At 41.0% G+C, this 57,671-nt stretch carries 48 protein-coding genes and 1 tRNA gene (1 of these 49 running past the window's edge); 17 read left to right on the top strand and 32 right to left on the bottom strand.

What is annotated here, in order from left to right; all coding sequences use genetic code 11:
- Nucleotides 1-166: 166 nt before the first annotated feature.
- Nucleotides 167-595 carry a DUF2147 domain-containing protein gene (locus JIG37_RS19730; RefSeq protein ID WP_199530124.1) on the bottom strand — a complete coding sequence of 143 codons (429 nt, stop codon included), beginning with the start codon at nt 593-595 and terminating at the stop codon, nt 167-169.
- A 104-nt stretch (nt 596-699) separates the two neighbouring features.
- Between JIG37_RS19730 and JIG37_RS19735 the strand changes: the two genes are divergently transcribed.
- Nucleotides 700-1,134 (top strand): hypothetical protein, encoded by a 435-nt coding sequence (locus JIG37_RS19735; RefSeq protein ID WP_199530125.1) that lies wholly within the window; start codon nt 700-702, stop codon nt 1,132-1,134.
- Between the two features lie 58 nt (nt 1,135-1,192).
- Nucleotides 1,193-1,876: a hypothetical protein gene (locus JIG37_RS19740; RefSeq protein WP_054551244.1), complete on the top strand. Its 684-nt coding sequence runs from the start codon at nt 1,193-1,195 to the stop codon at nt 1,874-1,876.
- A 3-nt stretch (nt 1,877-1,879) separates the two neighbouring features.
- Here the strand turns inward: JIG37_RS19740 and JIG37_RS19745 are convergent, their stop codons facing one another.
- Nucleotides 1,880-2,578, bottom strand: a complete 699-nt coding sequence (locus tag JIG37_RS19745; RefSeq protein WP_199530126.1) for a methyltransferase — start codon at nt 2,576-2,578, stop codon at nt 1,880-1,882.
- Between the two features lie 76 nt (nt 2,579-2,654).
- Here JIG37_RS19745 and srmB point away from each other — a divergent pair, with 76 nt between their 5' ends.
- Nucleotides 2,655-3,887: an ATP-dependent RNA helicase SrmB gene (gene srmB, locus JIG37_RS19750; protein ID WP_055198154.1), complete on the top strand. Its 1,233-nt coding sequence runs from the start codon at nt 2,655-2,657 to the stop codon at nt 3,885-3,887.
- A 221-nt stretch (nt 3,888-4,108) separates the two neighbouring features.
- Nucleotides 4,109-4,447 carry a BON domain-containing protein gene (locus JIG37_RS19755; RefSeq protein WP_054551241.1) on the top strand — a complete coding sequence of 113 codons (339 nt, stop codon included), beginning with the start codon at nt 4,109-4,111 and terminating at the stop codon, nt 4,445-4,447.
- A gap of 21 nt (nt 4,448-4,468) precedes the next feature.
- On the opposite strand, the gene JIG37_RS19760 is transcribed toward JIG37_RS19755, so the two are convergent.
- The gene (locus JIG37_RS19760) at nt 4,469-5,401 is read right to left on the bottom strand and encodes a hypothetical protein (RefSeq protein WP_138619821.1); all 933 of its coding nucleotides are present in this window, start codon (nt 5,399-5,401) and stop codon (nt 4,469-4,471) included.
- Between the two features lie 41 nt (nt 5,402-5,442).
- Nucleotides 5,443-6,828, bottom strand: a complete 1,386-nt coding sequence (gene radA / locus JIG37_RS19765) for a DNA repair protein RadA (RefSeq protein WP_054551239.1) — start codon at nt 6,826-6,828, stop codon at nt 5,443-5,445.
- Between the two features lie 326 nt (nt 6,829-7,154).
- On the opposite strand from radA, the gene JIG37_RS19770 reads away from it, so the two are divergent.
- Nucleotides 7,155-9,635, top strand: a complete 2,481-nt coding sequence (locus JIG37_RS19770; protein ID WP_199530127.1) for a PilZ domain-containing protein — start codon at nt 7,155-7,157, stop codon at nt 9,633-9,635.
- On the opposite strand, the gene serB is transcribed toward JIG37_RS19770, so the two are convergent.
- On the bottom strand, nt 9,618-10,637 hold the full coding sequence (gene serB / locus JIG37_RS19775; protein ID WP_199530128.1) for a phosphoserine phosphatase SerB: 1,020 nt from the start codon (nt 10,635-10,637) through the stop codon (nt 9,618-9,620). The genes JIG37_RS19770 and serB overlap by 18 nt on opposite strands.
- A 125-nt stretch (nt 10,638-10,762) precedes the next feature.
- On the opposite strand from serB, the gene JIG37_RS19780 reads away from it, so the two are divergent.
- The gene (locus JIG37_RS19780) at nt 10,763-11,383 is read left to right on the top strand and encodes an AhpA/YtjB family protein (RefSeq protein ID WP_054551236.1); all 621 of its coding nucleotides are present in this window, start codon (nt 10,763-10,765) and stop codon (nt 11,381-11,383) included.
- Here the strand turns inward: JIG37_RS19780 and JIG37_RS19785 are convergent.
- From JIG37_RS19785 to prfC, 4 genes are all read right to left on the bottom strand, one after another.
- A complete protein-coding gene (locus JIG37_RS19785) occupies nt 11,350-12,123 on the bottom strand; it encodes a TatD family hydrolase (protein WP_138619825.1) in 774 nt (257 codons plus the stop codon). The two genes, JIG37_RS19780 and JIG37_RS19785, sit on opposite strands and share 34 nt — an antisense overlap.
- Complete coding sequence (pdxH, locus tag JIG37_RS19790) at nt 12,124-12,762, bottom strand: pyridoxamine 5'-phosphate oxidase (protein ID WP_199530129.1); 639 nt, start codon at nt 12,760-12,762, stop codon at nt 12,124-12,126.
- Between the two features lie 471 nt (nt 12,763-13,233).
- Entirely contained in the window at nt 13,234-14,976 is a 1,743-nt protein-coding gene (gene argS / locus JIG37_RS19795; protein WP_138599630.1) for an arginine--tRNA ligase, read from the bottom strand.
- A gap of 61 nt (nt 14,977-15,037) precedes the next feature.
- Entirely contained in the window at nt 15,038-16,621 is a 1,584-nt protein-coding gene (gene prfC, locus JIG37_RS19800) for a peptide chain release factor 3 (protein ID WP_054551232.1), read from the bottom strand.
- Nucleotides 16,622-16,872: 251 nt separating this feature from the next.
- Between prfC and JIG37_RS19805 the strand changes: the two genes are divergently transcribed.
- Nucleotides 16,873-19,527 (top strand): hybrid sensor histidine kinase/response regulator, encoded by a 2,655-nt coding sequence (locus JIG37_RS19805; protein ID WP_199530130.1) that lies wholly within the window; start codon nt 16,873-16,875, stop codon nt 19,525-19,527.
- On the opposite strand, the gene rimI is transcribed toward JIG37_RS19805, so the two are convergent.
- The 5 genes from rimI to guaB form a co-directional block, all read right to left on the bottom strand.
- On the bottom strand, nt 19,524-19,970 hold the full coding sequence (gene rimI, locus JIG37_RS19810; protein WP_199530131.1) for a ribosomal protein S18-alanine N-acetyltransferase: 447 nt from the start codon (nt 19,968-19,970) through the stop codon (nt 19,524-19,526). The genes JIG37_RS19805 and rimI overlap by 4 nt on opposite strands.
- Nucleotides 19,957-20,259 carry a hypothetical protein gene (locus JIG37_RS19815; protein WP_054551229.1) on the bottom strand — a complete coding sequence of 101 codons (303 nt, stop codon included), beginning with the start codon at nt 20,257-20,259 and terminating at the stop codon, nt 19,957-19,959. The genes rimI and JIG37_RS19815 overlap by 14 nt, the downstream gene beginning before the upstream one ends.
- Nucleotides 20,260-20,327: 68 nt before the next feature.
- A tRNA-Trp gene (locus JIG37_RS19820) sits at nt 20,328-20,404 on the bottom strand.
- A 146-nt stretch (nt 20,405-20,550) separates the two neighbouring features.
- Nucleotides 20,551-22,128, bottom strand: coding sequence for a glutamine-hydrolyzing GMP synthase (gene guaA, locus JIG37_RS19825; RefSeq protein ID WP_054551226.1), 1,578 nt, complete (start codon nt 22,126-22,128; stop codon nt 20,551-20,553).
- Between the two features lie 100 nt (nt 22,129-22,228).
- Entirely contained in the window at nt 22,229-23,698 is a 1,470-nt protein-coding gene (gene guaB / locus JIG37_RS19830; RefSeq protein ID WP_054551225.1) for an IMP dehydrogenase, read from the bottom strand.
- A 134-nt stretch (nt 23,699-23,832) separates the two neighbouring features.
- Here guaB and xseA point away from each other — a divergent pair, with 134 nt between their 5' ends.
- Nucleotides 23,833-25,167 carry an exodeoxyribonuclease VII large subunit gene (gene xseA / locus JIG37_RS19835; RefSeq protein WP_199530132.1) on the top strand — a complete coding sequence of 445 codons (1,335 nt, stop codon included), beginning with the start codon at nt 23,833-23,835 and terminating at the stop codon, nt 25,165-25,167.
- A 2-nt stretch (nt 25,168-25,169) separates the two neighbouring features.
- Here the strand turns inward: xseA and JIG37_RS19840 are convergent, their stop codons facing one another.
- Both JIG37_RS19840 and cysE read right to left on the bottom strand, forming a co-directional pair.
- Nucleotides 25,170-25,820, bottom strand: coding sequence for a hypothetical protein (locus JIG37_RS19840; protein WP_199530133.1), 651 nt, complete (start codon nt 25,818-25,820; stop codon nt 25,170-25,172).
- Nucleotides 25,821-25,846: 26 nt separating this feature from the next.
- Nucleotides 25,847-26,671: a serine O-acetyltransferase gene (gene cysE, locus JIG37_RS19845; RefSeq protein ID WP_138599624.1), complete on the bottom strand. Its 825-nt coding sequence runs from the start codon at nt 26,669-26,671 to the stop codon at nt 25,847-25,849.
- A gap of 338 nt (nt 26,672-27,009) precedes the next feature.
- Here cysE and JIG37_RS19850 point away from each other — a divergent pair, with 338 nt between their 5' ends.
- Nucleotides 27,010-27,414: a hypothetical protein gene (locus tag JIG37_RS19850; RefSeq protein ID WP_348535095.1), complete on the top strand. Its 405-nt coding sequence runs from the start codon at nt 27,010-27,012 to the stop codon at nt 27,412-27,414.
- A 3-nt stretch (nt 27,415-27,417) separates the two neighbouring features.
- Nucleotides 27,418-27,735, top strand: coding sequence for a helix-turn-helix transcriptional regulator (locus JIG37_RS19855; protein ID WP_054551220.1), 318 nt, complete (start codon nt 27,418-27,420; stop codon nt 27,733-27,735).
- 159 nt (nt 27,736-27,894) lie between these two features.
- Here JIG37_RS19855 and JIG37_RS19860 read toward each other — a convergent pair whose 3' ends face one another.
- Genes JIG37_RS19860 through JIG37_RS19870 form a run of 3 tightly spaced genes read right to left on the bottom strand, consistent with a single transcriptional unit; the run spans nt 27,895 to nt 29,868 of the window.
- Nucleotides 27,895-28,335, bottom strand: coding sequence for a PaaI family thioesterase (locus JIG37_RS19860; protein ID WP_054551219.1), 441 nt, complete (start codon nt 28,333-28,335; stop codon nt 27,895-27,897).
- A gap of 28 nt (nt 28,336-28,363) precedes the next feature.
- Nucleotides 28,364-28,960 carry an NAD(P)H-dependent oxidoreductase gene (locus JIG37_RS19865; RefSeq protein ID WP_199530134.1) on the bottom strand — a complete coding sequence of 199 codons (597 nt, stop codon included), beginning with the start codon at nt 28,958-28,960 and terminating at the stop codon, nt 28,364-28,366.
- An 8-nt stretch (nt 28,961-28,968) separates the two neighbouring features.
- The gene (locus tag JIG37_RS19870; protein ID WP_199530135.1) at nt 28,969-29,868 is read right to left on the bottom strand and encodes a haloalkane dehalogenase; all 900 of its coding nucleotides are present in this window, start codon (nt 29,866-29,868) and stop codon (nt 28,969-28,971) included.
- Between the two features lie 149 nt (nt 29,869-30,017).
- Here JIG37_RS19870 and JIG37_RS19875 point away from each other — a divergent pair, with 149 nt between their 5' ends.
- On the top strand, nt 30,018-30,596 hold the full coding sequence (locus tag JIG37_RS19875) for a TetR/AcrR family transcriptional regulator (RefSeq protein WP_138616334.1): 579 nt from the start codon (nt 30,018-30,020) through the stop codon (nt 30,594-30,596).
- A 130-nt stretch (nt 30,597-30,726) separates the two neighbouring features.
- Nucleotides 30,727-31,668 (top strand): sensor domain-containing diguanylate cyclase, encoded by a 942-nt coding sequence (locus tag JIG37_RS19880; protein ID WP_166340633.1) that lies wholly within the window; start codon nt 30,727-30,729, stop codon nt 31,666-31,668.
- A 35-nt stretch (nt 31,669-31,703) separates the two neighbouring features.
- On the opposite strand, the gene JIG37_RS19885 is transcribed toward JIG37_RS19880, so the two are convergent.
- Nucleotides 31,704-34,589: a M16 family metallopeptidase gene (locus JIG37_RS19885; protein ID WP_199530136.1), complete on the bottom strand. Its 2,886-nt coding sequence runs from the start codon at nt 34,587-34,589 to the stop codon at nt 31,704-31,706.
- 247 nt (nt 34,590-34,836) lie between these two features.
- Between JIG37_RS19885 and JIG37_RS19890 the strand changes: the two genes are divergently transcribed.
- Nucleotides 34,837-35,793 (top strand): hypothetical protein, encoded by a 957-nt coding sequence (locus tag JIG37_RS19890; protein WP_054551213.1) that lies wholly within the window; start codon nt 34,837-34,839, stop codon nt 35,791-35,793.
- Here the strand turns inward: JIG37_RS19890 and JIG37_RS19895 are convergent.
- The 3 genes from JIG37_RS19895 to JIG37_RS19905 form a co-directional block, all read right to left on the bottom strand.
- Entirely contained in the window at nt 35,790-36,758 is a 969-nt protein-coding gene (locus JIG37_RS19895; RefSeq protein ID WP_138599617.1) for a sensor domain-containing diguanylate cyclase, read from the bottom strand. The genes JIG37_RS19890 and JIG37_RS19895 overlap by 4 nt on opposite strands.
- Nucleotides 36,759-36,799: 41 nt before the next feature.
- Nucleotides 36,800-38,041, bottom strand: coding sequence for a DEAD/DEAH box helicase (locus JIG37_RS19900; protein ID WP_187490227.1), 1,242 nt, complete (start codon nt 38,039-38,041; stop codon nt 36,800-36,802).
- Nucleotides 38,042-38,136: 95 nt separating this feature from the next.
- Nucleotides 38,137-38,838, bottom strand: a complete 702-nt coding sequence (locus tag JIG37_RS19905; protein WP_138599615.1) for a DUF3581 domain-containing protein — start codon at nt 38,836-38,838, stop codon at nt 38,137-38,139.
- A 522-nt stretch (nt 38,839-39,360) separates the two neighbouring features.
- On the opposite strand from JIG37_RS19905, the gene JIG37_RS19910 reads away from it, so the two are divergent.
- The 3 genes from JIG37_RS19910 to JIG37_RS19920 are packed head-to-tail and all read left to right on the top strand — an operon-like array spanning nt 39,361 to nt 41,632.
- Nucleotides 39,361-39,756, top strand: a complete 396-nt coding sequence (locus JIG37_RS19910) for a DUF3019 domain-containing protein (RefSeq protein ID WP_054551209.1) — start codon at nt 39,361-39,363, stop codon at nt 39,754-39,756.
- A complete protein-coding gene (locus tag JIG37_RS19915) occupies nt 39,753-40,445 on the top strand; it encodes a response regulator transcription factor (protein WP_138616348.1) in 693 nt (230 codons plus the stop codon). The genes JIG37_RS19910 and JIG37_RS19915 overlap by 4 nt, the downstream gene beginning before the upstream one ends.
- Nucleotides 40,442-41,632, top strand: coding sequence for an ATP-binding protein (locus JIG37_RS19920; RefSeq protein ID WP_199530137.1), 1,191 nt, complete (start codon nt 40,442-40,444; stop codon nt 41,630-41,632). The genes JIG37_RS19915 and JIG37_RS19920 overlap by 4 nt, the downstream gene beginning before the upstream one ends.
- Here JIG37_RS19920 and JIG37_RS19925 read toward each other — a convergent pair.
- The 7 genes from JIG37_RS19925 to proB form a co-directional block, all read right to left on the bottom strand.
- The gene (locus tag JIG37_RS19925; RefSeq protein WP_138599612.1) at nt 41,616-42,458 is read right to left on the bottom strand and encodes a MipA/OmpV family protein; all 843 of its coding nucleotides are present in this window, start codon (nt 42,456-42,458) and stop codon (nt 41,616-41,618) included. The genes JIG37_RS19920 and JIG37_RS19925 overlap by 17 nt on opposite strands.
- A gap of 317 nt (nt 42,459-42,775) precedes the next feature.
- Nucleotides 42,776-48,106: a S8 family serine peptidase gene (locus JIG37_RS22895; protein ID WP_199530138.1), complete on the bottom strand. Its 5,331-nt coding sequence runs from the start codon at nt 48,104-48,106 to the stop codon at nt 42,776-42,778.
- A gap of 414 nt (nt 48,107-48,520) precedes the next feature.
- Nucleotides 48,521-50,047 carry an arylsulfatase gene (locus JIG37_RS19935; RefSeq protein ID WP_199530139.1) on the bottom strand — a complete coding sequence of 509 codons (1,527 nt, stop codon included), beginning with the start codon at nt 50,045-50,047 and terminating at the stop codon, nt 48,521-48,523.
- Nucleotides 50,048-50,268: 221 nt separating this feature from the next.
- The gene (gene gltX / locus JIG37_RS19940; protein ID WP_054551203.1) at nt 50,269-51,753 is read right to left on the bottom strand and encodes a glutamate--tRNA ligase; all 1,485 of its coding nucleotides are present in this window, start codon (nt 51,751-51,753) and stop codon (nt 50,269-50,271) included.
- An 81-nt stretch (nt 51,754-51,834) separates the two neighbouring features.
- Entirely contained in the window at nt 51,835-52,194 is a 360-nt protein-coding gene (locus JIG37_RS19945) for a glutathione S-transferase N-terminal domain-containing protein (RefSeq protein ID WP_054551202.1), read from the bottom strand.
- A 67-nt stretch (nt 52,195-52,261) separates the two neighbouring features.
- The gene (locus JIG37_RS19950; protein ID WP_054551201.1) at nt 52,262-53,224 is read right to left on the bottom strand and encodes a GGDEF domain-containing protein; all 963 of its coding nucleotides are present in this window, start codon (nt 53,222-53,224) and stop codon (nt 52,262-52,264) included.
- 63 nt (nt 53,225-53,287) lie between these two features.
- Entirely contained in the window at nt 53,288-54,391 is a 1,104-nt protein-coding gene (gene proB, locus JIG37_RS19955) for a glutamate 5-kinase (protein ID WP_054551200.1), read from the bottom strand.
- Between the two features lie 125 nt (nt 54,392-54,516).
- Between proB and JIG37_RS19960 the strand changes: the two genes are divergently transcribed.
- Nucleotides 54,517-55,461, top strand: a complete 945-nt coding sequence (locus JIG37_RS19960; protein ID WP_138616362.1) for a DMT family transporter — start codon at nt 54,517-54,519, stop codon at nt 55,459-55,461.
- Here JIG37_RS19960 and JIG37_RS19965 read toward each other — a convergent pair.
- Both JIG37_RS19965 and JIG37_RS19970 read right to left on the bottom strand, forming a co-directional pair.
- A complete protein-coding gene (locus tag JIG37_RS19965; RefSeq protein ID WP_199530140.1) occupies nt 55,371-55,955 on the bottom strand; it encodes a class GN sortase in 585 nt (194 codons plus the stop codon). The genes JIG37_RS19960 and JIG37_RS19965 overlap by 91 nt on opposite strands.
- On the bottom strand, nt 55,943-57,671 hold the 3' portion of the coding sequence (locus tag JIG37_RS19970) for a marine proteobacterial sortase target protein (RefSeq protein WP_199530141.1). Its footprint extends 272 nt past the window's final position; the window shows 1,729 of its 2,001 coding nt (coding positions 273-2,001); the start codon falls outside the window, past its right edge; it ends in the stop codon at nt 55,943-55,945. Before JIG37_RS19970 ends, JIG37_RS19965 begins: the two co-directional genes overlap by 13 nt.

The following is a 57,671-nucleotide window of genomic DNA, read 5'->3' on the forward strand; positions in this document are numbered from 1 at the left end:
AACTTATTGCAATGGCTGAAACCTTTGTACTGCCAGAGCGAAGAGAAAGACATTATCCAAGATGTGTGAAAAAGAGACCCAGTCGATACCCTGAACGAAAGCCCCAAAAAATGCCTGTCAGCTCTTAACTGACAGGCATTAAAGCATTGCTTGGCTTTTTTAATGGTTATTCAACGCGTTGCCAATATTGATTTCGATAGAAAAATGCAATATAGCCGCGTACTTCAAGCACCTTACCTTGTTCTTGTGGCGTCAGTTTAAGGGTATAGGTTTTACCATTGTTCGGGTCAAGAATTTCACCCTCTTGCCAGCTACCATCACCGGCATCTTTAGCACCTTCTATAATTTGTAACCCTAGAATAGGTTGATTTTTCTTATCACCTTTACACTCTTCGCAGATTGCGTCTTGCTTAGCTGGGTTAAGGATTTTTTCAACACTACCAACCAATACACCATCTTGCTCACTGATACGTACTAAAGATTTCGCTTCATTCGTTTCTTCGTCAATAGTTTTCCAAAGACCCACTGGCGTCAATGCGGCAAAGCTCAACTGAGAAAATAATAAGGTAGATAAAACAATTGATAAACGGAACATAAAAAACTCGTATAAAACTTAAGACTTTGGCACTATATCAGGGCTTAAGCAAACACACCATTTTGCTTAGCTCTGAAATCGACACAACATTGCGAGGGAACACAATGAGTCAATTCACATTAATTACCGGTGATATTGTCAGTTACGACAGTAATCAGGTTGCTACAATTAACGCCACGGGCGAAATAAAAATAAATCGCTTTGCTGAGCCATTATTTATTCCTGACAGCGCCAAAGCCGCCATTGAGCTGGGTCGGCTTGATGATAACTTATTTAATTTAAAAAAATTATTACGCTCAGGCTATGCTGACCCTTGTCCAACAACCCGCGTACTAATTGAAACTACACATCCTTTACCTGACATCGAAGGTCTGCTGATCAAGCGTCGCTTTAGCATTATTGATTTTTGCAGCGCCGAAATAGAAAAGTCGCACAGTAAAGCTGTATTAGATACCCTATTAAAGCTTGAATATGTGCAGCAAATTCAGCTTGATGAAGTCATGCAATTACAACCACCGGTACAATTTAGCAAACAATAAAGGTACAATGACTTTTTGTTTAGCCTAAACAGCTCCTTCATTTGTAAAAGGAATAACAATGAAAAGTGCGCTACCAATAATAGCTGCCGCAAGCATTTTGCTCGCAGGGTGTGATGAATTAGAAGTTGAAGAAACTCATAACTTTGGCGACGAAATGTATGAGAACAATTACACGCTCGTAAATACCACTGATTTAGAAGTGGATTATTACATGGCGAACACTGATTTATTTGGTGATGCTCAAGAGTTTAAAGACTCTAAATACTATGTTGATACGCTTGCATCGCAATCACCTCCCGTTGATGTAACACATGCTCACAATGAACGCAGTCGTATTTCCTTTTATGTAGTCGATCACAGCGACACAAGTAACTCAGCCACACAGATGTATCAGGTAGCTCAAGATCAACCTTATCATTTTATTGCTTGGCAAAATGCTGAAAAGCTCCGTTTAACACTCGTCAAAAAAGCCAATGATAATAAAGATGACTTTTTTGCGATTCGTATTCTCGCAACTGAAAACCTTCGCTTAAAAGTCGAAAAACAACTCGTTAATTTATATCAGAATCAATTAAGTTACTGGTACCACATTGATGACTGCGCTGATGACTTGAAAATATCAAGAATTAACGATGAGGATAAGCGAGTCTATGAACCCGTCTCAATCTGCGACGCATCATATGGGCAGTCATATACCTTGCTCTTAAGTGAAGATGGCCTTGAAGCGAGCATTGCTGAATAACCATTACATCTTTAGGTAAAAAGCTTTACATAGCTCCTTATAATCTTGGCTGTAGCTGCCATCAGCTGCATGTATGGTTAACGACGTTGTTTCGCATTCACCGTTGTTTTGGCTGAATAGCATCAGGCTTCGGCTCGCTTGCTTTTTGTCGGTGGTGCGAACCAAGCAATGGCGGTTTAAGTACCAGCCCGCTTGCTCAGCAACAGCAATGAATTGCTCTGCCTCTACGCAAGGCAAGATCACATTCAAGCGTGTTTTACTGTGACTCAGTCTAGAACATGATGCTATTAATTCGCTGAAGCTAAGGCCATCAGTATGGCGGGCAGTATTTCGAGCATGATTATCACCTTTTAGGCTCGCATTAAAATAAGGTGGGTTGGTGATGATCGCATCAAAAGGCTCTGCTGCATTAAATGACTGCACAGCTCCTTCGAAAAGGTTTATATCAGGCCATGGGCTAGCCGCAAAGTTGTCTCGAGCATCATTACAGGCATCAGAATCAATTTCAATGGCACTTACTTTTGCATCAGGCGCTCTTTGTTTTGCCATTAACGCCAACAACCCTGTGCCTGTACCAATGTCTAAAATGCGCTTAGCACCACTCACATCAGCCCACGCCCCTAACAAAATACCATCGGTCGATACTTTCATCGCTGCGCGCGTTTGCGTTACCGTAAATTGTTTAAACACAAAGCCTGACATTTTTTCACCTTTTCATTCACCACAGCCGCGTTAACGCGTATAATTAGGCTCAATTGTCCTCTATTTATGTCACTCTATGCAATTTTCTGAATTTGATATCGATAACAAGCTGTTAAATGCCATTAATAAAATGGGTTTTGATACGCCAACCAGTATTCAACAACAAGCGATCCCTGAAGCACTTCAAGGTCGTGATATTTTGGCATCTGCCCCTACTGGTACGGGTAAAACAGCCGCGTTTTTGATCCCTGCAATTCAATACTTGCTTGATTTCCCGCGTCGCGATCCTGGCTTTGCACGCGTATTGATCATGACACCAACCCGTGAGCTTGCTTACCAAATTCATGAGCAATGTGAATTACTCGCAGCACAAACTCATCTTAAAATTGGGGTTGTGACAGGTGGTATAAACTACGGGACACACAGAGAAATTTTCGAAAGCAATAACGATATTCTCATTGCCACACCAGGGCGTTTAATGGAGTACCTCGAAACAGAGAACTTCCATGCTGAAAACGTTGAAATGCTTATTCTTGATGAAGCTGACCGCATGCTAGACATGGGTTTTCGTAAAGAAATGCTACGCATTTGTGATGAAGCACGTAACCGCCGTCAATGTTTCTTATTCTCAGCCACCCTTGAAGGTGACAGCGTTGAGTTATTTGCAGAGCGAATCTTAAACGATCCGGCACTGCTTGAAGCCGAATCTTCACGTAAAGAAAAAGGCAAAATCCATCAATGGGTTCACCTTGCGGATGACTACGACCACAAGCTAAAAATGTTGGTTGAAACGTTAAATGGTGACGACATTCATAAAGCAATTGTGTTTGTTAAAACTCGTGAACGCCTTGAGACACTGGTTGGCGAGCTAAATAACGAAGGTCTTCGTGTTGCTTGGTTACGCGGTGAAATGCCACAAGATAAGCGCATGAAAGCGATGGAAAACTTTCACTCTGGCCGCAACAATATCCTAGTTGCAACAGATGTTGCTGCTCGTGGTATTGATGTAGCTGATATCAGCCATGTTATCAACTTTGATATGCCACGCACCGCAGACGTATATGTACACCGTATAGGACGTACTGGCCGTGCTGGTAAAAAAGGCATTGCGATATCATTTATTGAAGCTCATGATGTGGCAATTGTTGGTAAAGTTGAGCGCTACATTGAGCAAAAGCTTAAACGCCGCGTAATTAAAGGGCTTGAGCCACAGCACAAAGAAGCGAAGATCCCATCTAAGAAGAAAAAAGATCCAGTAAAAATGAAGGCAAAGAAAAAAGCCAAAGCTAAAACGAAGAAGAAAAAGTAGTTTTAACTTTAACATCATAAAAGTAAAAATGCCGAGCTTGCCTCGGCATTTTTGTACCCTACCCTTTTTACTTATTTAGTGTGTAATTAGTTCACACTTTTTTACCCATACAGACCGGCAAAAATAGAAAATCAATTAAATTCAAAAACTTAAAAAATGGAATAATAATTGTAACTGGTTCAGCAATAGTTCACAGCAGACTAGAACAACGAGGGAATTGTATGAGCCGCTTCAAATTAACCATAGTAATTACTTTATTAAGCTGTATTTTTTTACTTGCTTGCGCAACGAATGTGAGTGCCAATACTAGCGTGCTAACAACCAGCACATCGGCACAACCTCGCCTACAACAAATGGCCCTGAAAAAGTTAACAAATAATCCGAATTTTAAGATTAAACATCTTCAGGTGATTATCGATGGCAATACTGTTGAATTAAAAGGAATTGCAGAAACAGGATTTCAACGTGCTTTAGCGCAGAAATTTTTGGAGCACAGTCATGGTGTAACCCAGATCAGAAATAACCTTAAAGTGAACGCATTAAACAACCCGACACTTTAAGGTTAATAATTTAACAGAGGTTTATTTACCGCTTGCTTGTAAATTAATGTAGCTAGCTAATTCTTCTGGCTGCCCCATTAACGCCATAATCTGTTGGTTTATCTCCATCATGGTTTTTCCTTCAGGTAAGCTTGCTGACACAGTTAATTCAGACAATCCACTTACGAAGTTTGTGATAGCAGCTGCTAGCTCTTCACTTACTGGCGCCTGTTGTAACTGCATGGCAACAGTCTGTTGGAACTGCTCGTGGCTCATACCTTGTGCTTCTAAGAAACTATCAACAACTGCTTTAAGCTCACCTTCGTCGGCGATCGACATATTAATGCTACGTGGCTCAAGTTGAGTCATTGCAGCCATCATTTTTGATTGCTGTTGCAGTTGTTGCTCTAAAGTCAGCTCTGCACCTTGCGCTTCATTTTGCATTTTACTTATTGCCATTGATGCTTCCATTAATGGCGTTGAGTTGGCAAGGCCTAAGTTAAAACGCACATCAGCAACTTGGTTTGCAATAACGTTTAAAGCAAAATCACTGCTACCAGTGTCTTTATCATAATCTAGCGATGAATTTACGTCATAGCTTGCAGATGCTAACTTATTGTTCGCATTTTCAGGAAGTTGCGCTAAAAAGTCATCACTAAAACGAAAGCTCTTCATTACAAAACCAGTGTGAGGCGGCACTGCATCGACTTCATATCCTGTCACTTCAATATTGTCGATTGTGGCAATCATCTCATCACCAGTATAGCTTTGTACCTTAATCCCTGAAAGCTGCATGCTGCTAGCAAATACATTTGCTGAAATATCATTGTAAGTAATATCTACACCACTTTGCGCTGATAATGCACTTATTTGCTGATCAACGACCTTTTTTACTTCCTGTGTAGCTGCGTAGTTTGCGTAAAACGCACCGCCAACAGCCGCAGCAACAACCGCTGCTATAATTAACTTTTTCATTTTATTTCCTTTAATTGGTGTAAATTTTTAGCAGTGTATCATTAGTTGATTAACGACAATAGTTCATGCACGGTTTTCACTGGCGTGATCTTAGCGCCAAGCCCTTCCATTGATTTATGGTAATTGCGATGCGGAATAAAAATCTCTGTAAAGCCGTGTTGCGCAGCCTCCTTCACTCGAGGTACGCCGCTGTCGATTGGTCTTACATCACCATTTAAACTAAGTTCGCCCATAATACAGGTAGTGCGTGGTACAACAAATTCGTTCAAGCTGCTTAATAATGCTGCAACCAATGCTAAATCGATACAAGTCTCTGACTCATCGATCTTTAAGCCACCGACAATATTAAAAAAGGTGTCGTGAAAGATTTTTGTCTTTGTGTGTTTACGTAAAATTCCCGTGAGCATCTTAATACGGTTCATGTTCAAACCAACACATACCCGCTGTGGAAACTCAGCTTCGGTTTCTGTAGTTAAACATTGAATTTCGAGTAGTAAGTTACGGTTACCTTTACGTATACAGGTAATGGCTGAGCCTGGGGATTCTGTGCTTGAACCTGATAAAAAGATTTCGCTCGGGTTATCAACGCTCAGCATTCCACGTTCACACATTCTGAAAATACCCACTGTGTCGATATCACCAAAACGGTTTTTATTGGCACGCAATGTTCTGACTTGCCCATCGTTAGTATCAATATGCAGTAAGGCATCAACTATATGTACCAGTGTTTGCGGCCCAGCAATTTCGTTATTTTTGTTTACATGGGCAATGATGAACATAGTTACATCGTTTTGCTTACAGTATTGCGTTAATGCTTGAGCTGCACTTTTTACCTGTGACGGTGAACCTGGACTACCATTTGCCGTTTCTGTCACCACTGCCTGAATTGAATCGATAACTGCAAATTTAATTTTGTTTTTATCGAGTTCTTCAATGATTGCTTCAACACTGGTTTCAGAAAGCAAATAAAGCTCATCTTCGTTATAATCTAAGCGCAAGCGATTCACTCGGTTTTTAAACTGAGATAAAGACTCTTCCGCTGTACAGTATAAAGACGGCATCAGCTTTGACATACGTGCAACTAAATCAGACAACAAAGTCGTTTTACCGGCACCAGGGTCGCCTGAGATAATGTTGACGGAACCTGTCGTTACACCACCGCTTAATACTCTGTCTAACTCACCGATTTCGGTAAGGCGTTTTTCTGCCTCGGTGGTTGCAACTTCGTTGATTTTCTTTGAGCCACCGCTTGCGATACCGGCATAGCCTGCCACTGCAGCACGACTTGCCGCTTGCTTTGATTGCCCTGCCGATGGTTTAAATTCTGCAAGTGTATTCCATGCACCGCACTTACACTGCCCTTGCCAGCGCTGATAGTTCATGCCGCACTCAGTGCAAACAAATTCGATTTTTGCTGATTTTGCCATTCGGCCTTACCTATTGAATTATTCTATTTTGACTAATTAGTAACTTAAAAAACTGACTAGCTAAATATTTCATGTATAGTAGTTTTATGAGCTGAAGCCTTTGAACTTAAATCTGTTCGGCTTTTTTACACAGCTATAAGCGCAATAAAAAGTGCTTTAAGGCACATTTTTTGCATATAAATAAAACTTTACAAATCTTGCCATTTATTTGGCAGGTACTTATAACAATAACTAATACAATAAAAAAGTAGCGATTACTCAAGTTTTAATAATGTACTGCCTGCAAGTATACCTACTTTTTTAGATAGACGGTGATGGTTTTATAAATGGCTGAAGACATTTTGCTTAAATATGAGAGCCTAGTTGAAGAGCTAAAGGCGCATTTAGGCACTCCTAAGTTTGACAAACTATTTAAATCAAAGACAGCTAGCTTAACGAAGCCAGAGCAGTTTTTGATTAAAATGGAAATGTCACGCTTATCTCAGCCAGTAGCTCGCTTTATTGATTTACGTGGTCAAGTAACTGGTCAAGTCAAACCCTACGAATATGATGGCAAACAACACTTTATGGACGATACCGCCATTGAAGTGTTCGAAGATGCTATAAAACGCCACGGTGGTTATACTCTTGCTGTTTACGAAGCGGTAATGAACACCGAAAACAATCACCGGGTAATGCAGAAAAAAGCCGCTGAGCAAGCTTTAGCTGACGATAGTGCCGCTACAGAGCAGCCAGCTAAGGTTATTAAGTTTGCATCATACGAGAGTCGCCGCGAAGAGCGGATGAATTACTCAATTAAAATCACCGTTGAACTCGATAAAGACAACAAAGTTGCAGCATCAACGTCTGATATTTCTCTGAGCGGCGCTAAAATAAAACTAGCTCCACGTTATCAAGTTAAAAAAGGTCAGTTAATAGGTCTTCGCTTAGTTGGCTTAGAGCAAGATTTTGAGCTTGGTTTAAAAAACGGTATTCAATATGAAATCGTAGCGGTAGAGAAAGTTTCTCGTGAATATAACCATATACGCCTAAAGCGTACCTTTATTGAAAATAACGAAAAATTTGATGAGTTTCTAGAAAGCTTTATCCATGGCAATAAACGTCGCTATAAGGTTAATCTCGACAACACCTTAGATGCTGTTGTTTCAAAAGGCTACGAGCAATACTATATCCCTCGTGTTACCTCACTTTATACCTTTTTAAGCCTACAGGGTGATAAGCTATATCCTAGCCTTGCGCTAACCACAGAAAATAATATTTTTATTCAACGCTATTTTTGTGATGAGCGTAAGTTGTCTTGCCTGTACAGCATCATCAATCAACAACGATTGGGAGACTTACTAAGCTCTCCAGAAGCTGTTAAAGAAGAGTATTTATATACTTTTACTCATACCGTTGCCGGGAAAATTTATTATTATTCTGCAACTCGATCTGAGCTTGATAGCCAACCAAACTTAAAAAATTTATTTTTAGGATTTGGTAGCCAGAAAGATAGCTGGCAATGCTTTAAGCTTCAGTTGATGCCAAGCCATCCGGAAGATTCGTATATTCCACTGTCGCTACCAAGCAGTGCTGGTAAAAACATCGAAAAACTAAATAAGCCACCGACACCTCGTGTGCAAGGGTTGATCAAAGATGTTAAATATCTACTTATTTTGACCGCAATCGGTACTAAGTTTGAACATCAAACGTACCAACAGCTTGATTACAATAAAGATGCGGTAAACCAACTTAAACAGTTTGGTCACAGTAAGCATAAAACGCCCCCTCATTTAGAGCCTGTGGCGCTTGAGTATGTGAACCTTCGTGCTCATAAACGCTATTTATACAAAACAGCTGTAAGTGTAGAACACCATGAGCAAACTATTACAGGCCATACCCGTGACTTATCTGTGATGGGCTTACAAATTGAGTTCGACCAGCCTGTTGAGTTCAAAAAAGGCGATATCATTAAATTAAACTTGCCTGAATTGCAAAAAATCACCAAAAAGCATGATTTAACAAACCTTGCTTATGAAGTCATGGCGGTGAGTAAGTCACTGACCACCGTGAATTTAAAAGTGCATCGAATTACTGACTTACCGCATATGGCAATTAAGTTTTTCACGGTATTAATTGATAACAACAAAGACAAGCTACGTGTTTGTGAAGAATCCCCTAAAATTCCAGGGCTATCTACTGCACTAAGAAATATGGTGACTAAAAGCGTATGCCAGTTTCCGTTTTATTTACATAAAGAAGCAGCGCATTTTAAAACCGGCGCTATTGGCCAAGGCTTATACCCAAGCCCACTGCATGTTTTATTACAAAATTTTGGATTGTTAAATGAAACAACTAGTATCGATGGTTTCTTATCGACAGATCAAATTACAGAAGTGATCACACCGCTGGTCAAAGACCGTAGTCGCCAAGACCCACCGTTACCATTCACTTTATTTGTTCGCTTTGACCCACGTAAAACCGTTATAAGCGATGCCATTACTAGTCGTTGTATTAGTGAAGATGACTATAAACCACAAACCTTGTTTGTAAAAAAAGCACTAAAAAGCGATTTAGTATATATTTTCAGGCTGTACATTTCTCGCACAGGGCGGCCTGATATTGATTATTTGGCGAATGAATTGAAATATATTAGTCAGTACGCATTACATAAAGCAAAAGATCTTGAAGAAGCGCTATGGGCAGTAGCTGGCGTAGGCGATATAATTGATATTACCGACGAAGCGCTTACCCATTTTGATATTGACCAAAGGTTGATCAATGAAATGAGTAAACGCAAAGCAACATGGTTAAAGCGAGTAATCTAATGGTAGGCCAAGCAAGTAGGCAACTTGTAGTAATGAGCCTTCATTAATTGCTGTTTGTGCTTGCTCAACTACTTTCTGTTTACCGTGCACAGCAACACCAAGCCCTGCAGCAGCCATCATTTTTAAGTCGTTTGCTCCATCACCCATGGCAACAGTTTGGCGGTTATTTAAGGTAAGCCTTTGTTCGATTCGTTTAAGTACACGGGCTTTTTCCTCAGCATCAACTATCGTGCCTATGACCTTGCCTGTTAAACGATTATCTTTGAACTCAAGGGTATTCGCATGCACTTCATCTAAATCAAGCAGTGACTGCACTTGCTCTGCAAAAGGCACAAAGCCACCTGATGCGATTGCTAAATGCCAATTATGCGCTTTTAGGTATTGGCATAATTCACTCACCCCCGGCATCAGCGGTAAACGCGCTTTTAAGCCATCAATTAAGTCACCATCGATACCTTCAAGCTTAGCAACACGCTGCTTTAAGCTTTGTGCAAAATCTAGTTGACCAGCCATAGCTTGCGCGGTTACCGCTGCAACTTCGTCATAAACATCGGCTAGGCGCGCAATTTCGTCGATACATTCAATAGTAATAGCTGTTGAGTCCATATCCATCAGCAATAAGCCTGGTTCATTTACCGTTGGCGGATCCGTTAATTGCACCAATTGAATACCCAATTGCTTTGCAAATTCCACTAATACTAGTGGACTAAGTACTGTTGTTGTTTCGCTATGAAAGCCCCACGCTACTGGCATGTCTGCGACTGGCTGATAACAACAAAGCGATAAATTACTAAACCCTTGCGCGGCTAAAAAATCACTAATCGCGACTAATTGCTCAGCATTAAGCTCATTACCAAAAGCAATACTGAACACGCCTTGATTTGCTTTTGGCGTAAAGTCTGTTGTAATAAGGTGTTTATTTTCAATTTTATACCAGCAATTTAGGCTGATTTGTTCAGCTAAATTTGCTGAAGGTGTAGCAGCTAAGCTAAGCTGTGACATAGTGGCTCCACATTAGACTTATGTCTGTCCTTGGAAGTGCTTTTGGCACTCGCACTCAAGGGGCTGTTAAAGTTATCATGTTGTACCATCAAAATTAAATGCTGTCAGTAACGTATACGGTGACTATGAAAAATAACCAACTTAAAATTCCCTTTTCAGCCACTTATCGCCAACGTGTTGTGCGCTTAAGCTTGGCTACAGCCTGTTTTGTGCTGTTAAGTTGGGTTGCCATGAATAGTAGCTTTCAAAGCCACCAATTACTTTATGATAGCGCTGATAGCACAGCGATAAGCTTAACCAAGTTTATGGCACTGAATGCCAAAACGCCGCTACAAGAAAAAAATAAACCTGAATTAAATGCGTTGTGTAATCACATTGCTGAAGATGAGTATGTGTTAGCGGCAACGATTTACGATCAGCAAGGTATTCAAATTGCTGCCAGTGATAATTGGCAAAGCCACCACACCTTTGGTTTATTACCCGATTCAACCCCTGGTATAAGTAAGCTTAAAACCCCATTTGTAGAGCCTGTGATAAGTGATAATGAAAGGCCAATTGGTTTTGTATCGATAACCTATTTAACACAGGCTTCTATTGCAACCAGCCACAGTAATTTCCATGACTTAGGGCGACAAGTGTTATTAATGCTGGTGATCACCTGTATATTCACTTGGCAATTAGGTCGAGGCTTGAAGCTTTGGCAAATAAATCGTTATATCAAGAAAAGTTCAGAGCAAGAATCGTAGAGTTCTGCAGCTAGTTGCAGCTTTGCATCGCCTGTCGCGCCTTTAAGCTCACATAAATGAGTAAATACATCGCGCACCTTTAGCGGCGTATTAACCTGCCCTTGAAAACCTGCCAGCGGCATTGATGGCGAGTCGGTTTCAAGCACTAAATGCTGCAGCTCAATTAAGCTGATAACTTTACGAGTTTTAGCAGCACGCGGGTAACTTATCACACCACCAACACCAAGTTTAAATCCTTGTTTTATATAACTCTGAGCTTGTTGTTCTGAGCCAGAAAAGGCATGAATTACCCCGCCAAACTTTGGTTTGCAGCGCTTAAATGAGCGAGCAATTAAATCATGGCTTTGCCTGTGATGCACAATAAGTGGTAAAGCGAGTTGGTTGGCAAGCTCTATCTGTCCTTCAAATAACTGCGTTTGTTTATCGAGGTTATCGATGCTTCGATCAAGGCCGCACTCACCGATGGCAATAAACTGCCCTGAATGGGTTTTCGCTAATTGCTCTAGTTCAGCGAGATGATGAGTTTGGTGATCAGATAAAAAATAAGGATGTAAACCTAAAGCCACTGAAATACTCGGCTCTGATTTAGTAAACGATAATAGTTTTGTCGATTGCGCCAAGCTCACACCCGGCACAATAAAGTGCTCGATCCCTACTTGCTTGCATGCTGTGATAAGCTCTGTGCGAGTCTCATCAAATTCGCTAAAATCAAGGTGACAGTGGGAATCGATAAAACGCATTTACGGATTTAAGCGGCCAAACTGCCAACTACCATCGGCTTGGCGTTGATACATAAAGCGGTCATGTAAGCGGTGTGCTCCGCCTTGCCAAAATTCAATTTTAGTAGGCTCAACACAATAGCCTCCCCAAAAATCAGGCAATGGAATTTCACCCTCAGAAAACTTTTGCTTCATTTTCGCAAATGTTTCCATTAATACCTTACGTGATGACACTGGACGACTTTGCTGAGAAGCCCATGCAGCTAACTGGCTTTCTTTAGGACGCGTTAAAAAGTACTTAGCCACAGCAGTTGTTGGTAAGGGTTTAGCCTCGCCGTAGACTATGACTTGTCGCTCCATGTGGTGCCATGGGAAATGCAGAGAAATTTTGTTGTTACCTTTTAGCTCCTGCGCTTTGCGCGAGCCGGTATTAGTAAAAAACACAAAGCCATTTTCATCAAGATGCTTTAACAGCACAATACGCTGCGAAGGCTGACCATGCTCATCAACCGTTGCAACGACCATCGCCGTAGGATCAGGCAAATTAGTTGCAACAGCTTGCTCAAGCCATTTCTCAAACTGCTTGATTGGAGATGCATCAAGCATGTCTTCAGATAAACCATCCTGTAAATATTCACGGCGAATATCTTCAAGTTTCATAAAATTCCCTCTATCGCTACTATCAGCTATCAGCTATCAGCTATCAGCTATCAGCTATCAGCTATCAGCTATCAGCTATCAGCTATCAGCTATCAGCTATCAGCTATCAGCTAAAGATTAATCAAGGTTATTGAGCTGTCAATTTGTTGGGTTTCGCTACGCTCTACCCAACCTACGAAGCTAAGTTCTAGGCTCTACAAGCTACTCCCCTAGCGCCTAGAGTCTAGGGCCTGCGATTTATGTTGGGTTTCGCTGCGCTCTACCCAACCTACGAAGCAGAATTCACCTAGGTAGTTTAGCCTAAGACAAGGCGGAAAACCGACTTATCCCTACGAGCTCTTAAACGTTCTGCAAGTGTAGGAGTGCTGACAAGGCGAAGTGCTTTTTTATACCAAGGAGCATACGTGTTTTGTATGTGACTTCGGTTAAAAAAGCACGACAACGCAGTCAAAGCGAACTACACGAAGCAGATTACATTTGCTCCATGACTTCGATACCTAAAAGATCCAATCCTGATTTCAGTGTCTTCGCAACCAAATTACAAAGTACTAAACGGCTGTCACGAACACTTGGCTCTACGCCTTCTTTTAGAACTGGGCATGCTTCGTAGAACGTCATGTATAGGCTTGCTAGTTCGTATAGGTATCCACATAATACGTGCGGTGTCGCTTCGCTGATCATTAGATCGAGTACTTCTTCTAGCTGAAGAAGTTTAAGTGCCAGCGCTTTTTCTTGCGGCTCGTTGATTGCAACGTCTGCTGTTAATGACGCCGCATCAATACCTGATTTACGGAAGATACTGCGAACACGTGTATATGCATATTGTAAGTAAGGCGCTGTCGCACCTTCAAAGCTCAGCATTGTGTCCCAGTTGAAGATATAGTCGCTAGTACGGTGCTTAGAAAGATCCGCATATTTTACTGCGCCAATACCTACTTTACGGGCAATTTCGCTACGCTCTTCGTCGCTTAAGTCTGACTCACGCTCAGCTAGTTTAGCTGCGGCACGAGTGATTGACTCTTCAAGTAAATCAGCAAGCTTAACGGTACCGCCAGTACGTGTTTTGAATGGCTTACCGTCTTCACCCATCATGGTGCCGAATGGGCAGAACTCATAACTTGTTTCATCACGTAATAAACCTGCTTTACGTGCGGTTAGCTCAACTTGATTGAAGTGTAAGCTTTGACGTGCATCTACAAAGATTAAGATGCGATCAGCACCCAGTTTATTTGAGCGGTAATCACAAGCAGCTAAGTCAGTTGTCGCATATAAGAAACCACCACCTGATTTCTGTACGATAAACACTGAAGGCTCGCCGTCTTTGTTAGCAAGCTCATCTAAGAACACGACTTGTGCGCCATCAGACTCAACGGCAATATTTTTGTCTTTCAATAGTGCGATGATGTTTGCAAGTTCACTGTTGTAAGCACTTTCTGCCATGATGTCATCTTGCGTAAGTGTTACGTTTAGACGCTTATAAACTTCTTCAGAATGCTTTACAGAAGTGGCAATGAATAACTTCCACAGCTTTTCGCAGTGTGCGTCGCCGCTTTGTAATTTAACAACGTAATTACGGGCTTTGTCGGCAAACCCTTCTTCATCATCAAAGCGTTTTTTCGCATCACGGTAGAAGGTTTCAAGATCGGCCAGCGCTACAGACTCTAAGTCTACACCTTGGTTGATTTGATCTTCTAAGTGCGCGATTAACATACCAAACTGAGTCCCCCAGTCACCCATGTGGTTTTGACGAACAACTTCATCACCACGGAACTCAAGGGCACGAACAACCGCATCACCAATGATGGTTGAACGTAAATGACCTACGTGCATTTCTTTAGCAAGGTTAGGTGATGAGTAATCAACAACTACTTTTTGTGCTGTTGCATGTGGCGCAACTGCTAGCTTTTCGTCTTCGTTTGCTGCTTTTAAGCTAGCTGATAAGAACTCAGGCTTTAAGTGAATGTTGATAAAACCAGGACCCGCGATTTCTGTTTTTTCTGCGATATCTGCAAGGTCTAGGTTATCAATAATTTTTTGTGCAAGTTCACGCGGGTTTGATTTTAATTTTTTAGCCGCGCCCATTGCGCCATTGATTTGATAATCACCAAACTGTGGACGTGTACTTTGTGTTACCGCTGGATTAGTGTCTTCAGGTAACCCTGCTGCAACCATAGCAGCAATTGCTTTGTCGATTAAAAGAGTACGAATATTCATTGTAATTTTTACCTTTATGGCCCGCTGTACGGGCACTTAAATTTGAAGCAGACTTAGCGTATTAGTTTTCGCGCGTGTGGTTAAACTTGATGTCTGGATAGCGTTCCATCGACAAGTTTAGGTTTACACGGCTTGGCGCGATATAAGTAAGGTTATCGCCACCATCAAGCGCTAAGTTGCTTTCGCACTTACGCTTAAACTCTTCAAGCTTTTTGGTATCGTCTGAGCTTACCCAACGTGCAGTGTTAACACTCACACCTTCGTAAATCGCATCAACGTTGTATTCTGCTTTTAAGCGCGCAACAACTACGTCAAACTGTAGTACACCGACCGCACCAACGATAAGGTCGTTATTAATAAGCGGTCTAAATACTTGCACAGCACCTTCTTCAGATAACTGAACTAAGCCTTTTAACAATTGCTTTTGTTTTAATGGATCTTTTAAGCGAATACGACGGAATAATTCTGGCGCGAAGTTAGGAATACCACCAAACTTCATTTTTTCACCTTGCGTGAAGGTATCACCAATTTGAATTGTACCGTGGTTATGTAAACCAATGATGTCACCTGCGTAAGCATCTTGCGCTCGCTCACGATCACCAGCCATAAAGGTTACCGCATCAGAAATACTCACTTGCTTACCAATACGCACATGGTTCATCTTCATACCTTGGCTATATTTGCCAGATACTATACGCATAAAGGCGATACGGTCACGGTGTTTAGGGTCCATGTTCGCTTGGATTTTAAATACGAAGCCAGAGAAGTTATCTTCTGTTGCAGCAACTTGGCGGTCTTCTGTTTCGCGTGGTAATGGCGCAGGAGCCCACTCAGTTAAGCCATCAAGAACATGGTCAACACCAAAGTTACCAAGTGCTGTACCAAAGTAGACTGGTGATAGTTCGCCCGCTAAGAACAGATCTAAATCAAACTCGTGTGATGCACCAATTACTAACTCTAGCTCTTCACGAAGCTGCTCAGCAAGTTCGCTACCAATCGCAGTATCAAGCTCAGGGTTATCTAAACCTTTGATAACGCGAACTTCTTGAATTGTGTGGCCTTGACCTGTGCTATACAAAATCGTTTCTTCACGGTGGATGTGATACACACCTTTAAACTCTTTACCACAACCAATCGGCCAAGTTACCGGCGCACAAGCAATGTTTAGCTCAGTTTCAACTTCGTCTAATAACTCCATTGGATCACGAATATCACGGTCACACTTATTCATGAAAGTTACGATAGGTGTGGTACGTAAGCGTGTTACTTCCATTAATTTACGAGTACGATCCTCAACACCTTTCGCTGCGTCGATGACCATTAGGCATGAGTCAACCGCAGTCAGTGTACGATAAGTATCTTCAGAGAAGTCTTCGTGTCCCGGAGTATCAAGTAAGTTAACTAGACGCTCATTGTAAGGAAATTGCATAACAGACGTAGTTACCGAGATACCACGTTCTTTTTCCATTTCCATCCAGTCTGATTTTGCGTGCTGGTTTGAGCCACGACCCTTTACGGTACCCGCTTTTTGAATCGCTTGTCCGAATAACAGAACTTTTTCTGTAATCGTGGTTTTACCCGCATCCGGGTGCGAGATGATCGCAAAGGTGCGTCGTTTATTAATTTCGGTAGTTAAATTAGACATGTAAGCTGCTTTTAGTCATAACAAAGCGCACTTAACTGCCTTATAAATTATAAAGCTCGGTGCGCACTGTAAAAATAAAATAGAATTGCCGAGCATTATACCTTGTTTGTCTTAGCCAAAAAAGCAGCGATTGCGAGTAATTACTCCCTTTTAGTTGGGTATTTTCGTTGTTCACTTTTTTGCTAGGCTTGTGTAATCAAGTTGTAACGCATACTATTGATAAATTGCACGGAGGGATGTCAATTTAGGTCATGAAAACCAGTAAGCTCAGTATTCGATTATTGTGGTATATCACACCATTAGTGATCTTACCTTTGTTGTTTTTAGGTGGCTTTACATTAACAAATGTGACCAATTCAACAAAAAAACAAGCTGAACTTATTGTCAGTCGCTTTGTTGAGCAACAGCAACAAAAAATCTTTAATTACATTGACTCATTTCACTCGATTACTAAGCTACTCTCAACCTCTCCTGTATTAGCAGACTTTTTAGCCCGCGAACCTGACTCAAAAAACCAATACATTGAACGTCTTGGCGAGTTGATGAATGTATTTGCAAGCTATTCAGAAGCTTACCCAGATATTGTTAGCATTAATTATGTTGCCCCAGACGGTAAAAGCGATGCATTTTATTCAAGTCAATTAACTCCCGCACCTAAAAGTTACCCGTTTTTTGAGCAAGTGCTACAATCGAATTTACGCCAGCAACAATTCATGATCCCCAAAGAAGATGGCTCTACTAGCCTCTACTTTGTGCACCCCATTTATAATATTGATTACTACTTAAAACAGCCGCAGCAACTGGGGTTTATTGTTGTGCATGTAGAACCATCAATATTGAATGCTAGTATTCTAGAAGCACCATTTAATAACACGCTAAATTTATTTTTAACGACTAAGGGGCAGATTTTATTTAGCTCCGACTATGACTTACGCGGCAATTATTTAAGTGAATATGAGCTTGAGCAAATTAAACAACTCGCTAACTACGGCAAACTTGCCAATATCGAACTTTCAAGTATTGATAAAGAAGAACGCATAATTTACGCAGTTGAAATGACTGATGGCGATTATTTGATCTCAACCACCCCTAAAGATTTACTTTACCAGTCAGGTAAAGCCATTAGTTTAATCACAGCACTTATAGTTATTATTTCTGTGATTTCGCTGCCTATTCTTATCTATATTGTGGTACGCAACTTACTGCTAACCCCAGTTGAACTATTAGGTGCGGCAAGTCATCGGGTTGGTGATGGTGATTTATCTGTGTACTTGCCAGCCCACACAAACGATGAAGTAGGCGTGCTTTTCAACGATTTTAATCACATGGTGAACCAAATTCGTCATTACCAAGACGAGCTTGAAGAATATAAACATCACCTAGAAGAAAAAGTAGAGAGCAGAACGAAAGCACTCGAAGCAATGAACAGCAAGCTAGAAGTAGCCATTGCGCAAGCTGAACAAGCAAACCAACTGAAAAGTCGCTTTTTAGCGAATATGAGTCATGAAATTCGTACTCCACTTACCGCAATTATGGGCTTTACAGAGCAACTTCTGCACAACAAAGATGCGGTGAATGATGAGCAGCATTTAAGCACTATTTTACGTAACTCTAAGCACTTGCTTGAGCTTATTAACAACATTCTTGATTTATCAAAAATAGAAGCTGAAAAACTCGCCGTTGAACGCGGACCATGTAATGTAGTGCAGCTTATACATGATATTGATTCAATTATTCGCCCACTGGCTAATGAAAAACAACTTACATTTAATATTAACTACCAACTACCAGTACCCAAAACCATTAATAGCGATACCACACGTTTAAAACAAATCTTGATCAATATTGCCAGCAACGCAGTTAAGTTCACTGAGAAAGGCAGCATCTCGATTGATATTAGCTACAACAGCAATAAACAACATTTAGAGTTTGCGATTCAAGACACAGGTATTGGTATGTCAGAGCGTGAGGTTGAAAGGGTATTCAAACCGTTTGAACAAGCCGATGCGACGACAACTCGCCGCTTTGGCGGTACAGGTCTTGGTTTGTGTATTTCAAAGAACTTAGCCCAGTTGCTAGGCGGTGATGTACAGCTTATTAGTGAACCTGGAAACGGCAGTTGTTTTACCATACAAGTTGCTGCTCATTTAAACGCCGAGCAGTTACAAGCAGAGGCGTTTATTCATAGCTACGAGCAACTCTCACCAAGTAAAGACGTTCAGCTTTCATTCGCAGCGAATAGCTTTGATGCCAATATACTAGTGGCCGAAGATAACCCAGATAACCAGTTGCTGATCAAACTATTGTTACAAACCTGGGGACTTGAGCCTGACATCGCGAAAAACGGTGCAGAAGCAGTAGAAATGGCATTAGTTAATGATTATCAGCTGATCATCATGGATATGCAGATGCCAGTTATGGGCGGCTTAGAAGCAACGCAAATGCTACGTCACGCAGCCTATGATGGCCCTATTATTGCGCTTACGGCCAATGTAATGAAGACTGATGTTGATACCTATATTGAAGCGGGCTGTGATGAAGCACTCGCCAAACCAATCGACAAAGATGCCCTAGAGCAAGTACTTGTAAGCTACTTACATATCGAAAAAGACAGTCAAAACAAGTGGGAAAACTTACTGAAAAGTGAGAAGTTCCAACAAATTAACGACAACTATCGCTCAAAACTACCTGATTATTTAAGCCAAGTCGTGCAGTTGTATCGCGCTAAAGAATGGGAAGCGCTACGTTCATTAGCACACAGCTTAAAAGGCAGTGCGGGATGTTTTAGTTTTGAAGCTATTCACAGGACTGCGGGTCAGCTTGAAAATGCGCTACGCAGTAATCAAACTGATCAGGTAGAGCAATGCTACGATGCACTTATCAATGCCCTTGAAGAAGCATCTTAAAGGCTAAAGCTCATCCCCATCAAAATAGCGTCTTCATTGCCTGTTGCGGTTGGATAGTAGTTCTTGCGCACCGACATATGTGAAAAGCCAGCACTTTCATACAGGCCAATAGCGGGTGCATTAGACTCACGCACTTCTAAAAATAGGTTTTCGGCTTGGTGCTGCTCGCCGTGCTCAATAAAGGCATTTAACAACTGCTTAGCAATGCCCTGCCCTTGGTACTTCGGCGCAACACAAATATTCATTAAAGTGTAATCTGGGCCCGCTTGTTCACCAATATAAAAACCTAGCATCTCATCACCTTGAAAAGCGGCCAGGTTAAAATAACGCCCAGCTAAACACGACAGCATGGTTTTCTCTGTCCAAGGGTGACTATGGCAGGCGTTTTCGATAGCCATTAACTGGCTAATATAGGTTGCATCTACAGGTTTAAAGCTTATCAAGTTGTTCACCGATTAAAGACCAAAGTTGTTTTTTCTGTTCGCCATTCAGCTTATCGCTTGGTAAGCCTAAGCAGCCCTCTTGCCAGCTAATACTCGTTGCTTTAACGATTTGGGTAATAACTAACGGCGCAAATGCTTTTTCGAGGTCTTGGTGAAACTGTAACGGTAGCGTCAGTGTTTCTTGTTGAGTGTTTGGTATCTGTTCGCCAGAAGTATCAGGCGCAGTTCGATAGTGTTGATTCAACTCTAAAGATTGTACAGAGAATATCGCAGCGTAACTTGGATTCATAACAACTCAATCATGATTAAGAGCAAGTAATATAGGGAGATTTGCGATTAAAGTAAAGAAGGAAGAAATGGCAGGGGCGGAGAGATTCGAACTCCCAACCGTCGGTTTTGGAGACCGCTGTTCTACCAATTGGAACTACGCCCCTGCAATGACGACGAATTATATAGAGCTTTTTTCAAAGGTAAAGTAAAAAAACACAGTTTTTAGTTTAACTGCTTCTTAAATAAACAAAACGGCGAATTAGCAAGCTAATCCGCCGTTTTTGTACCAATTCAGGTCAGAATAATAAAATTATTCCCACTCGATTGTTGCCGGTGGCTTACCTGAAATATCGTAAACAACACGTGAGATACCATCGATTTCGTTGATGATGCGGTTTGAAACCACACCTAAGAATTCATATGGTAAGTGTGACCAACGTGCTGTCATAAAGTCGATTGTTTCTACACAACGTAACGATACAACCCAGTCGTATTTACGCGCATCACCCATTACACCTACCGATTTAACTGGTAAGAATACCGTGAAGGCTTGGCTTACTTTATGGTATAGCTCAGCTTTGTGTAGCTCTTCAATGAAGATAGCGTCTGCGCGACGTAGTAAGTCACAGTACTCTTTCTTGATTTCACCAAGTACACGAACACCTAAACCAGGACCCGGGAATGGGTGACGGTAAAGCATGTCGTATGGTAGGCCAAGCTCAAGACCAATTTTGCGTACTTCATCTTTGAATAGCTCACGTAAAGGCTCAACAAGACCCATTTCCATATCGTCTGGTAAACCACCTACGTTGTGGTGAGACTTGATTACATGTGCTTTACCTGTTGCTGATGCAGCAGATTCGATTACGTCTGGGTAGATAGTACCTTGACCTAACCATTTAGCACTTTTCAGCTTTTTAGCTTGCTCGTCAAAAACTTTAATGAAGGTATGACCAATCGCTTTACGCTTATCTTCTGGGTCTGACTTACCTGCTAAGTCTGCTAAGAATTGATCTTCAGCATCTACTTTAACAATGTTTAGGCCAAACTTGTTGCCGAACATATCCATAACTTGCTGACCTTCGTTTAAACGAAGAAGACCGTTATCAACGAATACACACGTTAGCTTGTCGCCGATTGCACGGTGAATAAGCATGGCAACAACAGATGAATCTACACCACCAGATAAACCTAAGATAACTTCGTCATCACCTACAGTTTCCTTGATACGCTCAATCGCATCGTCGATGATTTTAGCTGGTGTCCATAGCTTCTCACAGCCACAGATATCAATCGCGAAGCGCTCAAGTAAGCGTAAACCTTGGTGAGTATGAGTTACTTCTGGGTGGAACTGTACGCCATAAAAACGTTTTTCTTCCCAAGACATTGCCGCATGTGGACATGTTGAAGTTTTAGCCGTTGTTTTGAAAGTCTCTGGTACTTCCATCACTTTATCGCCGTGGCTCATCCAAACATCTAGTACGCCTGCACCGCCGTCAGTAATGTGGTCTTCGATAGCATCGAATAACGCACAGTTACCTACTTTTTCAACTTGTGCATAACCAAACTCTTTCTTATCAGAGCTGTGAACGCTACCACCTAGTTGCGTTGCCATTGTTTGCATGCCGTAACAGATACCAAGTACTGGAACGCCTGCGTTAAATACATACTCAGGAGCACGTGGGCTGTTTTCAAGTGTTGTAGACTCAGGGCCACCCGACAAAATAATACCTTGTGGATTAAATTCGCGGATTTGCTCTTCAGTTACATCCCATGCCCATAGCTCACAGTAAACACCAATCTCACGTATACGACGTGCGATTAACTGTGTGTATTGCGAACCAAAATCTAAAATGAGAATTCGTGAATCGTGAATGTCTTTGCTCATGGAGTATCTCGTTAGTCAGGAACTGCTCTCCCAAAGGGAGATGGTCAATAAATTAGGGCTAGCAAATGCTAGCCCATGTAATTTCAATACCTTAAGGTAATTAACCTAAGCGGTAGTTTGGCGCTTCTTTAGTGATTTGCACGTCGTGAACGTGTGACTCACCCATACCAGCTGAAGTCACGCGAACAAATTGAGGTTTAGTATTTAACTCTTCAATTGTTGCACAGCCTGTTAAGCCCATTGCACTGCGAAGACCGCCCACTTGTTGGTGAATGATTGTCGCGATAGGACCTTTATAAGCAACACGGCCTTCGATACCTTCAGGAACAAGCTTGTCTGCTTCGTTTGATTTTTGGAAGTAACGGTCTGATGAACCTTCTTTTTGGTCCATCGCACCAAGGCTACCCATACCACGGTATGATTTGTAGTAACGACCTTGATATAGCTCAACTTCACCCGGTGCTTCTTCAGTACCCGCTAACATTGAACCCACCATTACACATGATGCACCAGCAACAAGTGCTTTTACGATGTCACCAGAGAAACGGATACCACCGTCAGCAATAACAGGAATATCACGGCCTTTTAAGCCTTCAACTGCGTCAGAAATAGCAGTAATTTGTGGAACACCACAACCTGTTACGATACGAGTAGTACAGATAGAACCAGGGCCGATACCAACTTTAACAGCATCAACACCCGCATCAGCAAGGGCAATCGCGCCTTCAGCTGTTGCAACGTTACCTGCTACGATTTGTAGATCTGGGTATGCTTGACGTGTTTGTGCAACACGGTCGATAACACCTTGTGAGTGGCCATGTGATGTATCGATAAGTAATACGTCAACACCTGCTTCAACAAGTGCTGCGATACGCTCATCAGTACCCGCGCCAACACCAACAGCTGCACCTACACGTAGACGACCTTGCTCGTCTTTACATGCATGCGGCTTGTCTTGTGCTTTTTGATAATCTTTTACAGTGATCATGCCTTTCAGTTTAAATGCATCATCAACTACGAGAATTTTTTCGATACGGTGCTCGTGCATTAGACCTAAGATTTCATCACGGTCTGCACCTTCTTTAACAGTCACTAACGATTCTTTTTTCGTCATTACTGTAGAAACAGGTTGCTCAAGTTTCGTTTCAAAACGCATATCACGGCTTGTCACAATACCAACAAGGTTATTGTCAGCGTCGGTTACAGGGAAACCTGAAAAACCTTTGTCTTCTGAAAGCGCGATAGCATCAGCAATTGTAAGATCCGCAGTCACAGTAACAGGGAAAGAAACAATGCCCGCTTCGTAAGTTTTAACTTTACGAACGTTTTTAGCTTGCTCTTCGATTGTCATGTTTTTGTGGATGAAACCTAAACCGCCCTCTTGCGCTAGAGCAATCGCTAAGCGTGCTTCTGTTACAGTATCCATAGATGCTGAAACTAGCGGCAAGTTAAGATTGATACCACGCGTTAAGCGAGTTGAAATATTTGCCGTGTGTGGCAAAACAGTAGAATGACCTGGTACTAAAAGTACGTCGTCAAAGGTAAGAGCTTCTTTAGCGATTCTTAGCATAGTGCAACTTCTCACATGTGGATCTGAGTATAAGGAATTGCGGCCAAATTTTATCAGCGTTATGAGCATGAGTAAATAAAATTATTCATTTATTTATGTTAGAGTACGCAGAGAATTTTTTACTGGGGTTTTTAATGGCTTTTACGCACTCAACACAGCCTGTTTACACGGTCTCGCGCCTAAATAAGGAAATTCGCCATGTTCTTGAACAAGGCTTTTCATCGCTTATCTTAAATGGTGAAATTTCTAACTTTATAGCCCCTGCATCTGGACACTGGTACTTTACGTTAAAAGACGACCGAGCACAGGTAAAAGCAGCAATGTGGCGCGGCAATAATCGCGGCCAAACTTTTCGCCCGAGCAATGGTGCACAAGTAACCGTGCGTGCCCGCGTATCTTTATATGAACCTCGTGGTGATTATCAGCTGATTGTTGAGCATATGGCTCCTGCTGGCGAAGGCTTACTAAAACAAGAATTCGATGCGCTTAAAATGCGTTTAGCTGCCGAAGGCCTATTTAGCTCAGCCCACAAAAAACCATTACCAACCAATATTAATCGCGTTGGGGTGATCACCTCAGCCACAGGTGCGGCTATACGCGATATTCTAACGGTACTTAAACGCCGTGCTCCGCAGCTTGAAGTCGTGATTTACCCAGCGATGGTGCAAGGTGCAGATGCACACAGTCAATTAATAGAAAAAATAAACATCGCCAATCAACGCAACGAAGTAGATGTGCTTATATTAGGTCGCGGTGGTGGTTCACTCGAAGATTTGTGGTGTTTTAACCATGAGCAATTAGCTCGCGCTATTTTTGAAAGTCGCTTACCTATTGTTAGCGCCGTTGGTCACGAGGTCGATACCACAATTAGTGATTATGTTGCCGATATTCGCGCCGCAACCCCTTCTGCAGCCGCAGAGCTAGTTAGTCCAAATACCGAAGAGCTATATAACAAAGTTACGCAGTTAGTTAGGCACTTAAATCATGCCTTTAAACACGCTTTAGCTGTAAAACGAAGTACTGCCACTCAATTTGAGCATCGCTTGCAGCTATGCCATCCGCGTAATCAACTCAATCAACAAGCGCAAAAGTTAGATGAGCTTAGTTTGGCCTTACATGGCGCGATGAGTAGTAAAATCCAGCGATATGAGCGAGTACTTGCTAACTTAACACCACGCTTAATGCAACGCTCACCCGAAAAGCAGTTAGCGAAAAGCGAGCATCAACTGGCGCAATTACATGCAAGGCTTACACAGGTGATGCAACAGCAACTTTCAAGTTCTCGAAACCAGCTTTCTTTACAAGCGAACCGTTTAGATTCTGTGAGTCCGCTTAGTGTGTTAGCGCGTGGTTACAGCATTACTAAAAATCAGCACGGTGGCGTTGTAAAATCAGTTAACGATGTAAGCTCTGGTGAGCTTATAACTACCGAGCTTGCTGATGGTCAACTGCAATCAAAAGTTGTATAAAATTACTCCGTGCTTGCAATAATGGTTAGACTATCGTCACTTGAGGTGGTGGAGGTAAATTTAAATTGCTTCCACCAGCTTTGTTCCATCATCTTATCGGTCATGTTACGCCAATAATGACTTGGCAAGTCATCACTCCCCTCAGGTTGCAATAGCTTAAACTGACACACAGAGCTTTTGCATGTTGAGACACTAAGCTGTGGTTGCACTGGTAAATCTGCCATGATTAAAAAATCGCTCATGGCTGTTTCAACTTGGTAGGCCCAAGCCTCATCCCGAGATTGCTCTTCTAACAAGGTATAAAGTTCATCTAGGTGTGAGTCGATTTGCTGTGGAGGTATCGCACTTGAACGGTAACTGGCAATCACCGCTTGTTGGTTTGCGACTTGTAACTTTAACTCTGCAACTTGCTGCTCAAGCTCAGTTTTGCTAGCAGCTGCTGAACTATCTGAATTAACTTCAGCGACTTGTTTATTAATAACAGGCGCTACAACAGTGGCTTGCTGCTCTGGTGCTTGAGCTATGTGTTCTTCAACAAATTGTTGCTGATAAGTTTGCGGCTGTTGTTGTGGGTCTGATTGAAAAAGTGACATAGTGACAGCGCCACAAATAAATGACGCTGCAACGGCTAATCCGAAGGATAATTTAGACAATTCCATTGCTCTTTTAAAGTGTAAAACTACAACATAGCACTGGTGTGGGAGGCATTACTAGCGGTAGTGGTACTATCGTCTAAAAAGTTTTGGTTCATGCTTTCGGCAGGACACGGACAGCTCGGTTTGCCAACCACTTTAGCTGGCACGCCAACCACAGTTGTGTGTGCTGGAACTGCACTTAACACGACAGAGTTTGCACCAATACGCGCCCCCTCTCCTACTTCGATGTTACCCAGTACTTTAGCACCCGCACCAATCAATACACCGGCGCGAATTTTCGGATGGCGGTCACCTTGCTCATTACCTGTACCACCTAAGGTTACAGACTGTAAAATAGAGACGTTATCTTCAATAACTGCTGTTTCACCAATTACAATCCCAGTTGCATGGTCAAACATAATACCATGACCAACTTTACAAGCAGGATGGATGTCAACGCCAAATACTTCTGAGGTTCTGCTCTGAATGAAGCGAGCAAGCTCTTTGCGGTTTTGTTGCCATAAACAATTTGCGAGTCGGTGTGCTTGTATTGCATGGAAGCCTTTAAGATTCAGAATAACAGTTAAGTAACTATCGGCCGCAGGGTCACGATCTTTAACTGCTTTTATGTCATGAGCCACATGCGTCAGCATTAGGTCACATTTAACAAAGGCTTGGTCAAATAATTCGCGGATTGTAAACGCCGATACTACTGCATCAGCAAGTTTATTAGCGACAATAAAACTGAGCGCCGAACCTAGGCATTCATGATTTAACACACACGAATAAACGTGACTTGCTAAAAGCGGTTCACGGGAAACGACTTCGTTTGCTTCTTCTCGAAGCTTTTGCCAAATTTCATGACGCATAATATTGCCTTTCTGGTTGTACCTAACTGCTAAGCTTTAAGTTTAACGGATTTGTAGCAAGATGTACTAACCCGTTGTTTATTTGTTCTGGTTATATCTAATAACCAGAGTAACAACACCTATTTTTACTCTTTTTACTGTGCTTTTTTGCCAACCGCATATGACAGTAGCAAATTCTAACTCTAGCCGAGCAAATTAATTAAAGTGCTTATTTTTCAATAACAAGACAGATATGACATCTTGTCTGTCATATGCCAAAATAGGCACTGACATATCGCTGACGGCGTAAAAAACAAAAATAATCATTAAATTTACATCATCAACTTAACAAGGAAACGATGATGAAAAACGACGTACTAAACTCACACAAGCTAGGTTATAAATTTTACTTTCAAGATGGTGACAACCAAATCGCATGCTTTGGTCACATTATGAGTGGTAAAGAAAAAATATATGTAAACGACGAATTGGTTAGTGAAAAGCGCAGCTTTGGCTTTAAAAGTCGTCACGACTTTAACTACCAAGGTAATGCTTATGCAGTCGATTTTGCGATGCAAAATATACTTACCGGCAAGCTTGAATGTTCGTTTTACAAAACTGGCAAATTAGTTAAACAGAGCACACAAACCTCACTTACTGATAATCCAAAACAAGTGGCTTTGGTTACCCTGGGCTGTTTTCTTGGTGGCGCAATATCAGGTTATGCAGTTGTTACTTTTATTGAACCATTTCTTGGGAAGTAAGTAATGCAACTGAACCCCAATACAATAAAAGCACTTAGACTTAAATTCGATTGGACGCAGCAGCAATTGGCCGATGCCTGTGATGTAAGCCTACGTACCATTCAACGAGTTGAAAAAGAAGGTGCGGCATCAAAAGAAACCACCATGAGCCTATGCGCAGTATTTGAAGTGCGCCAAGGTGAGCTTATTAAGCTCGATGACGAAGCACCAGAACAAAGCACAACACATGCAGTGAGTAAGCAAAATCTCGCTGCAATCGTAGCAGCTTCTTCGTTTGTCAGTTTTGCCCTTGGTATGGCAACAGTATTAGTTATTTTTTAGGAGTGAAAGATGACCAAAGAACAACGCGGCCACACTACACTTATCGGCTTTGTAATAACAACCATACTCTTTGCGCTAGCTGTTAAAGTTAGCTCACTACTTTAGTTGATAATAGGTCAATATAGAGCCCAGCTACATCACGGCTGGGCTGTATTTATGTTACTGCTTTAATTGATAGCGATTAAAGGTTGCAGTAGCTAACGCAACAGGTATATCAGGCGCATCTGATTTATAAACATTAGCAATAACCGTACATAAGGTTCTTCCCTTATGGATCACTTCTGACTCGGCAATAATTTTATCTCCTGGAGAAAGTGGTTTAAAAAACTTTACGTTAAGCTCAACAGTACTGCACATTTGGCCTTTATCCATAATCGTTACCATCGCACAGCCTAAGCTTGAATCGAGAAACCCAGAGACAACACCACCATGAACAGCCCCTGTTGGTGAGACATGATCACGTCTAATTAATAATGATGTAATAACTTTATTTTCTTCCTTTTTGACTGAATCAATTTCAAAACCTAGCCAATCGCCATAGCTATCACTTTGCTGGAAAGAAATACCGATATGTTCAGATAAAAAATCTAGCGTTTTCAACTAACCACTCCCCTACTTCTTTAAGATTTTAAAGGCCTAGTTGCGCATATACATCTATTAGTTCTTCATGTATTTTTGCGTTTGCGTATTCAAGCCCATCGGCGCGCCGAGGGTCATCAATGACCTCTACCCATTTTTGCCCATACTTAACAACCTCGTCTTCACCACAAGCATCTGCATTAAACATGTACAATGGCTGAGAATAATTCATTTTGGCTAAGTTGGCTGTAAGCTGAAATGGTTTTAAAACCTCAGGTACAGTAGCGAACATATGAAAGCCATTGTAATTTTTTGCTTGTCCTCCAGCAGAGCAAATTATTTGTAAGTCTTTGCCTTTAAGCTTGTCTCCTTTGCTTCCGTATGCAAATTGATATTGTAAAACATCATCAAGCCACTTCTTAAGAAGAGGAGTCATTGACCACCAATAGATAGGAAATTGAATCACGATTCTGTCATGAGACAACAACGCTTGTTCTTTTTCGATATCGATTTTAAAGTCAGGATATTCCAAATACATATCTCTACTTGTTGCTACTTTACCTGACTGCTCTAATTGCTTCTTCCAAGTATTATTGACTCGTGATGCGTTGAGATCGGGGTGAAATACTAAGTGTAAGATTTTCATAAAGATCCTTACTTTATTAATTTAAAATGTTTAAGTGCTGCAACAGCAACGGTGTCTCCAAATTCCTGCACAAAATGCCCTGCATTATTTATTTCTAGAGGTTCAGGGCAATTTTTGATTACGCTTTGCATAAAATTCATAACTGTAGGTCCTAACATTTTGTCTTTCATACCTATTGCCATGAATGATTCGCCTTGCCACTCACTTTTCCAAAATTGAAATGCTCGAGTTGAAATTTTTACGCACTGAGGATCTGGCGCAGCAACAATTTTAGGGAACTTTTTGACGCCAGCTTGATAACTTGCATCTGGATATGGAGATGCATATGCACTCGCTTCATCGCTGTCAATTGTTGGCGCATACTTTTTGAAAAAACTAGCGAGATTTAATTCATTTGGCAGAACGATATCGTCATGCCATTTTAAGAATTCAGGACTGCTCACAGGCTCAACCAGCAACCCTGTATTCATGATGATTAATCTTTTAAAACGCTCTGGCATATCTTGAGGCAATGTAAGACCCAAAAGCCCTCCCCAATCTTGGCAAACCAAAGTAATATTATTTAAATCTAACCTCTTAATAAGTTCGATTAAGTAGTTACGATGAAACTCAAACGTATAAACATTCTCATCAATTGGTTTATCTGACTTACCAAAGCCAAAAAGATCTGGGGCTATCACCCTGCCTCCGACATTAACAAATTCAGGGATCATTTTTCTGTAAAGGTAACTCCAAGCAGGCTCACCATGCAGACATAAAAAAACTTCTTCAGAGTCAGGATTACCTTCATCAAGGTAGTGAGCCCTCAAGCCTTCATATCCCTTCAAATCACTAAAGTAATTAGCTTCAAAAGGATAATCTTTAATATTATCAAAGCTACTTTGTGGTGTGCGTTTACTATTTATCATGCCTATTCCTCAACAATAAAAAACATTAGGTCAAGTGACCTATTTAAAATTTAGGTCAGATGACCTATAATGTCAACATTGAATTTAACTGTTGAGTACTCGTAAAATGATAAGGTTTGATTACTAAGCAGAAATACTTTGAGATTTTAATGAAGAAAAATGCCAAAACAGATTTAATAATAGATACGGCTTTGCATATTCTTAGACACGAAGGTGATTATGGCGTGACAATGAGAAAAGTTGCCAACGAAGCTGGTATGACTTTGAGCAATGTTCAATATTATTTCAAAAATAAAGATGAGCTTTTAAAGGCGATGGCAGATCGCTATTTCAAATCATGTCTTGACGATATGAGACAAATGGATCCAATAAGCAACCTAGAGAACCCAAGCAATGAGCTCCATTCGCTGCTAGAGAGCTTTCTAAGTCATGGTTTGAAATTAACCCAAATGTGCAGGATATTTAGGGAGTATTGGGCTATATCGACACGAAATGAAGTTATCAATCAACATATAAAATTTTACTACGAAGAAATGGCATTGATCTTAGCTGATAAATTGCGACCTATTTCTCACTCAGACTCAAACGTTTCTAGAGCTGTATCTATATTTATCCCATTTGTAGAAGGTTACTCAATCACCGCACAAGCTATGCCCGAACGCATTGATTCAATCTCAAAAATAATGACTGAAGTTATACTTAACTTACTCACTGATGAGCATGAATAAATTAAACTACACATATATCTTCGTAAGTTATCATCTGTAAAATTTATTCAATCACACTCTTTTTTACTTTTAACCATGCAATCTAATAATTTATTGCTACTCTTTAGAAAAGTGTAAAGCAGGAATTGGTGTGCTTGAGTCAAAGGAATTTTTAAGGTTAATACTCGATACTCTCCCTGAGCATATTGTTGTCATCAACGCCGAAGGCGATATCAAATTTGTAAATCGCAGCTGGCAAACATTTGGCGAACAAAATAACTGTGCGTGCAATGAGCAATGGCAACAACAAAATTACCTCGCAATTTGTAGGTCAGCGGCTTGCCAAAACGATGAGTTTGGAGCAAAAGCGTTTAATGGAATAAAACAAGTAATTAACCATCAGTGCGAAGAGTTCTATCTTGAATATCCATGCCATAGCGACATGGAAAAGCGCTGGTTTTTAATGCGAGCAGCTTCTCTTTTTTATGATAATCAGCGTTTTATCGTTATAAGTCACTTAAATATCACCGAAAGAAAGCTTGCTGAACAACAAGTCCAACAACTTGCTAGAATTGATGGCCTAACACAAATAGCTAATAGACGATTTTTTGATAGTTTTATTTTACAAGAATGGAGTCGTTGCTCGAGATTAAATTTACCTGTTTCGTTAGCTATGATTGACCTTGATAATTTTAAAACGCTAAATGATAAATTTGGTCACTTAGTTGGTGATAGCTGTCTAAAAGAAGTTGCAAAACTACTGCCTGAATTTACTCGCAGGCCCGGTGACTTGTGCGCCAGATACGGTGGTGAAGAGTTTGTACTGGTGCTTGGCAATACACAAAGTAAGCAAGCACAAAGTCTAGTAACACGCTTAATAGATATGATCAGTAAATTACAATTAGCTGAACTTACAGGTCATCCATTAACGGTTAGTATTGGTTTAGCTACTATTTACCCTAGTAGCGATAGTGATGCCATGTTACTCATTGAAATGGCTGATTGCGCGCTTTATCAAGCAAAAGAAGCTGGCCGAAATCAACTTGTGGTTGCTGATAACATCGAGCCATTAAACCTAGAAAAATGCCCCTAATTAGGGGCATTGATTAGAGCTTGTTTATCCAGTTATTACTGAAATACTTTTTCGACATCAAGTACTTTAATATTTTTTGCTGGTATTGCGAGCTTATAGTCTGCAATTACTTTATCTTCAGCAACAAGTTCTGCTGGTTTTTCAGCGTTATACACCATTGGTGATGTTTGCTCTGAAGCTAAGCGTTTTTGCATGTCTTTGCCATCACCAGTAATAAACACATAGTGGATATTCTCTGTTTGCAGGTTATCGCGAATAACACGGTTAACATCATCAAGGGTTAGCTTTTCAAGCTTGCCACGCACATAGTCAACAAAGCTCTCTGTGCTATAGAACTCACTATCAAGGGCATAGCCTAATTGGCGGTCTTGGCTTGCAACCATTTGTGGCACAAAGTTAATTAAGAAGTTACGAGTCGCTTCAAAATCTTCTTTGCTGATGCCATTTTTAATTAGCTTATCAAGTTCAAATAATGCCGTACGTGTTGCAAAGTGCGCATCGTTATTAGAACGAAGCGGACGTAACCATACTTGGAAAATTTGCTCTGAACGGCCTAAATTAGCATCTGGTTTAGTTTGGAACATACCACGCGGGAAGTACTCAATGTATGCATAGTCACCATAGTTCATACCACGGGTTTGACGAATACGCTGATACAAGAAGCTGTTTGAGCTGCGGTGTTCGCCAAAGTAAGAACGCACTAACCAAAGCGCAGTCCAGTCATCACTGCTACGAATTGTATCGATTGGGAAACCAAATGACACAGCGGTAGATTGCGCTGACTTTTCAACAATCGTTGCATGATGACCTTTAAGTTCTGGCGCATCAGGGATCGTTAAGCGGCTTTCTTTACCTTGTGGAAGCGATGTTAAATCTTTCAGCATTGTCGATTTAACATCACTCGGAACAGCACCAATTAGACCTACTGTTAACTTAGATTGGGTAAACTGATTAGCATAAAACGCTTTTACATCGTCAAGTGTTAGTGCTTCAAGGTCTGATAAATCACCATAGTTATAGCTTTCATACGGGTGGCCTTTATAAAGTTGATGATAAAGCACTTCTTTACCTAGCTCTTCGTCATTAGATGCTTTAAGGCCTGCTTTAATGCTATCAATAAGCTCTTTTTTCAGGCGTTTAAAATCATCTTCTCTAAAGCCTGGGTTTAACATCTGGTCGCTAACAAGTGCATACCACTGCGCAGCATTATCTTTATGTACACGACCACGTAAAGAAATCATCTCTTTATCGATTTGATAGCCAAAGCTTCCCGCTAGTGGATATAGCGCTTTTTGAATATCTTTGTAGCTCATCGTTTCTGAGCCACCTTGCGCTAGCATTGCAGCTGTTAATGCCGCTAAGCCTTTTTTGCCTTGGGGATCAGCCGCTGCACCGGTATTGAATAACCAGTTCACATCAACCAATGGTGAGCTATTTGTTTTATCAAGTACTTTAAAGTGACGCTCTGTTGGGGCTTGCTCAATACTGGCAACCAAGGCATTTAAATCAACTTCTTGCTCAAAACCAGCCACTTTATCAAGCGCCGACATTGTCACCGTGGTACGGCTCGGATCAACAAAGTACTTGTTTGCTACCGCTTTGATATCTTCTGGCGTGATGCTATCAGCCGTGGCATAAAGTTGGTTAATCACTTCAGGGTCACGCTCAAAGTGCATGTAGCTTGCAAGTGTTGAAGCGATTGACTGCGATGAATCAAGACCATTTATAAAGCTATATTTTAGGTTTGATTTTAAATCAGCTAACTTTTGTGCATCAACAAGCTCAGTACGCGCTTGTGCATAGGTACGGTTAATCGCATCACGGGCTTTAGCAAGGTCCGCTTCGTTCTCTACTTTTACAAAAACATGTAATAAACCTGGATCTTTAGTATCTGGGTTATAGGTAAACATTTGGCTGGCAATTTGTTTATCAACAACAAGTTCTTGATAAAGTGCCGAATTATTAGAGAAATACAGCTGTGAGATCAAATCAAGAGCGGCACGGTCCTTTTGAGTAGGATCCCATGCCGTGCCTTTGTATGACACAAGCAACCAGTGGCCTGGTAAACCATCATTTTTCTCATGTACATATTTTGCTGTTTTTTGCTTTGGCTCAACAGGAATGTCTGCTTGGTAATCGCCTTTTTTCCAGTTACCCCAATGCTTTTTCACCATCGCCATGGTTTCTTGTGGATCAACATCACCAACAATGACTAAAGATACATATTCTGGTTTATAAAATTTAGCGAAAAACTCTTTACCGTACGCCATTTGATCAGGCATTGCTTCAATGTCTTCGAAAAAGCCCATTGTAGTGTGCTTATACGTATGCTTTTCGAATGCTTCGTTACGAACTGCAGAAAGTAACTTACGAATTGGGCTAGCATTATTCTTTAAATACTCACCTTTTACAGTCAGCGCTTCGGTGCGGAACTGCTCTTCGCTGTATGTCAGGTTTTGGAAAATATCAGCTTCGATTTCAAGTACTTTATCTAAGTGCTCTTTTGAGAAGTTTAAGTGATAGTTCGTGTAATCGTTGGTCGTATACGCGCGATTATCAACACCCGAGTTCTTTAAAATATCTGAATACACATCTTGCGGGAATTTTTCAGAGCCTTTAAACATCATATGCTCAAAGAAGTGGGCAAAACCGGTTTTACCTGCTTCAACTTCATTACGTGAACCAACCGATACCGGAATTTGCAGTGACACAACATCTGGGTAATCCGTTTTAACGACCATCACGCGAAGGCCATTCTCAAGCTCTTCTAATAGGTAATCTTGGCTAAATACACGGTTATCATCTTGGCTTACTCGCTGCTCAATTTCGACTTCTTTAACCATAGTTGACTGTGAGTTACTTGCGCAGCCACTCAGCGCCAGTGTTACAGCAACACTGGTTGCTAATAATCTAAATTTCATAATGTTCCCTTGTTAGTTATTTTTCTCATAATCATTGCTGCTTGATTATGCATCAAAGCGCCAGAAAATATGAGGGTCAGCGCAATAATTTATGTAAACAGGTGTGTCAATTTAACTAAACGCTCAGCTTTAAACTTGAGCAAAATTCATAGTCATTGAAAAACTTTCATGAAAAAAATCTATCTAGACGTCTAAATGGCTGCTATATTATTTGTCATAGACATTAGCACGAGCTGGAATGAGGATTATGGCTTTATCATTACAAGAGAAAATTGAAGACACCAATCAAGGCGTCTACCTAATTGGTACCACACCACCAAAGTCAGGTACTGATAAAGCACAGCTTGAGACCATTGCTCAGAAGCTACTTGGTCGTTTACACGAAATTGAATACGACGGTGTAATCATCTACGACATTCAAGATGAGAGTAGCCGTATTGCAAAGCCACGCCCTTTTCCATTTAAAGAAACGGTGGATCCACGTGAATACAGTCAGCTACTACGTAGCTTGTCGCAACTTGATGTGATCACATATAAGAGCGTAGCCCAGCGTGGTGAAGCAGAATTTACCGAGTGGTTAAACGAAACACGTAACGACTTCGAATTAAAAAACTTAGTGTTAGTGGGTAGTCCATCATCTCATGGCGATATCAAACTAAGCCTTCCTGATGCATATAAAACGCTTGCAAAGCAAAGCAGTGATGTGTTTTTAGGTGGCGTTACCATTGCCGAACGTCACGCTAGCAAACGCAATGAACATGAGCGCTTAGTTGAAAAAACAGCACAAGGTTGTAAGTTTTTCATCTCGCAAGCGGTTTACAATGCGCAAGCTACGATTGATTTGATCACTAGCTATGCACGTAGCTGTAAAGCACAAGGCACAACACCAAAACGCATTATTCTAACGTTTACCCCTTGTGGTGGTGAAAAAACCTTAGAATTTATGGAGTGGTTAGGTATTTCGGTACCAGAAGCAACTAAGTACCGCATGTTAGATTCTGCAAATACATTGAGTGAATCAGTGCGTATTTGCCGTGAGAATCTCGATTTAATTTTACAAAGCTGTGCGCATTTAGATGTGCCGCTAGGTTTAAATATTGAGAGCTTAACTAACCGTAAAGAAGAAATTGATGCGTCAATTAACCTTTACCGTTTACTTAAAGCAACCATGGAATTAAACCTAGCTGAAAAGCAAATAGCTTAGCGGGCAAGTTTAGAGGCTTGCTTTTTCTCATACATATCTTCATCAGCCCGCTTTAATAGCTCAGCAAATGTTTCTTTAGGTTGAGCTACAATACCTGAGCCTATACTCAAATTAAGTTCAGGTATTGCCATATGTTTAAGGTTTTCTTTAAACGCTTCATTAAGTTTGTAGCTAATCGCTTCGATACAGTCGTTACTTTTCACTTGCAGAACCGCAATAAATTCATCTCCTCCTAAGCGGCCAATAATATCAGCCTCTCGTAGATATTGCTTCAATGTATCAGCCAGACATATCAGTGCTTTATCTCCTACTTCGTGACCATGCTTATCATTGAGTGGTTTAAAGTTATCTATATCGATAAACAAACAACAGATATTAAAGCCCAACCGGGCGGCAAGATTTAATTTATGTTGGCAAAGTAAATTGAGTGCGCGGCGATTATAAATATTTGTGAGGGGGTCTAGCATCGCAATTTCACGCATTTGGGTGAAATTATCAAGTAGAGCTAAATCATCTTCCACCATATCCCTAAGCTGTTCGATGAGTTCTAAAAGACTATGCTGATAATCAGTTTTCTTAAAATCCATTACACAAAAAGTACCAAACGGTTCCCCGCTCGGCCAAGTTATAGGCACACCTAAATAGGATTCAACGCCATCGACAGTAAGTGGACAATCATCCCATTGATTATCTAGACTAACTTGTGGAATGTATAAAGGAGCCATATCTTTTAATACCTTTTTGCAAAAGATATTGTCGTCAATGGCTAACTCGATTCCAGCATGGTAAGGGTTTTCTCGTTGTTCGCTAGAAACAATTATGCGGTATGCTTCATCTGTCTTATGAACAATAAAGCCTGCAGGCGCTGAGAATAACTCGGTCATTAAATCGACTGTTTTTTGCCATTTTTGCAAAGAAAACTGGTTGTCAGGCTGACAAAATGACCATTTATTAACTTCTAACATACTACACACTTATTTTAGTCAGTGGATAGTATAAATATACGTCACTTTTTACGGTGTCTCATACTTTTTTGACCCAAAATACGCTTTTTATCTCGCGAGCGACGAGCTTTATTAGTGTTTTTTCTTATATTTTTAGGCTCTTTCGTTAAATCTGGCTCATACCCCGGTAACCACTGAGGAGTAAGTCTGGTGCCCAGCAAAATGTCTATTTCATCTAATAACCATTGTTCATCAATGCTAACTAGCGATAACGCTAACCCTTTTTCGCCAGCACGACCTGTACGACCTATTCGATGCACATAATCTTCAGCCACATAAGGTAGCTCATAGTTAATGACATATTTTAAAGAGGCAATATCAAGGCCGCGAGCGGCCACATCAGTCGCGACTAATACCCTAGTTACACCAGATTTAAAGTTTTGTAATGCTTTATCTCGCGCCCCTTGGCTTTTATCACCATGAATTGATTCGGTTTTTAAGCCATCTTTAGACATTTCTTTAGCAAGCACATCAGCAGTTTGTTTAGTTCGGGTAAATATCAGTACTTGCTGCCAATTTTTCATGCCAATCATGTGTGACACCAGCTCACGTTTACGGTCTTCATCAACCGCATAAACTAGCTGCTCAACTTCAACCGCTGCCGAGTTGCGTTTATTCACTTCAACTAGTTTAGGATCATCTAGTAACTGCTTACTAAGCTTAAAGATACTGTCATCAAATGTGGCTGAAAAAAGTAAGGTTTGGCGTTCTTTTGGCACATGACGCAAGATACGTTTTATCTCGTCAATAAACCCCATATCAAGCATGCGATCAGCTTCATCAAATACCAAAGCATTAATACTAGAAAGTTTAATACTGCCTTTGATCAGATGATCAAGTAAACGCCCCGGAGTTGCAACAACAACCTGCGCCCCTTTTATGGCTTTAATTTGTGGTCCAATACTAGCGCCGCCATAAGCCAGTGCCGCTTTTATTTCAGTATGCGCAGCATAACGCTCTACACTTGCAAAAACTTGCTGTGCGAGCTCTCGGGTTGGCGTTAAAATTAGGACTTTAACAGCATCAGGGAGTACTTCAGCAGATAACAAATTGTGCAGTAGTGGTAAAACAAAGGCAGCAGTTTTACCCGTACCAGTTTGTGCGCTGCCCATTACATCTGCACCCGCTAAAATAAGTGGGATGGTTTGCGCTTGAATTGCTGTGGGTGTGTGATAATTCTCTTCTTGCAAGGCTGTTAGCAATGCAGGTGCAAGATTTAACTCTGAAAAGGTCGCTACTGACATAGTCTGAAGTATATTTAGCTATAAAAACGCTATTGTACGCGGAACATCAGCAACAAAAAAGGCGCAATAAGCGCCCTTTGTCGTAATTGTAAAGATTACGCCGGTTTAAGTGACTCTTTCCGGTGATTATAAAAACTAATTAGGTCATCAACCGTTGTTTGGCAATAATCACGAATGCCAGATACAAGCATGTGCTTTTCACCCGCCCCTACTTTTTCGCCATTTTCTAACAGGTTGAAGCGAAGCGTAATTTTTCCGCGTTTGCCAGTAAACTCAAAATCAGGCTCAGCAAACTCTAATTCAGGTGCACTGATATCAAGGCGGTCAAGGTTAATCAACATTGATTCGTAAATCACCATTGGGCGGGCTGGGTTGATCATCACATCTTGCTTGCCCATTAATGGAATGATGACATGTGGGAAGGTAGTACCAGAAAACTCAACATAGTTTTTTATTAAGCTATTTGTTAACTCAGGACATTGGCTAACAGCCCCTTCACGCTTTACTTTTAGCATCACTTTTTCGCCATCGGTGATAGCAAACTCATCAGCACCTTCAGGAAAAGTCAGCTTTGAATTTTCATCAACCATACCGGCAAAAGTGAACTCCATTTTTTCACTAATACCATAGCGGTTTAAAACCAGCGAAAAAAGTAAATCGCCCGGCACACAAAACTTTTTAGCATCTTTATCGTGTAACGGATTGAAATCATCCGCCACTAACTTAGCAAAGCGACAGCCTTGCTCGCGTGAGATAGAAACGTAATCAGCATGCTGCTGATAATAAGGACTTAACATATTTGTTCACTGCTTAAACTACTTATAACCTATCTATACTATCAGAAAAAAAGCACACAGAGGTCGAATCTGTTGAGTATCATTTTCTATATTAACTTTGTGAAAGACTAATTACTTTCAGAGCGCGCACCAAATTGTATCAATTTGTACGAAACAATTAACAAATAAGCGTGAATAGTAAAAACTAATAGCGCATTTATATAGTGAAAAATTATTACATAAAAACAAATATAAATTCACTTTATCTTTTAAAACAACAAGCTAATAAAGATCTGAACGAGGCACTACAAAAAACTCTGAAACACAAGCTTTAATGTAAGGCAATTTGTAGCTAATGAAATAAATGAGGTATGATAAGCGCGCTTTTTTATCATGAAATAACTCATATAGACTGCATAAATAATAATGATAATAAGCGGTAAATAAATGAATACTCACTATGATTTTGAATAGTTTCATCTGTTTTTAATGGTAAATATTGCTTTGAAATTTAGACGACCAATCGCTCAGGGACTTGGTTAAATGATAAACCGATTAAGCTGGGCGGCTCTGCTTTTTTGTTTTTGCTGCTACTCTCAAGCTGAAGATAAAGCTGAACAGGTCTTTTTTAAAGTTTCACCAACAGTCTGTGTGACAGAAGCAAAACAAAAAGCCTGCGAGTTTAATGTGCAAGTTCATTTTCGAGTTGCTCCTTATGAAGAACTTTGTTTAGAAGTAACCCAACGCCCTCATTACACTCAGTGCTACACGCAAACAGGATTAATAGCCAAACAGTTTTTAATCAAAACAGAATACCCTCTTACCGTTAAGTTAATTAACCCTTTGAGCAGCAACGTTGTTAAACAGCAGCGTCTCTCAATAGTTAGCTATGAAGCCAAAGATTACCGTATAAAGCGGCGCTTTGGCTGGAGTTTATGATGCAGCATATTTTTTTAATTGAAGATGATGTGAAACTAGCCAATTTAATTCAAACATTTTTATTAAAACACGGCTATACCATTGATGTATTTAATACAGCTGAAGATTACCGTAGTAGTGAAATTACCTTTATTCCCTCATTGATTATCTGTGATGTGATGTTACCTGATGGCAATGGTTTTGAATTAATTTCACAACTAAAAGAAAAATACACCTGTCCTGTTATTTTTTTAACAGCTTTAGACTCAGTGCAATCACAAATTAAAGGCCTAAACTTAGGTGCTTACGACTACTTAATAAAGCCCATTAAACCTGAGCTATTATTAGCGAAAATTAAAACAATCATCGCCCACACTGTAAGCCAAGATAACTTTTCAGATCACAGCGACTGTTTACGCATAGACAGTAAAAAGCGTGATATCTACTTTCATAATACTGCTCTGAACCTAAACGAGAGTGAATTTGATATTATCGCCTATCTAGCGAAGAATATGCCGCAACCAGTCTCTCGCGAAGTGCTGTTTAAACATGTCATTGGCCGTGAGTATGACGGACTAGACCGCGCTATAGATTTAAAAGTGAGCCGATTACGTAAAAAACTCAAAGATACGATAAGCAGCCACAAAAATTCGTTGGATATTAAATCGGTGCGAGGCAAAGGCTACAGTTTGGATATTTCAAAACTATGAAGCAGCAATTTTTTAAGCTTTACCTGATTATCACAGTAAGCTTAATTGCTTTAGTTCTTGCGTTTGGTCAGCTTTATAATGAGTTTTTTTCTAAGCATGTGCCGAGTGTACAAATTAGTGTTGCTGAACTTACGCAAATAGCAGAGCAAAAAGACTCGCGGATCAGTAGCCTAAGCATAAGTGAAATTGCATTGCCTGATTCTTTGCTCAACACGTTTAATCAAGACGGTATTATCAGTGTCACTGAGCATAATCAGCAATTTATATATCTCAAGGGCAGTAATGGTAGCATTCAAAAAGTTGGCCCCATTAACTTGATTTCACACGCAAAAACTGACTGGTTTGCTTTTTTCGCCTTTTATTTTTTGCTTGGTGTGATGATTTTATTGTTTATACGCCCAGTGTTTCGTGATTTGAGCTTATTGCAACGTGCAGCCTACCGCTTCAGCAAAAAACCGCAACGAATAGAGCTCGATATAAAGCCAAATTCATCCATTGCACCGCTTGCAAACACCTTTACTGATATGTCAGAGCGTATCAACAAATTTGTGCAGCTTCATAGCGATTTATCCCGCATTATTTCTCATGAAATTCGTACCCCACTCTCGCGTATGCGATTTGCGTTATCAATCGCAGAGCTAGATTCGTTAGAAAGTAGCCAAATAGAGCGTGATATCGATGAGATTGAATTGCGCTTAGAACAATATTTATCGTTTGCTCGTTTAGAGCATCAACAAAGTGTGTTTAACCAGGAGAAAGTTAACTTATCTAAACTGATCAACACGGAAATAGCTAAATTTGATTTATACAAAGAACTCAAATTTATTCCAACTCTTGAGGTTGACGCTGCTTTTTGCGAAACAAGCTTTATGGCAATCGCGGTACAAAACTTACTGATCAACGCCACAAAATACGCAAAACACACTATTTATATAAGCACTGAAGAGAAAGCAGGTAATTACTTGATAAGCGTCACAGATGATGGACCAGGGTTGCCTATAAATGCTGATGCGTTAATTGAACCATTCAAACAAGGTGAAGGAGATAAATTGGCGAGTGGTTATGGATTAGGACTTTATATCGTGCATCGTATTGCTAGCTGGCATGGCGGTAAAATTGGTTTAGCCAATAACCTCGAAACGGGCGGCGCTCAAATCTCAATCAGTTGGCCTAAAAATGGTATGTAATGCCAGTAAAACCTGAGAAATAGCCATTTTTATTAATCATATGTGAGTTAGCTAAATTGCTATCAAGCCAAGTGTGCTTTAGTTTGAAATCAACACTAAAATTATCACTGATCGGATACTCGTAGCTTACTTTTAAATAGTAATTGGTGGCACTTTCTAAATTATAACTTAATAAGCGAGTTTTGCTCTCTGTGGGGCTAACCGTGTAGTAATAGTCAATTAACTCTTCATTTTTGTAGTTTATACCAGCCTCAATGCCAGCAATACCGGAAAACAGTGTAAATGCTTGGTAGCCATTGAATAAGATTTCATAGCCATTATGAACATTGGTTATATCGTGCACGTATGCCGCACTCAACCAAATGTCGTCATAAATATTTAAAGCTGATGAAAAGCCAGCCATATAAGAAAGGTTGCGCTCTATCGGTGTTAAGTTAATTGGTGAAGCACTTGGAATTGTAGGTCGACCTGAACTAGAACGAACCACACCTGTCGCGTAGAGTTTATCTACCCCATCTAACTCAAAGAAGAAGCCATCATCATTAAAGCGCCCCAGTAAATCAATATAAAATTTCTCAGATTCAAATAAGCTGTAACCAATAGAAAAATCATCGAAATACCAGCTATCACCATAATAAGCCAAGCTTGGCAGAATTGGCGAAATAACATCATCGGCATCAAGTACTGGGTTCTCAATACCACCGTAGCCTAGCGTAACGCTTGCATGAAAAGTAGACTTTTTAATCAATTGCGGCTGCTTAACATCATCCTGCGCAAATGCAGTTGATGCAGCTAAGCAACACATTGAACCAAACAACCTTTTCATTAACGTAACTCACCTTAATGCCGTAATAAACGACTACTATACTAACTTAATAAACTAAAACTCTTTTAGCCCTTTCTGTGCTGGGGCGATCATAGCGTTTGCATACATTTTTGTATAATTTTTTTGCCACACAACGCAGTAAAATGACTTATTTTATCTACTATCGTCAAACTAACATACTGAAAGAAATATTAAATAGCTTGTACATTTTGCTACATAGGTTTTCAGTTTTAGTTATTAAATTCCATTATTTAATTTACTCAATGACAAAAAAAGGGCCCGAAGGCCCTTTGCTACATAACACACTTAGGGAGTGTTTAGTCTCGTTTCATACGACGACGAAGACCGGCAAAACCAGCTAATAACACTGTTATCCATGCTAAAGAGCCGCTTGAGCCAGAGCTTGATTGCGCTTCTTCTTCAGGAACGACCGTTGTTTCTTCAGCCGTTACTGTCACAGCAACTCCTAGTTCCATCGCTTCTATTCCATCACTTACCAATACGGTAAACTGATGCTCACCAGCCGTTAGACCTGATACTTCAGTGATTGCTGATGTTGGACTTGCGATAGTACCTGGGCCTTGCCATGAGAAAGTTAACTCATCGTTATCTAAATCATGAGATGCTGAGGCATCTAGGGTAATAACGCTGCCTTCAGTGACTTGCTGAGAACTTGCTTCAACAACCACAACAGGTGCGTCGTTTACTGCCTCGACTGTTAACATAAAGGTTGTGCTTGCTGCGTCTGATGGGTATTCAATATCAGACACCATTACAGTTACTTCTGTCTCACCAGAGAAGTTTTCATTTGGTGTAATAGTTACTGTATCGCCATCAACTTCGTAGCTTACATCATCAGAAATTACCGAGATTTCATTCTTCGAGTTCTTTTCATCAATGTGATGAACGTCGAAGCTAATCGGTGTTTCCTCAGTTGTCACCATATCATCAAGTGCAATCACTGTGATGTTACCAGGGATCGCCAGTGTTGCAGTTGAAGTCATGTCATTCAGACCCGAGATTGCTGCTTTAGCTGCAACTTCAAGTGTTTGACCTGTAGCGGTTGGCATAACTTCGGCCCATGCGGTGACTTCAAATTGTGATGACTCTGGACCAACATAGTCCATACATACTACGTATCCATCGCTGATTACTTCATCTAAGTTGTTATAAGCAATCTGAATACCGCGATAGCTTTCAAGAGGACCGTATTGATATTGTGCACCGCGGAAACCTTGTAAACCGATACTTCCAGCAGGACGAGTAGTACCAAAATCTAAATTATCGTATGCATAGTAAATTTCATGCTCGCCTTTACCAAAGCGCGTATTGGCATTAAACAGCACTTGGAAGTCAAATGAGTTATCACGTTTAGTGTAAGTGTATTGACCCGTTTCACGATCATAAACAGGGTTGTCGTAATCTGACGCGTTATCCCACTCAATAATACCCCAACCTGTTGTTGTACTTGCAAGTGAGATCCCTTCGTTAGACGATAAACCCACTGACATTACTGAACGTAATAAGCCGCTCTCTGCAAACTCCCAACCACGCCATAATGGACCCATATTCTCATAAGGGAATGTTTCATAAGGAAACGGATTATGCACTGGGAAGAAGTAACGACTACCGCCTGTATTCACTGTCCCCATACCACGAATTTGAATTATCGAGTTTTGGATATTTGTATTATCAGCATTGTTATACAGACTGAATGTGTCAAATGCACCATTGTAAAAGCTTGCTATTGGTAACGAATAACCACTTCGTGAATTATATAGATTACTTTCATCGAAGCCTGAAAGCATAGGCATAATGCCAAACTCAGATAAGTCGACATAACCGCCTGGGTTTGAGTTACCAAAATCAGGTGTACGACACATTTCATCAGTGATGTTATCAGTGACGATGTAATCTGGCTCTACATCTCGGGTATCCGCTTGTGTGCCCGTTACAATAACTTTACCATCAGTAATTTCAACGTTGATTTCAGATGCTGTTGAAACCATTACATTTTCTGCTTTGATATCAAGACCAGCAGGAATATCAAGTTCTAGTGAGAACTCACGATCTATACCTGAGTTATTCGCTAATACTTCAAATGTGTAAGGCACCATATCGCCCACTTTTGCACCTGTATATGGCGCATCAAGATGAGCAACATCATTGCCACGGTTAAGCTTAAATGGAATAGAGCCTAGATTGCCATGATTTACGGCTGATGTGCCCACATCAAGCAAAGAGTAGTAAACGCTGTCTGAATCAAATTCCATATCCCAATTAACAGTCATTTCAACAGTGTTTTGACCATCACTGCTAGGAAGACTGGCTGTCATTCCTGACGCCTCTTGGTCAGACACAACGGCTGTGGCAAGTTTAAAGGTTTCTTCTAACGCACCAACCGATGATTCATTTGAGTTGTAAATTACAACCCAGTATTCACCTTCTTCTGGGTTGTTAATATTACAGAAGTTATTGTAAATGATATGGTTAGATACACATAAGATCTCGTCTTGCGGCTGAACAATACCATCACCGTTATAATCTTTACCTACATAGACGATAGCATTACCGACTTTTAAAGTACCTTCTAACTCGGATTCAACACCTACGCTTTCAGCAATAAAACGTTTTGCGTTCGCAGGCACAGTAACAAACTTAGTAAATGTTGCTTCATCTAGAATATCACTAGCATCAACTTCTTCTGTTCGATTCATAGCCCACGGGAAAGTACGCTCATCATCTTTTGGCAAAGTTACTGTAGTGATATCTGCTTTAACCGGCTCATATGCGCGTGCAACAGGTGCTTCAACACTCGGTAATACAATACCTTTAGCAACATAAGTGCCTACATTTGAATGAGCAGTTGTTTCTAATGAAGATGGTAAATTACCGCGGTCATATTTAAACGCTACTGGCCAATGTGCATCTGGGATACCAGCTTCTTCAGCTTGGAACACAAGGTTGGTATGAAGCTCAACTTCTGAGTTACTAAACCAATCTTGGGTATCCATGATTGATGCTTTAACAATGATTGTTTGCGTTTCACCTTTTTTCAGTGTGAAAGTTTTCGGGAAGATATCAATATTCACACCATTTTGAGCGGTTTGTGAATTAACATCAAATGCCCAGTTTTCAACATCTTCATGGCTTACAGTCCAGGTTCCATCTTCTGTTGCTTTGATAGTTCGAACCCATTGACACTCTGGTGCACAAGAAAAGTTAACCAAATTTGGTAAGTTAAGTTTGTGAGGTGTACCGCCATTATATGGATCAGCCGCTAAGAAGTTGTCGGCTGTTTCGTCCATAACAAAACCTGCTTCAGCTGCTAATGCAACATTGATTCGACCTGCACCAGCACGGTAAATTTTAGCATCAGCAACAACATCATTTTCACTGTTTAAACGATGGTACTTAACTACGTTTTCGGCAGTCATTGATAGTGCAGATTGAATCTCGGCCGCACTCCACTCAGGATGAATCTGACGCAGTAATGCCATTGCACCGGCAACATGAGGTGATGCCATAGACGTGCCGCTAATCGCTGCATAATCTTGACCATGTGGTGCCACAAAAGGATGCTCATCAGAGTATGCCGCATAAATATCAACACCAGGAGCTGCAAGTGTTGGAGCTAGTACTTCAACATTCGAATAAGATGGACCACGCGATGAAAAGGTTGCTAACCAATCAGCATCTTCAGCATCAACACGGCGCTCAATCACTGTTGGCTTAATAGTGATCATATGACCTTTCTCTGATGTGCTATCAACCCAATCTTCTAAACCGTCATCGGGCCACACACCATTCCATTGATCATAGGTAAAATGAACGCCTGGTAATGAGTAAGCCTCAGGTACTGTAGCTTGATCACTGTCACGGTTGAACATAATGAAACCATCAGCGCCACCGGCTTTTACATGATCTACTTTTGCGGTACGGGCATTGGCAGCTGTATCTGTAGCTGAGTGACGTTGACAGATTACAATAACATTCGTGCTGCCATCAGCCGCACCAGCTATTTCTGTCCCATCTTTGTAGAAATTAAACGTATTTTCAGGATAATCGGCAGTACAGTATCCATCAGAGTCTTTAAAGCCATTGACGTCTTCATAGTCTTTAGCCCAGACAACAACGCCGGTAATTTCTTCGCTATTAATGGCACCGCCAACTAACCCCATATCTGACCAACTTGGTACTTCAGAACCCATCGTTTCATCAGCAAAGCCCGCATATTCAACAGCAGTTTCAACGACAACAGTACGACCATGTGTTGTTGCTGCAACTTGCGCAAGCCACGGCGACGAGTTATCTAAATAGCCAAAACATTCAGCTGCGCCACACCCCTGACCGCTGTTACCTGCTGCCGCGGCAACGTTGATGCCCGCTTCACGCGCTGCTAAGAATGCAAGTTGTACTGGATCGGCCCAAACGTTTGAATCGGCTCCACCAATTGAGAAGTTGATTACATCAACCCCATCAGAAATTGCATCTTCAATACCAGCAACTAACGCTTCACCAGGACAACCTGCATATTCTTCACTTGATGGGTAACATACTTGATAAGAAATAATATTTGCATGCGGTGCAACACCTGAGATTTCAGGGAATAACCCCTCTTTCAAGATATTGCCATCAGTATTTTCACCAAAACTAGGTAGCATATATGGAACGTCTTTGACTACGTTACCTGCCGCAGTTGACGCAACATGCGAACCATGACCTTGATAATCTTCACCAATCGCTGGCCAGCCTGGGATCATGGCATCAAACGCATCTGTGATCACATCGTAAGAACGTACACCAATTAGTTTGTTATTACATTGAATCTCTTCTGGCTCTTCAACACAGTCACCAACATAAACGCCCGCACCAAATGGGTTTTCATGCTCATAACCATCAGCACCCACAGCTGCAAATGACGGGTGATCTGAGTTAATACCTGTATCAATAATACCTATGATTTGGCCTTCACCTTTGCCCTTGATCCCACTTGGAACACTTGTTCCATCCCAAATTTGATCAGCACCGATGTGCTTAGGGCCTTCATCTGAAAGTAAATCATAATTTTTAGAACGCATTACTGATACAACAGAGCCAAGCGAAGCGACCTGTAATGCCTCTTGCTCTGTCATTTTTACAGAGAAACCATTTAGCGCTTTAGTGAATTGACGGCGCATCTCTGTACGCCCTGTAACTGCCGTTACGTTTTGCATAACAGCACGTTGTTTCGAATAAAGCTTGTTTTGATATTCTGTAACGGCTGAAATTGCAGCCTGACCTTTTTCAAAAACTTTGGTAATACCTTGAGCTTGCATAGATTTTGATAAAGACGAAGTTAAGTCTCTAGCTTCAAGAGCAACAGAGTTATCACGTAAACGAATAATATAAATATGTTCGCCACCCAGACCTTCTTCTTTAAATTTGCTTGCTTGGCTATTTAATTGAACATTTAAACCATCGTTTTGTAGCATGCTTGAAGAGTTACCTTGCTCGAACTCTTTGGAAAATGCTTTCACTTCTTCAAATGTAATATTTGGTGCTTTTAATTGGTGCTTAACTTGATTGTTCTCAACACCGACTGCATGTGCAGCACTAGCACTATAGAGAGCTGCAGCAACAGCGATCGAAAGTGTTTTGACTTTCATAAAGTATCCCCTGGATAGTTAGTTTGAATAGTTATTCAAGCTTTTTGAATTTCCATTTCAACGCTTGTAGTAACAATATAACCACAGGGAGAATCAAAAATGACGTACATTCGTGTAGCGTTTTGTACACATCGTTAACATTAAAGTTACCAAAGGTGGGCTAATATAGCGTTTCTATATACAATATCTCTGAATACAAAATAGAAGTAGCATATTTTATTTAGGTAAGAAATGAAGATAAAATTGATTTATTAATCAATTGATTATGATTATGCAGTGGTAAATCGCATAATTCTTATGCAACTATAACTTGAGCTGGCTCATGGTTTTCAAATTCGAAGCAGTAAAGGCTTTACCAGCGATGAGCAAAACTGTCATTTTGCAACATTGTGTTCTGGTAAAGCCTATCGTTTTTTAGCGGTTTAACGCTTGCTGTGAAATCATTTCAGCAACACTACCCACTTGTACTGACATACTCTCTTGACTAGGCGGAAATGCCTTAAAGGTATTTACAAACTCTGCAATTTGATTACCTGCAGGGCCTAAAATCCAACTACGGTTTTCAGCCCACTCATCATACCCCCTAGCATCAATGAAACGCTCAAATGGATCCATTTTTAAGTTAATAATGTAAGGTGAAGTAAGAGCTTGCTGTGTAGACCTAAACCAATGATTTTGTTCTGTAAAAATTAATTTCCAGTCACCGTAACGCATTCCATGAAAGGTCGTTTCGGTGAAGTAATAGAACTCTTTACGCTTTGTTTTACCATTGTTCAGTAAGATATCACTTTGATCGAAACCATCTAAATGAACCTTATACTTTTGACCATTGATTTTGGTACCTTTTAATAAATTAGCTTTTAAATCTTTATCGCCAACCCACGACATAATCGTTGGCATCCAATCTTCCATTGTCATGAACTCACCTGTGCTCACACCTTTAGGAATATGGTCCGGCCATTTAACAACCATAGGTACTCTGAAGCCACCTTCCCAGCCACCAACGCCTTTTTCACCATGAAATGGCTGATTACCACCATCTGGCCATGAGTTTGATGCGGCACCGTTGTCGGTAGAAAACATCACTATTGTGTTATCAGCGACTTTAAGTTCATCAAGTAAGTTAAGTAACTCACCTACATCATCATCCATTTCGGCCATACCATCAGCATATAGACCAAAGCCAGTTTTACCGTCATAAGCTTTATTAAGGTTAGTTTGGTAATGCATTCGAGTTGTGTTATGCCAAACGAAAAAAGGTTTATTCTGTTTTACTGCATCACGAATAAAGCGTTTTGACTCTACAAGTACTTCTTGGTCTAAATTACGCTGACGCTCTTTCCCAAATGGGCCAAGATCTTTAATCTCTTGTTTGCCATTTCCAAGCGCTTTTGAATGAATGACTCCACGCATTTTTAAGCCTAACTTTTCTTGCGTTTTAGTGTCTTGAGGATAATCTTGCTGCTCTGGATACTCACCTGCATTGAGGTGATATAAGATACCAAAAAATTCATCAAAGCCATGATTTGTAGGTAAGTGTTCATCACGATCACCTAAGTGATTTTTACCGAATTGGCCTGTAACGTAACCTTTTGATTTGAGCATGGTTGCTAAGGTTGGATCTTTCTCTTGCAAACCTTGTGGTGCGCCAGGAAGACCTACTGTACTGAGACCTGTACGCATAGGATACTGACCAGTAATAAATGCAGCGCGGCCAGCAGTGCACGAGGCCTGTGCGTAATGATCCATAAATATCATGCCATCATTCGCAATGCTATCAATGTTAGGTGTACTGCCTCCCATCATACCTCGATGGTAAGCACTAATATTCCACATACCAACATCATCGCCCCAAATAACAAGTACATTGGGTTTATCAGCAGCGACACTTGGTAAACTTAAGCCTAAAATGGCCACGCAGGCCAGTATGTATTTAAACATCACTTTCTCCTTGAAAACTGACTAAAGCATTTGCCTTAGCTTCAAAAATCCCTCGCTTGCAGTCACCTTATACTGCTTTCTTAAGATATTCATACAAGTGATAAATTGTGCATGTTTAATACTATTAGAGCAGTCCCTATTTACAAGTTAAATCTGGGGTAACTTTGATTTAAATATAAAAAAACCGAGCATAAAGCTCGGTTTATAAAACTAAAGGATGATTAAGCTTGCGGATAATCGCGGTATGCACGCTCAATTTTTTTCGCTTGCTTTTTAGACACACCAAGATGTGCTAAAGCAACACGTAAACGAGCACGCGATAAGTCAGAGCCTAAAATTTCCATCGCATCAAGTACTGATGTTGAAGATGTCTTACCTGTGATAGCCACAAAGATTGGCTCTAGGAAGTCTTTAATCTTCAACTCATGGAAAGTCGCCACTTCTTTTGCGATAGCAAAAATCGCTGGTTTTTCCCAACTACGTAAACCTTCTAATTGCCAGATGAAGAACTGTAATGCTTGACGGATTACATCTTCATCAGCTTTACCTGCTGTTAATAGCGCAGGATCATAACTTGGAATACCACCTACAAAGTGGCCCGCAAGGTCAACCATGTCAGAAAGCGTATTAATACGTGTTTTAGCTTCTGGCAATACTTTAGCGAATAGCTCGGTATTAAATTTCCAATCAACAAAACGCTGCATTAGCTCTGCATCAGATAAGTTTTCACGGATCCACATACCGTTTAACCAACTAAGCTTATCGATATCGAAAATTGGGCCGCCAAGCGACACTCGTTTCATATCAAAGTGTTCAATCATCTCTGCTAAGGTGAACTTTTCACGCTCGTCTGGCATTGACCAACCCATACGGCCTAAATAGTTTAATAGTGCCTCTGGAAGGTAACCCATTTCTTTATAGTAGTTGATTGAAGTTGGGTTTTTACGCTTCGATAATTTTGACTTATCTGGGTTACGCAGTAACGGTAAGTGACCTAGTACTGGCGCTTCCCAACCGAAGTCTTCATATAATTTTAATAGCTTAGGCGCTGAATTGATCCACTCTTCACCACGGAAAATGTGGCTAATTTGCATGTGATGATCATCAACAACGTTGGCAAGGAAGTAAGTTGGGAAACCATCTGCTTTAAGTAGCACTTGCATGTCTACATTTTCCCATGGGATCTCAATTTCGCCACGTAGGTAGTCGTTAAACTTAAACGTGCCTTCGCTTGGGATCTTCATACGGATTACGTAAGGCTTACCCGCTTCAAGGTTTGCTTTAATTTCATCTTCAGAAAGATTTAAACCACGACCATCGTATTTAGGGCGTAGACCTTCGGCCATTTGCTCTTCACGCATTTGGTCTAGTTCTTCGCTCGTAGCAAAACAGTAAAAAGCTTTACCCTGTTCAACTAACTGATGCGCGAATTTCTTATATAAATCGCTACGCTCAGATTGGCGGTATGGGCCAAACTCACCGCCTACATCTGGACCGTGATCCCAGTTTAAGCCTAACCATTGTAAGCTATCCATAATAGCTTGCTCTGATTCTGGCGTACTACGAACTTGGTCTGTATCTTCAATACGTAACACAAACTCACCGCCTTGCTGCTTAGCAAAACAGTAGTTAAATAATGCGATATATGCAGTACCTAGGTGCGGGTCGCCAGTCGGTGACGGAGCAACACGGGTGCGAATTGTCATGGTTATATCTCTCAAAAGACAATTAAAAAATTTGCCCAAATGCTAGCACAGCACGGGCTATAATCGAAGTGAAAAGCCGCTTTATGCCGCGACTTTATCTAAATAAGCAATGATATCGTTTGATTCATACAACCAAGTCACTTGGCCGTTTTCTTCAATGCGTAAACAAGGAACTTTTACTTTTCCGCCCTGCTCTAATAGCTCCTGGCGAAATTGCTCGTTATCTTTGGCATCACGGGTTTCAACTGAAAGGCCTTGACGTTTAATGGCACGGCGTACTTTCACGCAAAATGGACAGGCTTTAAATTGATATAGTTTAAATTGTGATGTCACTGAATCAAGCGCGGCTTGCTCTGCTGCTGGGCGCTTTTTACTACGTGGCGTGAATACAAAATCAAAAAACAAAATGATGCGGCCTAACAACCAACGAACAAACTTCATCTTACCTTCTCATAGGGTTCAAAAAAATAGTGGGCAATTTTAACACAGCTAAGCGCGCTGCAACACCTTAAAACAGCTCAATTGAATCATCTTGAGGTTGGCTTTGTTGAATATCTAGTTCGGAATAGGCAGTGACACAATTACGACCGCTGTTTTTAGAATGGTATAAGGCCTGATCGGCTTTTTGCACAAGGCTGGCAACCATTTCAAACTCGTAGATTGGCATAAAACCACTACTCACTGTTAAGTTGCCTACTTGAGGAAATGGGTATTGGGCAACACAGGAGCGAAAACGATTAAGTGCATTTCGTGCATCTAACTCGTCACTTGCTTGAAATAACACAGAAAACTCTTCGCCGCCGTAGCGAAAAACGTAATCTTCAATACGAAAGTTATTTTTTAAAAGCTGTGCCACAAGTAAAATAACCTCATCACCAATTACATGACCATAGTTATCATTAACACGTTTAAAATGATCAATATCGACCATAGCAAGGAACCAATGACACTGCTTAGAGTCATGCTCGACCGCTGTATTGGCAGCTATCTCAATCACTTTTTTATCAAATGTTTGCCTGTTAAGAAGTTCAGTAAGTGGATCCTGCTGTGATTTATGTAATAAAGAGAGCTGATTCGCATAGATATTCAGCATATAAATAGCTAGCATACTGCAGCGCTCGGTTAACTCTTTATCAGATTCAACAACAAGTATACCGACGACATTGCCAGTGTAATAAATTGGCACATATGTCGATATCACCCCACAATCACGGCTAATCCGAATTTTATTGCGACTGACTTTTGCCAATAAGTCTAGGACTTCTTGCTCGCTAAGCTCCTCAATGGCTGTGTTCTTATTTAACAGCCGTGCGGGAAGACCAATATTAAAGGTTTTATTAATATAGATTGCAAAACGTGTAAACTCACCTAATTCAGCAACAGCATTTATCAGTGCACTGTCTAACTCAGGCTCTTCTTCCTGTTGCGTTATAGTGACTACCCAGTCATGCCCGCAAGCATTAGAAGCCATTTAGAAGCCCCCAAAATAAAACATAACTTTAGTTTAGTTAAGTTTGCTAGAATTACTAAAAAACTATAACAAAATCATATCATCTCGGTGAATGACTTCACTGCTTGGTGCAAATACAAGCAACTCAGTTATTTGCGATGAATGACAGCCTTTAATTTGATCAATTTCTTGATGGTTAAAGTTAACAAGGCCTTTAGCAATACATTGCCCTTGGCAGGTCACCACTTCAATCACATCACCACGCTCAAACTGCCCTTTCACAGTCTTTACGCCTTTTGCCAGTAAGCTTGCGCCACGTTCTCTAAGCGCAAGGCTTGCGCCATCATCAATCACTAATTGCCCCGTGCTTTTAGGCCCTGCAAGTAACCATTTTTTGCGGCCATCTTTTGGTGCGGTGAGTTTTAAAAAGCGTGTACCAGGGAGCTTGTCGGCCATGCAATTTAAAATCACATTTTTGCCTGCGCCTTTGGCAATAATTACCTCAACACCGGCGCGACGTGCAATATCGGCTGCTTGCAGTTTGGTTGCCATACCACCGGTACCTAGGGTGGTGCCACTGCCACCAGCGAGCTCTCTAAGCTCATCATTAATATGCTCAACTTCATTGATAAGTGTTGCATTGGCATCAGAGCGAGGATCGCCTGTAAATAAGCCTTCTTGGTCAGTTAACAATAACAGCTTTTCAGCATTCGCTAATATTGCGACTAAAGCAGATAAGTTATCGTTATCACCCACTTTAATTTCGGCGGTGGCTACAGCGTCGTTCTCGTTGATAATTGGCACCACATTGTGAGCGAGTAGTGCATTTAAAGTATCGCGAGCATTTAAGTAACGTTCACGGTCTTCTACATCGGCGCGGGTCAGTAGCATTTGCCCTACATTCACACCATACAAAGCAAACAGACTCTGCCAAATATGAATAAGCTGCCCTTGGCCAATTGCGGCAAGCATTTGTTTTTCAATCAAAGAGCGACCACAGGGGGTAATGAGTTGCTCGCGACCTGCAGCAACCGCGCCGCTTGATACTAAAACAACCTGATAACCCTGTTTTTTTAATTCACAACATTGGCGAACAAGTTCAACCATGTGTGCTTTATCTAATTTGTCGGTACCGCCTGTCAGCACGCTTGTGCCCAGCTTTACAACAACGACGTGTGGCCTTTGCATTTGATTCTTATATTCTGCATATTGAGGTAGTTTGGGTATATTTATACCAGCTAACAGTTTTTGAACAAGTTAAAAAAATTCATGCTAGGATCGCGCTCTCGTTTTTTTACTCAATAGCGACACCTATGCCAGCCAGTTTATGCTTAATTATTGCGACCTTTTTATGGGGTAGCTCTTACATTGCTTTAAAGCATGCAATCAATGTTTATGATCCTGTGTTAGTGATTTTTTTAAGAATGCTAACCACGTTATTGATTAGCTTATGTTTATGGCGCTATATAATTCGCTTTGAGTTCAAACCAGGTGACTGGAAGTACTTAATTGGTATGTCACTGGCTGAGCCTTGCTTTTATTATTTATTTGAAGGGCATGCCCTTGAATACACTTCAGCATCGCAAGCTGGGGTAATAGTCTCTTGTTTACCAATTATCGTCGCTATTTTGGCGTTCTTAATATTAAAAGAGTACATAAGTAAAGCCATTGTCGTTGGTTTTACCTTATGTATTGGCGGCAGTATTTTATTAACGCTTTTATCACCAAGCACTGAGCAAGCCCCTAACCCACTGCTTGGTAACTTTTTAGAATTGATGGCAATGGTATGCGCGGCGTTTTATACCGTGAGCGTAAAACACTTAGTCGCACGTTACTCACCGTTAACCTTAATAGCAATACAAGGATTTAGTGGTAGCTTATTCTTTGCACCTTTTTTATTATTTATCGAACTACCCAGCGAAAACCAGCACGATTTAAGTGCCCTACTGAGCATTTTATATTTAGGCTCATGTGTCACTTTAGGCGGCTATGGCATGTACAATTACGCCATCAGTAAGGTGTCGGTATTAACCGCTGCCGCTTACTCAAACCTCATTCCAATTTTTGCGTTGATTTTGTCTGCCATTTTACTTGGCGAAGTTCTGACACTTTGGCAATGGGTGAGTATTGCGGTGGTATTTGCCGGTGTTATTGTTAGCCAACGTCATCAAGAACTGAAAGTTGACGTAGACGATAATTTATCAGCCGACACCAATAGCCTAAACTCAGTCCCAGAAGCTAACGAGTCAAAAGGGTAACAGGTTAATAAATAAAGGCCTGATTGTGCTAAAAATCCTTGTTCGCTTTGATGAATAACATCAATGCTGCGAACTTGATAGTGTTCAATTTGGCCATTTTGCAATTGCATACTGAATTGCTCACCCACTTTGACATGTCTTAGAAATGCAAAGTGGGTGTCATTGTGACCCGCAATCAACACCCCATTTGTGCTGCCAAGTTCACCGCTTGGCAAAAAATGCCCGGGGGCAAACGCGAGGTTTCGCCCCGATGCACCAGCAAGTACAGTCAATTCTTGCTGCTGGCTTGGCCATTCTATGTGTGCAGTGACATAACCATCGGCGTAAAACCAAGGCCTCACTTGCTGATTAGGACTTTGCAAAGCTTGCTGCCAAGCAGATTCAATCAGAGCCTGAGCCAGCCAAGCTTTCGCCTGCATATAGCCACCATTCACAAACAATGCGATGCCAAGTAAGGCGCTGCAAACTGGCAGCGCTTTTTTTAGCGTCGCCATTGCCATAACCACGAGAATGAAAGCAGCAACAATCCTAGTAACATAAACACCCGGCTTTGTCCGTCGGTTTGCGGTAGCGTCATGCCGTTAGGAAGTTTGTTGCGTACTTGCATTGAACGCTCTGCAATCTCATTATCCGCATAGTTATCAACTGCAATAAAGGCTGTAAAAGGGCTAAGTAAATGATGCTGAAGTGCTAATGTCTCGACTTCTGCGCGTACCGCATCCTTTTCATTATAAAGCAGTAGTGACTTAATTTTTTGTCTTGCCCAGAGTCTAGCGATACCTTCGCCGTTTGCAGCATTGGCCGTTGCTAAATTAATCGTCATTGGCCCTGTGTTTGTTTGCCCCTTTAATGTTAAGTGCTGACTGCCATCAAGCTTTATGGCAACCAAAACCGGCTCTGAAAAATACAAATCAGGTAATGGCGATGGCCAATACTCAAGGACTGCTTTATCACCTTCAAGTGCAAGCTCTTTAACCGCGGGATGCGCCAGCTTATCAAATAGTAGCTGCATTTTTGGCTGTACTTGGCTGGTGCTACTTATAAAAGTGAATGTACCGCGGCCAATATCAGCAGCTCTGGTCATAAAAAAGCTATTAGGTGCGCTACCAATACCGACGGTAAAGAGTCGGCTGTCACCTAAATCTGCTTGAATTTGTTTAAATAGCTGCGTTTCGTTACCCACACTGCCATCGGTTAAAAACACCACTTGGCGTACAAAGCCATCATGCTGTTTACCATCAAGTACCTGAGTCAGTGCTTTTGCTATTTCGGTGCCGCCATCGGCTTGTAAGCCATAAATAAAGCGCTCTGCACGGCGAATGTTAAAGTCATTGGCAATCATTGGCGTGTCACTTAATACCGACACTTCGTTATCAAAGCCTATGATGTTAAAACTGTCATTTTCATCCAATAACGAAAGGGCATAAAACAAGGCTTGTTTAGCCTGCTCCATTGATTGGCCATGCATTGAGCCAGAGGTATCAACAACAAACACCATTTCACGAGGCAGACGAGCTTGCGAAGTAAAGTGATCGCTAGGCGGTACTAACATCAGTAAACCATATTCTTGCCCTGCTACTGTTTCGGTAAAAAATGCAGCCTGAGAGTGGGCTTTATCAAGGGGTTTAAATGTCAGCTCAAAGTCTCTATCCATCGGAACATCACGATTAAGTGATAACTGGTACCGACCAAAACTTGGATTATCGATTTGCATGCCCGCTAAATTAGCGTTGATATCACTGAGTTCAAGGCCAATATCCATCGAAATAGCAAGGTTTAGGCTCGCATCAGACTCTTGGCTTTGTGCACGATGAAAAACAGGCTTTAGCCACGCTGATGCCACTTGCGCTGTGTTAGCTGTTGCGTCGTTCTGTTGTTCTGTGTCTTTTGTTTCTAGATTCACTTTTTGCTGCAGTTCTGCCGTTAAAGGTTCGTAGCGCGGCGTAATAGTGGTTGGAAAACGCAGTGAAAACACACCATCTCGAAAACCGATTATCTCTTGGTATTGCAAGGTAATTTCAATCTCTTCCCCTGCTCCAAGGTTTGCTACATCAGTAGAGAAAATGTTCGCGCGTTGCTGACGTACTAAAGCGGCGCGTTTACCCTGTTTTTGGGCTTGCTCAAATTGCTGTTCTGCCTGCTGTTTAAGGGCAATGTTACCGGTGATAATGCGCTCACCAATTTGCATTTGCATGGCATGAACTGCGCTT

The sequence above is a fragment of the Pseudoalteromonas sp. bablab_jr010 genome, assembly GCF_016464105.1.
Classification (GTDB): domain Bacteria; phylum Pseudomonadota; class Gammaproteobacteria; order Enterobacterales; family Alteromonadaceae; genus Pseudoalteromonas; species Pseudoalteromonas simplex.

Excerpts from the sequence above, each read along its gene's own strand:
- JIG37_RS19730 (WP_199530124.1), bottom strand. The coding sequence starts at position 595 with ATGTTCCGTTTATCAATTGTTTTATCTACCTTATTATTTTCTCAGTTG.
- JIG37_RS19735 (WP_199530125.1), top strand. The coding sequence starts at position 700 with ATGAGTCAATTCACATTAATTACCGGTGATATTGTCAGTTACGACAGT.
- JIG37_RS19740 (WP_054551244.1), top strand. The coding sequence starts at position 1,193 with ATGAAAAGTGCGCTACCAATAATAGCTGCCGCAAGCATTTTGCTCGCA.
- JIG37_RS19745 (WP_199530126.1), bottom strand. The coding sequence starts at position 2,578 with ATGTCAGGCTTTGTGTTTAAACAATTTACGGTAACGCAAACGCGCGCA.
- srmB (WP_055198154.1), top strand. The coding sequence starts at position 2,655 with ATGCAATTTTCTGAATTTGATATCGATAACAAGCTGTTAAATGCCATT.
- JIG37_RS19755 (WP_054551241.1), top strand. The coding sequence starts at position 4,109 with ATGAGCCGCTTCAAATTAACCATAGTAATTACTTTATTAAGCTGTATT.
- JIG37_RS19760 (WP_138619821.1), bottom strand. The coding sequence starts at position 5,401 with ATGAAAAAGTTAATTATAGCAGCGGTTGTTGCTGCGGCTGTTGGCGGT.
- radA (WP_054551239.1), bottom strand. The coding sequence starts at position 6,828 with ATGGCAAAATCAGCAAAAATCGAATTTGTTTGCACTGAGTGCGGCATG.
- JIG37_RS19770 (WP_199530127.1), top strand. The coding sequence starts at position 7,155 with ATGGCTGAAGACATTTTGCTTAAATATGAGAGCCTAGTTGAAGAGCTA.
- serB (WP_199530128.1), bottom strand. The coding sequence starts at position 10,637 with ATGTCACAGCTTAGCTTAGCTGCTACACCTTCAGCAAATTTAGCTGAA.
- JIG37_RS19780 (WP_054551236.1), top strand. The coding sequence starts at position 10,763 with ATGAAAAATAACCAACTTAAAATTCCCTTTTCAGCCACTTATCGCCAA.
- JIG37_RS19785 (WP_138619825.1), bottom strand. The coding sequence starts at position 12,123 with ATGCGTTTTATCGATTCCCACTGTCACCTTGATTTTAGCGAATTTGAT.
- pdxH (WP_199530129.1), bottom strand. The coding sequence starts at position 12,762 with ATGAAACTTGAAGATATTCGCCGTGAATATTTACAGGATGGTTTATCT.
- argS (WP_138599630.1), bottom strand. The coding sequence starts at position 14,976 with ATGAATATTCGTACTCTTTTAATCGACAAAGCAATTGCTGCTATGGTT.
- prfC (WP_054551232.1), bottom strand. The coding sequence starts at position 16,621 with ATGTCTAATTTAACTACCGAAATTAATAAACGACGCACCTTTGCGATC.
- JIG37_RS19805 (WP_199530130.1), top strand. The coding sequence starts at position 16,873 with ATGAAAACCAGTAAGCTCAGTATTCGATTATTGTGGTATATCACACCA.
- JIG37_RS19815 (WP_054551229.1), bottom strand. The coding sequence starts at position 20,259 with ATGAATCCAAGTTACGCTGCGATATTCTCTGTACAATCTTTAGAGTTG.
- guaA (WP_054551226.1), bottom strand. The coding sequence starts at position 22,128 with ATGAGCAAAGACATTCACGATTCACGAATTCTCATTTTAGATTTTGGT.
- guaB (WP_054551225.1), bottom strand. The coding sequence starts at position 23,698 with ATGCTAAGAATCGCTAAAGAAGCTCTTACCTTTGACGACGTACTTTTA.
- xseA (WP_199530132.1), top strand. The coding sequence starts at position 23,833 with ATGGCTTTTACGCACTCAACACAGCCTGTTTACACGGTCTCGCGCCTA.
- cysE (WP_138599624.1), bottom strand. The coding sequence starts at position 26,671 with ATGCGTCATGAAATTTGGCAAAAGCTTCGAGAAGAAGCAAACGAAGTC.
- JIG37_RS19850 (WP_348535095.1), top strand. The coding sequence starts at position 27,010 with ATGATGAAAAACGACGTACTAAACTCACACAAGCTAGGTTATAAATTT.
- JIG37_RS19855 (WP_054551220.1), top strand. The coding sequence starts at position 27,418 with ATGCAACTGAACCCCAATACAATAAAAGCACTTAGACTTAAATTCGAT.
- JIG37_RS19865 (WP_199530134.1), bottom strand. The coding sequence starts at position 28,960 with ATGAAAATCTTACACTTAGTATTTCACCCCGATCTCAACGCATCACGA.
- JIG37_RS19870 (WP_199530135.1), bottom strand. The coding sequence starts at position 29,868 with ATGATAAATAGTAAACGCACACCACAAAGTAGCTTTGATAATATTAAA.
- JIG37_RS19875 (WP_138616334.1), top strand. The coding sequence starts at position 30,018 with ATGAAGAAAAATGCCAAAACAGATTTAATAATAGATACGGCTTTGCAT.
- JIG37_RS19885 (WP_199530136.1), bottom strand. The coding sequence starts at position 34,589 with ATGAAATTTAGATTATTAGCAACCAGTGTTGCTGTAACACTGGCGCTG.
- JIG37_RS19890 (WP_054551213.1), top strand. The coding sequence starts at position 34,837 with ATGGCTTTATCATTACAAGAGAAAATTGAAGACACCAATCAAGGCGTC.
- JIG37_RS19895 (WP_138599617.1), bottom strand. The coding sequence starts at position 36,758 with ATGTTAGAAGTTAATAAATGGTCATTTTGTCAGCCTGACAACCAGTTT.
- JIG37_RS19900 (WP_187490227.1), bottom strand. The coding sequence starts at position 38,041 with ATGTCAGTAGCGACCTTTTCAGAGTTAAATCTTGCACCTGCATTGCTA.
- JIG37_RS19905 (WP_138599615.1), bottom strand. The coding sequence starts at position 38,838 with ATGTTAAGTCCTTATTATCAGCAGCATGCTGATTACGTTTCTATCTCA.
- JIG37_RS19910 (WP_054551209.1), top strand. The coding sequence starts at position 39,361 with ATGATAAACCGATTAAGCTGGGCGGCTCTGCTTTTTTGTTTTTGCTGC.
- JIG37_RS19915 (WP_138616348.1), top strand. The coding sequence starts at position 39,753 with ATGATGCAGCATATTTTTTTAATTGAAGATGATGTGAAACTAGCCAAT.
- JIG37_RS19920 (WP_199530137.1), top strand. The coding sequence starts at position 40,442 with ATGAAGCAGCAATTTTTTAAGCTTTACCTGATTATCACAGTAAGCTTA.
- JIG37_RS19925 (WP_138599612.1), bottom strand. The coding sequence starts at position 42,458 with ATGAAAAGGTTGTTTGGTTCAATGTGTTGCTTAGCTGCATCAACTGCA.
- JIG37_RS22895 (WP_199530138.1), bottom strand. The coding sequence starts at position 48,106 with ATGAAAGTCAAAACACTTTCGATCGCTGTTGCTGCAGCTCTCTATAGT.
- JIG37_RS19935 (WP_199530139.1), bottom strand. The coding sequence starts at position 50,047 with ATGTTTAAATACATACTGGCCTGCGTGGCCATTTTAGGCTTAAGTTTA.
- gltX (WP_054551203.1), bottom strand. The coding sequence starts at position 51,753 with ATGACAATTCGCACCCGTGTTGCTCCGTCACCGACTGGCGACCCGCAC.
- JIG37_RS19945 (WP_054551202.1), bottom strand. The coding sequence starts at position 52,194 with ATGAAGTTTGTTCGTTGGTTGTTAGGCCGCATCATTTTGTTTTTTGAT.
- JIG37_RS19950 (WP_054551201.1), bottom strand. The coding sequence starts at position 53,224 with ATGGCTTCTAATGCTTGCGGGCATGACTGGGTAGTCACTATAACGCAA.
- proB (WP_054551200.1), bottom strand. The coding sequence starts at position 54,391 with ATGCAAAGGCCACACGTCGTTGTTGTAAAGCTGGGCACAAGCGTGCTG.
- JIG37_RS19960 (WP_138616362.1), top strand. The coding sequence starts at position 54,517 with ATGCCAGCCAGTTTATGCTTAATTATTGCGACCTTTTTATGGGGTAGC.
- JIG37_RS19965 (WP_199530140.1), bottom strand. The coding sequence starts at position 55,955 with ATGGCGACGCTAAAAAAAGCGCTGCCAGTTTGCAGCGCCTTACTTGGC.